This is a genomic window from Marinobacter bryozoorum (assembly GCF_023156245.1).
Classification (GTDB): Bacteria; Pseudomonadota; Gammaproteobacteria; order Pseudomonadales; family Oleiphilaceae; genus Marinobacter; species Marinobacter bryozoorum.
On the sequence record NZ_JAKZAH010000023.1, the window covers coordinates 1 to 57,383 of the forward strand.

Here is a 57,383-nt window from a genome sequence, read left to right on the forward strand (position 1 = left end):
CCCATCAGATTCTCCGGTGATGAAGAATTTTTACGCATTATGCCAGAAGGTGTCTCCTGCCGCGCAGACTCCTAGGCTTGTTCTCTGACTACACGCCGAAATTTGCCAAAAAGTACGTCGATCTGAGCGCCCAAATCAAGGATGTGTTTGCGCTGTATGAAAGAGAGGTCAGAGCCGGCGAATTTCCCGCAGAGGAGCATTGCTTTGGGATTAAGAAGCAACCAACTTAGATTGTCGGGAGGGGCAAGGGGTGGTGTGTGAACAAGTGCGAAACAAAGGGAGTGAGCCGAACCTGGGCAAGCCTGAATACCTCTATCACGGCAGTCGAAAAAAAACCGTTCGGCTAGAGCCAGCTCAGGGTATTGGACATGGTGAGGCTGACAACGAGTACGGTATTTATGCTGTCTCAGAGCGGGATTTAGCTGTTCCGTTTGCAATCACATATTACCCCCTGAGCCCTCGTGCAGTTTTCTCGGTCGACACCTCGCAACGTCCACCCCGGATAATGCTGAGGGATACTGAAGTAAGTTGGCATGAGAAGGGGTATATCTATACGTTGCGATCTGAACCCTTTGAGCAAATAGATGCTCATCAGTGGGTTTCGCGAGTCTCTGTAGAGCCAGTGTTGATTGAAGAAATTACCCCTGAGCTCTACCGGGATTGGGTCATTGATTCCTGACTACGGCTAATTCATCGTGGAGACGAAGGCGCCAGTCTTCATTTGTCATTCGATACAGCCGCACCCTCTTCTTATGAAACTCTTGCATGGTGTAGCAGGAGAATCCAGCCTTCTCAGTTACTCGAACTGAGGCCGCATGGTCTGGCTCTATAATGACCACTACTGACTCACACTGTTTTTGATCGAAGGCATACCGCAGCACGCCCTGAACCGCTTCGGTTGCAAGCCCTTGATTCCAGTATCGCCTCGCTAATCGATAACCGAGGTTGATCTCCTCAACCTCTCCGACTAGCTCGGGCCCAATACCACAGAAACCAACAAGTTTTCCCGACCTCTTCTCAGTTAATGCCCATGGACCCATACCATGGGATGCGTAACAGTCCTGGCACCAGCCTATAAATTTGCGGGTAGCTTCTTCATCACAAACCCCTCGAACGGAATACCTCATGACCTCAGGGTCACTCAGTATTTCAGTGAGTGCGGGAATATCTTGATGGGATAGCTGCGTTACGATTAGTCTTTTCGTTTGAAACACATACACCGTGTGCACCTATGATTGGAATTGTGAAAATCGGCCCTCAGGAACCTTCGAATTCCACCAGCCTTACTGCAACATTGGCGTGGCGTGCTCCTGATGTGCTTTCGTGGTGCGAGCCAAACAAATGGACCCACTTGTCTTTTTCCAGCAATAACTGCCCGCTTCCCGAGCTTTGTCCGCTGCTTGTCGTATGTGTACCCGTATAGTTGAACGAGAACGTGTTGGCTGAGTCTTTGATTGGGCTGAATTCATATCCTATGGTGATGTAATCGGACGCGACGAAGCCGTTATCTTCAGCAAACACAGCCGTTTTCACAACACTCGACTCCTGCAAAAAATCTGACAGCAATACGGACGGATGACCATTCGGCTCGACGGCTTCGCATTCGCAGTGCCGGATTTCCAAAACCAAATGCTTGCTGCCAATGTAGGCCTCAGGAGTGCCATTTTCGGCCAGCGTGAAGTCGGGAAGTACAGAAAGGCCGGTTAGAAAAAACGGCAATAAAATTCTTGGCATCATCGGCATAGAATCTCCATCTTGAAATGCTTTAATGTTAAACGAACTGAGTGACGGTCGTGACCATTTGATTAGCATTCCGTTGACGACATTATTACACATGGAGCGACTATTCGAGGTTGCGCACTTCACCTGCCGTCAAACCACAAAACCGTTTGCAGTATAATGAGGTTACTCAGCGGAGAGGCTTTCTAAGTTTTACAGCATGGTAATGACCGATAAAAAGGCTCAGGCCGGTGGCCGCCAGATGCCCTTTACGCGGCTCCGTCGTCGCCACTGTGTGTCGTTCAACAGACTAAGGAGAGCTTGTTTTGTATTTAGCTAATGTGGTTCCGTGGGGGCGATCGCTAAAGGAATATCAGGCGATGTTTGAGCTATCGAATGATGACCTGAACAAGAAAATTCTGGGTTGCGGCGATGGCCCGGCCAGCTTCAATGCTGAGGCGACAGAGGTAGGATGCCAAGTCATCTCATGTGATCCGGTATATCAACTCAAGGTTGATGAAGTGCGTCACCGAATTGGCGAGGTGTACCCAGAAATCATGGCCAAGATGCAACAGGCCGCAGACAGTTATGTTTGGGACTCATTCAATAGCGTTGAGCGTCTTGGCGAGGTTCGGATGAAAGCTATGTCGCGGTTCCTGTCCGATTTTGATGCTGGTTACCAACAAGGACGGTATGTGTCGGCGTCATTGCCTATGCTGCCATTCTCTGACTCCAAGTTTGATCTGGCACTCTGCTCTCACTTTCTTTTCCTTTACAGTGATCATTTAGATCGGGCGGCCCATCTGGCATCAATGCGGGAGTTATGCAGAGTTGCCTCTGAGGTTCGCGTCTTTCCAGTTGTCTCGCTGGACGGAAAAACCTCAAAGCACCTTGATTCGGTCATGGCGGGACTATCCGCTGACGGAATCGCTGTCTCGTTGCAGCCTGTTAGCTATCGTTTTCAAAAGGGCGCTACTGAGATGTTGGTGGCAAAATCGGCATAACCATTGGCTGTTGTCGGACGACCCTACGGGCCACTTCGGCACTTTCCAAAGCTAAGTTTTAAATTTACAGAGTGAGATCTCTCATGGGGTTGAAGGGAAGCTGTTTGTGTGGCGAGATAAGTTACGAAATCGACTCAGTGGATATGCCAATCGTGCATTGCCATTGTCAGACTTGTCGTAAAGCCCATGCTGCACCGTTCGCCTCCACTGCGGGAGTAAAGCGCGAGAATTTCCGTTGGCTCAGAGGTAAGCGTTCTATTTCTACGTTCGAATCATCCCCTGGAAAATTGCGCCATTTTTGCAAACGCTGTGGTTCCCATTTGGTGGCTGAAAGGCCTGCGCAACCCCACGTCATTGTTCGGGTAGCTACTCTGGACTATGATCCCGGTTTAAAACCAGAGGCTCATATTTGGGTGTCGCACGACGTGCCATGGCTTGAGTACGATAGGGCCTGTAAGCATAGAGAGTGGCGAGACGACATTTAACAAATCAATCGAGTTTCCGGCATGAAGGCCTGCCACCGGATGCCCCTGCCGGGGCGGCGCTTATTTGTGGCATCAACTGGGAGGGAGCCCATGAATCAGAGTCTTGCGGATGAGCTGGTCATGATGCTGATAGAAGACCAGCGATTGTTACAGCGACTCTTCGATTCCGGCGAGTTAGGGGTCAACTCACGAAACGGAAAAAATCGTACGCTAAACCTCGCGCGGCGTCCGTAGCGGCCGGAAAACACTACCACTGGGCGTAGAAGTGGTGCACCGGACCGTGGCCACCCCCGACTTGGAGTTGCTGTGAAGCCGCTAGCGCGTTAGAAAGGTAGCGCTTCGCGGCGGCCACCGCATCCGGAACCGAATTGTGGGGTAAGAGTGCGGCAATCGCAGAGGAAAGCGTACAACCGGTGCCGTGATCGTTTTTCGTGTCGATGCGTGGGGCGCTGACGTGCTGCGGCATGTCACCGTCGTAGAGAATGTCTACGCTCTCCGCGCTATCCAGATGTCCCCCCGTCAACAGCACCCAGGCTGGGCCAAGGCGGTGGAGCTCAGCCGCGCAGTCGTCCATCGCCTCGAGCGAACGCGCGGGCGAGCGGTCCAGCAGCAGGCCAGCTTCGGGCAGGTTCGGAGTAATTACGGTAGCGCGGGGCACCAACTCGTCGCGCACGGCTGCAATGGCATTTGTGGCTAGCAGCGGGTCGCCACTCTTAGCCGCCATCACTGGATCGACAACGATGTTGCGCAGCTCGTAGGAATCGATCCGTTGAACAATCGCCTGCGCGATCTCTGCGTTGGCGACCATGCCGATCTTGATGGCGTCAACGCGCACATCGTCCAGCACCGCGTCGATTTGCTCGCCGACGAAACCGGCATCGAGCGCCTGAAATGATCGGACCCCCCGCGTGTTCTGAGCCACCACGGCCGTTATAACGCTCATCCCGTAAGCCCCGAGTGCGGAGAAGGTCTTTAGGTCAGCTTGAATACCGGCCCCGCCGGACGGATCGGTGCCGGCGATGCTGAGGACATTTGCGATCATGATGCTTCGCCGCCTCTCTGGGTTGACGCCAGCGCCACGGCTTCGCGCGCTACTTCGGCGACCTGAAAGCTTGTCGCCAAGGCGGCATCTTCAATCTCGTCAAGCTGGAACCACCGCGCGTCACCCGCGTCGCTCCCCGGTGTGAGTACCCCGGTGGGATCGCGACACAGCACCGCGATCAGGATGAAATGATGGCGCAGCACCGCACGCGGATCACGGTCGAGAACGTCGACCGCCGTGAAGATGCGCTCTGCGGTCGCCCGCAGACCCGTTTCCTCGTAGAGTTCGCGCACAGCAGCCTGGTGGATCGGCTCGCCGGATTCGATCTTACCACCCGGAAAGCCCCAGCGGCCGGCATCCGGCGGATTGAGCCGCCGGACTAGCAAAACGGCCCCGCCCTCGACAACGGCCGAGATCGTAGCCGCCACCGGCAGCAAGGAATCGTTATTCTGCGCGTAGCAACCAATCTCCGTCACATCGCCTCTCCACTTTCTTGAGTTGTGTCTGATTAAAGTACACCCTACCCGGACGTCAGGCCGTTAATCTCGGAGACGTCAGGATAGCATACTATCACGAATTTATTGACACATGTGCCTGCGGGTCATAGAGTCTTTTCTGACACGTGATTTCGAGAGACAGAATGGAAGGCCACCGTATCGGTTACAACCGGGTCAGTAGCATTGACCAGAACCCCGGACGCCAGCTTGAGGGGGCAGACGTGGTGCGAACCTTCACGGATTATGTTTCTGGCAAGGACACCCACCGCCCTGAACTCGATCGACTTATCGCGTTTGTCCGGGAAGGCGATACCGTGGTCGTACACAGCATGGATCGCCTGGCCCGCAACCTCGACGACCTGCGGCGCTTGGTCAAGACATTCACTGCACGGGGTATAGCGGTCGAGTTCCGTAAGGAGCACCTGACCTTCACCGGAGAAGCGACGCCGATGGCCAATCTCATGCTGTCGATTATGGGCGCGTTCGCCGAATTCGAGCGTTCCCTGATCCGCGAACGCCAGCTCGAAGGCATCGCACTGGCCAAAAAACAAGGCAAGTACAAGGGCCGCAAGAAAGCACTCTCGCCGGATCAAGCCGCCGAGCTGCGACAACGCGTGGCTGGCGGCGAGCCAAAAGCAAAATTGGCCCGCTATTTTAGTATCAGCCGCGAGACGGTGTACCAATACCTCAAAGCGGACGCCTGACCGTGCCCCGGCGTCGACTGTTGACCGCTGCCGAGCGGGGCCATCTGCTTGCGCTGCCCGAGACAGACGACGCTCTGATTCGCCACTACACGCTATCTGAAGCAGATTTGGCCGTGATCGGCCAACGCCGCGGCGACCATAACCGGCTGGGCTTTGCCGTGCAGCTATGCTATTTGCGGTATCCGGGCATTGCGCTACCGGCCGAAACAGAACCGCCCACGCGGCTATTGGCCTTCGTCAGTCAACAGTTGACCGTCGAGGCCGATATCTGGCCGCAGTACGCCCAGCGGCAAGAAACCCGCCGTGAACACTTGATGGAATTACAGGCCTGGCTGGGGCTGTCTCCGTTCAGCGGCGCGGATTATCAGCGGTTCATGGAGCCGATCACCGAGTTGGCCCAGCAAACGGATCGGGGCTTGGTACTCGCCGAGGCTCTGGTCGAACGGTTGCGGCAACACGGCGTCATCATCCCATCAGTGGCCGTGCTAGAACGCGTTTGCAGCGAGGCGTTGACGCGTGGCACCCGCCTGATTTACGAGGCTTTGACGGCTCCTTTAACCGAAGCACATCGGCAGGCATTTGAGCGGTTGTTGTCAATTCGGCACGAAACCACGCAAAGCACGTTAGCCTGGCTGCGCCAATCGTCCGGGCCGCCACGGCCGAAGCATATTCTGGTGCACCTCGAACGTTTGCAGACTGTTCAGGAACTCGCCTTGCCGGCCGGATTGGAATATACCGTCCACCAGAATCGCCTGTTGAAGCTGGCCCGCGAAGGCGGCCAGATGACGGCCCAGCATTTGCGTGATCTGGAAGCGACGCGCCGCTCCGCGACACTGACGGCGACTCTCCTCGATGCACGAGCCACCCTGATCGACGAGACCATTGATCTGCACGACCGCTACATGGGATCGCTCTTCAGCAAGGCCAAGCGGACTCACGCCGAACGCTTCCAGCGCTCGGGCAAAGCTATCAATGACAAAGTACGGCTGTACTCGCGGATCGGCCGCGCCTTGCTGGAAGCCAAGGAAACCGGAGCCAATCCCTTCACGGCGATCGAGTCGATCCTGCCCTGGACGGCATTCAGTGAAAGCATCGCCGAAGCCGAACAACTGTCGCAATCGGAAAATTTCGATTATCTCGCGTTGCTCGGTAGTCGGTTTAACGGACTTCGACGCTATACGCCGACGTTGCTGAATACGCTGAAACTCAAGGCCGCGCCGGCGGCGCGTGAGCTTCTGGCGGCGGTCGACGTACTGCGAGCAATGAATGACCGCCAAGCGAGAAAAGTTCCGGATGATGCCCCGACCGGTTTTTGTCCGTAAGCGTTGGGCAAGTCTCGTGTTCACGCGGGACGGGCTGGATCGCCGCTTCTATGAGCTGTGCGTACTCTCGGAACTCAAGAACGCCCTGCGCTCGGGCGATATCTGGGTGCAGGATTCGCGTCAGTTCAAAGATTTCGAGGCCTACCTACTGCCGCCGGCGCGCTTCACTGAGTTGCGTGGCGAGCATCATTTGGGCTTGGCGGTGGCGATCGATTGCGAATCCTACCTCGAATCTCGGCTGGCCGAACTGGAACACGAGATGGCTACCGTCGAGCATTTGGCCGCGGCCGACACGCTTCCGGACGCCGGTTTCACGCCCGCCGGCCGGCTCAAGATCACACCCTTGCATAACACGGTGCCCGAGGGCGCTGAAGCGTTGATGGAACAGGCCTACAGTCGGCTGCCTCATCTCAAGATCACCGAACTCTTGCTGGAAGTCGACGACTGGACCGGCTTCACGCAGCATTTCACCCACCTCAAAAACGGCGCGGCCGCTGGAGATCGGCAACTGTTGCTGACCACGATCCTGGCGGATGCGATCAACCTGGGCTTGACCAAGATGGCCGAGTCCTGCCCCGATGCCAGCTATGCCAAGCTGGCGTGGCTTCAGGCATGGCATATCCGCGACGAGACCTATGCGGCGGCGTTGGCCGAGTTGACCAACGCTCAGTATCATCAGCCGTTCGCGGCCTACTGGGGTGACGGCACCACGTCTTCATCCGACGGCCAGAACTTCAAGGCCGGTGGGCAGGGCCAGTTTGCCGGTCATGTGAACCTGAAGTACGGCCAAGAACCGGGCATCCAGTTCTATACGCACATTTCCGATCAGTATGCGCCGTTCCACACCCAGGTTATCAACGCCACGGTGCGTGACGCCACGCATGTTCTGGACGGGCTGCTCTACCACGAGTCGGATCTGCGCATCGCGGAACACTACACCGACACGGCCGGCTTTACCGACCACGTATTCGCGCTAATGCAATTGCTGGGCTACCGCTTCGCGCCGCGTATCCGCGATCTGGCCGACCGGCGACTCTATATCCCCGGAGACGCGAGTCCCTACCCAACACTCTCGGGCATGATCGGCGGCCGTATCAATATCCGGCACATCCGGTCGCACTGGGATGAAATTCTACGGCTGGCGGCTTCGATCAAGCAGGGCACCGTCACCGCCTCGTTGATGCTGCGCAAGCTTGGCAGCTATCCGCGCCAGAATGGCCTGGCTATCGCGTTGCGTGAACTCGGCCGCATCGAACGCACGCTATTTACGCTCGACTGGCTGCAGAACGTCGATTTACGTCGCCGCGTCCAGGTGGGGCTGAACAAGGGCGAGGCCAAGAATGCGTTGGCCCGAGCCGTATTCTTGAACCGTCTGGGCGAAGTTCGCGATCGCAGTTACGAAAACCAGCGCTACCGCGCCAGCGGCCTGAATCTCGTGGTCAACGCCATCATTCTCTGGAATACCGTCTATATGGAGCGTGCGATCCAGTCACTGACCGATTCCGGGCAGCCCGTGGATGAAGATCTGTTACCGCACCTGTCGCCGCTGGGCTGGGAACACATCAATCTCACCGGCGATTACGTCTGGCAGCAGGATAAACGCGTTGCGCGGGGCCGGTTCCGGCCACTACGAACACCGCGAGAGGCTTAGCGTACGATTTTTTCCGTTTCGTGAGGTGACCCCAGTTACCGTCGGATTCCTACCATCCCCGACTGAAAGCACTGCACCAGCGCAACGCCTCCCGCCTGAAGGAAATCATCAGGGCTCACTGCTGGCCTGGTATTTCCTTGGTCGGAGAGGAAGCCTCCAAAGCCGCCTGGCTGGTGGCTCAGCATTCGGTGTCCGAGGCCGGGTTCATGGCGGAATGCGTTCACTTGCTGGAGGAAGCCGTTGCGAAAGACGACGCCGAGGGTTGGCATTTGGCGTTTCTTCAGGATCGGGTGCGGACGTTAGCCGGCGAGCCACAATATTACGGCACCCAGTTTGATGTTGATGAAAACGGGTGGCCAACACCGTTTCCCATCAAGGATCCCGCCTCGGTTAATGAGCGCCGTGCGCAACTTGGACTTGATTCCCTGGAGGAGCGTTTAGGACAAATGACTGAGCAGGAACGGAAGCGACGTGCCAACAGCCAGCACGCCAGTTAACCAAGCGCGGCACTTGGTCGCCTTCGTCTCCGTTTTGCTGCGTCGCGCTCGCCGGAACACTTTTTGCGCCTGTTCGAGGTTAGAAGCTGAATGAGCGAAAGAAGATTGAGCTACATATACAGTTTCAAGTGTGGAGATGAGCTTGAGCACTTCGACAAACTACCTGGCTATGAGCAAGCCAATATCGAACGATACATTGTACAAGTAATCAGCGATTCTTTTGTTAAACCTGCAGATGAAGACTATGTGACTGCTCGGTTACTGGCAAAAAAAGGACTGCATCGCGCTTTTTTTTGGGCTGCGTGTCAAGCGCTTGAAAAATACCTCAAAGCTTTTCTTTTAATGAGGGGTGCTTCGGTTAATCGCTTCAGAGGTCATCCGATTGCCGATTTATACTCTGAAGCGTGCTCAGTAGATGCTGAGCTCTTAACCGTTGACACGAGTTTCCATTCAGCAATTAAGATTCACCAAAACGTCTCTGAGTCCATTGAAGGGTTATCTGTAGCTGAATTTATCAATGGCATTGAAATGCAGGGAAGTCCCGACAACCGCTATAACTCGTTTGGAGTTAACTTCAACTCAGGCTATTTGTTTTCGCTTGATAGCTTTGTTTTTGGCTTGCGGCAGCGGATCGGCGTGCCCCCGATAGAAGAAACTCTCAGAAAGTTTGATCAGGATCTTGTCGAGGGATTCAACTTGTACAACCCATGGTTTGCTCCTGTGCACGTGGATCTTGCGGAAGTTCCCAATAAAGATTTCAATCTGCGCATATCTGGCTCTGTCACAACCCTGGACATTCTCACCGGTCCACATGCGCCAAATGGATCCCGATTTGTGTTGCGATGGCTCGACAAAAAAATGAAATTGCCCAGGAAAATCAGGCAGCATTTGAACAAGGGCTAATGGGCTCACAGTGATACGCGGCTAACGAGTCAAATCATACTAACGCAGATATGAGCCAGCTCCATCAGTGGCGGGGGAATGAATGGAAGTTAAGTGTATTGCGGGGTTTGCGTCAATTACTAAAGATTCTGCGGCGAGTGCGTCTTTGTATGAGGGTGCGCGAGGCTTGCCGCTAGAAAAGATGGACGATTATCGTTTCATGGATAGGTTCCCCGGAGCGCATCATTTCGGGGTATGACCCCTCTCTATGGCGGCCCAGTCTTGTTTTGGGCAGGAGGAATGGCCTGACCATGTTCCTGAGCCGACAGCTACAATTGAATTTGAGTTGGCGGACGCGGCTGCAGTGGACGCGGCATTGAAAGAAATGAAGGAAAGGGGTCAGGAATTCGTTCATGAAACCCGGACTGAACCCTGGGGGCAAACAGTCGCAAGGTTTATGAGCCCTGAGGGTGTGTTGGTTGGCCTGAGTTATGCGCCATGGCTTCATGAATAAGAGCTTAACCACATAGCGTTACGCCGACTGGCTTTTCAGCTGATTCTCCAAGGTTAGCCGGTTCCGCTTTGCGACAGTTTGTACCCTTTTAGGGCCTCATTGGGGGAAGCTCAGATCGTTTACTGGGAGCTTGCCAATGATAAGTTACCAACTTTATTACCATGATTTTCGAGGGGTTTTGCTCTGGATCCTTCGAAAGTTACCAACTTTATTTATCTTTATGGTTGATTAATTACTGTAAAATTGAGCTTGGGAAGGCATTTTGTTACCAACTTTATTCCGATCCTACATAGGATAATTTAGGCCAGAAGATGCTTTCAGGCCCATGCTTCGCAAAGAACACAAACTCAGGGAAGTTCCCCAGACCACAAGGAGGTCACCATGGCGTTCTACCATACTCAGTCCGAGGTTCGACTGGCCGTAACCCGTTTTCTTGAAGTTGCCTACAACACCGATGGCGAAGTCACTTCCAGGCTGCTGAAATCTAAAGGCCCGGTGACTGTCGCGGTGGATCAGCACGGGAAAGCCTAGATAAGCGGAAATGCAGGCAGGTTGACCTTTAGTGTCTTTGAGACTCTGCAGGACCTTGGCATGCAACTCCGGGTAGCGGATGTATCAATGCGTGTCGACGACGAGGGCATGATCGAAGTTACTGCCAATTTCCGCTTTTTGAGAGCGGCTAGTGTCCCGTTTGGTTAATTCGCTGATCTACTGAGCCACTGAGAGCCTTGAGAGCTAGGCGCGGTGGCGAAGGTTTGGTGGTTCCAAATCGAGTCAGCGCAACGCGGCTATCAAGGCTCTCAGTGGCTCCCGAAGGGCGCGACGCTGGGGCCTCTGGCCGGTGTTGCCAGCCCTTGATGTGGAACCACCACACCTTCGGACTGGCGCCTTGGCCAGAGGCCCCAGCGTCACGCAGTAGATCAGCGAATTAACCAAACGGGACACTAGTGCGAGCACTCGTGGACGAATAGACGTAGAGAAGCTCATAACCTCATGCTCAGGCCTCCTTTGCCGAGCGGCGAGAGCCTTGAAAGGTGCGGGTGCAGCCAGAGATAAACAGCTGCAGGAGGCGCTCCAATGAGGGCTCGGTTACTGCTACCTCTCACTCTGATTGCGTCAATATCGCTGGCAACTGGCTGCGCCACAGAAACAACCACGTCTGAACCTGCCTGGCAGTCATACCTGGAATTTGAGCAAGGGCTCGAAAAAGAAGGACTCTATCTGGATTTCGAGCCGTACTTTACAGCTAGCGCCTATGCCGATATTGCGGAGGCGGATGCAGACGATCTTCCCTATGTGAAGGGGGTGCTGGCCTATCCCTGGTACTTTGATGAGATTTTTTCTCACTCGGAAAAGCCGATGCCCAAGGGTATGTGTCTGACCATCAACGGCAGGACTGACCGTGGCGATATCGGTTCCCTTTCGATCGAGTTACTCGAGCGGAGCGGCCTGAAGATGAACGACGCCAACCTGCTGTTTGTTGATTCCATGGATGAGCTGCCAAGCAAGGCCCACTGTCCGGAAGAGAGCCGGTTCTGAACACCTTGAAGCTACTGCGGTTGGCCTATATACCCGTTAATGGATGTGTAGTAGCTCAGGCGGTAGAGCAACTGATTCGTAATCAGTAGGTCGGGGGTTCGACTCCCCCCTGCAGCTCCAGCCGCCTGACCAGAGGGGGCAGGCGTTAACCGGCGGTTTCCCGCAACTCCCGCGCCGCCGCCACCATATTCTCCAGTGCCGGTATGACTTCTTCCCACTGGCGGGTTTTCAGGCCGCAGTCCGGGTTTACCCACAGGCGTTCTGCCGGCACCCGTTCCGCTGCCTTGCTCATCAGGCTGACAATCTGATCCCGGGACGGAATGTTCGGTGAATGGATGTCATAGACTCCCGGGCCGATTTCGTTCGGGTAGCGGAACTCCTCGAATACATCCAGCAGTTCCATGGCGGAGCGGGAGGTTTCGATGGTGATGACGTCCGCGTCCATGCGGGCGATGTCTTCAATAATGTCGTTGAACTCCGAATAGCACATATGGGTGTGGATCTGGGTAGTGTCCTTCACGCCGTTGGCGGTGATGCGGAACGCATCGATAGCCCAGTCCAGGTAGTCCTGCCATTGTGACCGGCGCAGGGGCAGACCTTCCCGCAGGGCGGCCTCGTCGATCTGAATGATGTTGACGCCGGCGGCCTCCAGGTCCAGCACTTCCTGGCGGATGGCGAGGGCCAGCTGGAAGGCGGTGTCCCGCCGGGGCTGGTCGTCCCGCACAAAGGACCAGTTGAGGATGGTGACCGGGCCGGTAAGCATGCCTTTGAGGGGCTTGTCCGTAAGGGAGCGCGCGTAGGCAATCCACTCCACGGTCATGGGGCCTGGGCGCTGGATATCGCCGTAGAGAATCGGCGGCTTTACACAGCGGGAGCCGTAGGATTGCACCCAGCCGAAGCGGGTGAAGAGATAGCCCTCCAGCTGTTCACCGAAATACTCCACCATGTCATTACGTTCCGCCTCGCCATGGACCAGCACATCCAGGCCCAGCTTTTCCTGTTCACGGACGGCCCGCTCGATCTCGGCCTTCATGGTGGAGACATAGTGTTCCCGGCTGATTTCCTGCTTGCGGTACGCCAGCCGCGATTTGCGGATATCCGTGGTCTGCGGGAACGAGCCGATGGTGGTGGTGGGGTAGCGGGGCAACTTCAGATGTTCAGCCTGCTTGTCCGCCCGGATGGAGTAGGGGCTCTTGCGCTGGGCCAGTTCCGGCGTTATGGCCTGCACCTGCTGTCTGATGTCCGGATTATTGACCCGGCCTGATGCCCGCCGGCTGGCAATGGCCCGTGCGTTATCCGCCAGCGGTTCTGCTACAGCGTCGGTTCCCTCATTGAGAGCGGTTTTGAGTACCCTGAGTTCGTCCAGCTTCTGGGTAGCGAAGGCCAGCCAGTTGCGGATCTCCGGGTCCAGGTCCGTTTCCAGCGACAAATCCACTGGCACGTGGAGCAGCGAGCAGGAAGGCGCCAGCCACAGGCGATCACCGAGCTTGTCATGGACCGGCGTCAGCCATTCCAGAAGGCTGATTAGGTCCGTCTTCCAGATATTGCGTCCGTCGATCACCCCCAGGGACAGCACCTTGTGGGGCGGTAGCCAGTCCACCACCGCTTGCACGTCCTGTTTGCCCCTTACCGCATCGATGTGCAGCCCGGCTACCGGCAGGTTGCAGGCCTGTTGCAGGTTTTCCCCCAGGGTACCGAAATAGGTGGTCAGCAGCAGTTTGCTGCGGCTGCTTTTCAGGGTGTGGTAGGCGGTTTCCAGGGCGCCTTTCCAGTCGGCATCCAGTTCGGTGACCAGGACGGGCTCATCCACCTGCACCCAGTCCACACCCAGGTCCGCCAGCTGGTCCAGCAACTGGCCGTAGACCGGTAGCAGGCGGTCCAGCAGTTGCAGACGGTCGTCGCCGTCCCGGGCCTTGCACAGCCACAGGTAGGTGACCGGGCCGATGATCACCGGTTTGGGGGAAACGCCAGCATTGCGCGCCTCGGCAATCTGGTCCACCAGTCGCTGGTTGTTGAGGGAAAACGCTGTGTCTTTGGACACTTCCGGGACAATATAGTGGTAGTTGGTATCGAACCACTTGGTCATCTCACCGGCCGCAATGCCGCAACCGCAGTCCGCCGGTGACCGGCCCCGGGCCACGCGGAAATAGTGGTCCAACTCGCTGCCCTTCAGGCCCTGTATCCGCTCCGGCAGGTTGCCCAGGGTGAAACTCATGTCCAGTACGTGGTCGTACAGGGAAAAATCCCCCACCGGCGTGAAATCCAGGTCGGCCTGGGTCTGCCAGTTCTGCTGCCGCAGCTGTCCGGCGGTGGTCAGCAGGTCATCTGGCGTCGTTTTCTGCTTCCAGAAATCTTCCAGTGCGAATTTCAGCTCCCGCCGGGTGCCAATGCGGGGAAACCCGAGGTTGTGTGCCTTTGCCATGGTGGTGCTCCTGTTGATCAATAAGAGAGGGGAGCATAACCACTGACGAACATGACGAAAAATGGTTAAATGTCACCAATTAATGACAAGGATTCATGCATAGCCATGATCGAACGAAGCCACCTCAAAATCCTCAGGGAAATCGATCGCCAGGGGTCCCTGACCGCCGCCGCCAGGACACTGCACCTGACCCAGTCGGCCCTCAGCCACAAGATCACCCGTCTGGAGCAGTTGCTGGGTACGCCCCTGTGGCAGAAGGAGGGGCGGGGGCTCAAGCTCACCCAGGCCGGTGATTACCTGTTGCAACAGGCCAACCGCCTGCTGCCCCAGTTGGAGCGGGTGGACGAGCGCCTGTTGCAGTTTGCCCGGGGCGAACGGGGGTCGCTGAACATCGGTATGGAGTGTCACCCCTGCTATCAGTGGCTGCTGAAGGTGGTGGACCCCTTCCTGGCCCGCTGGCCGGGAGTAGATGTGGACGTCACACAGAAATTCCAGTTCGGTGGCATGGCGGCTCTGTTCAATCATGACATTGACCTGCTGGTGACCCCGGACCCTATCGTTCGGGAAGGCATCCACTTCGAACCGGTCTTCCCCTACGAGCAGGTGCTGGTGGTCAGCCGTGACAGCGAGCTTGCCGGGCGGGATCGGGTAACGCCGGAGCAGGTGGCCGCCCAGACCTTGTATACCTACCCGGTGGCTATTGAGCGCCTGGATATCTTCCAGCAATTCCTGTTGCCTGCCAGTTGCCTGCCCAAAAAGCACAAGGTACTGGAAGCCACCGAGATGATGCTGCAGATGGTCGCCGCCGGTCGGGGCGTGGCCACGCTGCCACTTTGGCTCGTGGAGGAATACGCCGAGAGCCTGCCAATCACGCCAGTCAGGTTGGGTGAACAGGGCATTCACAAGCACATCCACCTGGGCGTTCGAACGGCAGACCTCGACGACCGCCACACCCGGGCGTTTATCGAAATGGCGGGTGAAACCTCGCTGGTGTGATCCTGATCCCTCTGTCGCTCAGCATGGTTGTTGTCGGTGGTTTCTCTGTATATAGTGTTTATGTTCTTGGCGTAATACCAGATATTGTGATTAATTGATGATCAGTCTGGTATTGGGAATCCGGTGAGAGTCCGGAACTGACGCGCAGCGGTATTGGGGAACGAACGGGCACCATGACACTGGCACACGCCGGGAAGTCGTCCGTAAGGCCGAACCGAAAGGTTCACGCCCCTGAGTCCGAAGACCGGCCAAGGACAGAGTGCTGTGCCTTCGCGTTTTAAAGGCGAGCGGACGGGTTCCAGTTTTTTGCCACGGAATCCACGGAAGAACACGGAAAAAAGCAAAAGACCAAGACGTTATTGGGCCACGAAATCCACGAAAGAACACGAAATTGAAAAAACCAGACCTGTCTGTTCAGTAATCGTTTTTTCGTGTTCTTTCGTGGGTTTAGTGGCTAAAAAATCTTTTCATCTTTTTTCCGTGTTCTTCCGTGGATTCCGTGGCTGACCAGCCCCTCCTGCAACGCGAAGCCAGTAACCCCCAACGCGTTGTAAAGGAGAGCACCCATGTCCACAGCCCTGGCCGAGGCACCCCCAGCCACTACGGAATCCCTCCAGGTCATCAAGCGCAACGGCACCCTGGTGGGTTTCGACCCCTCCAAGATCAGCGTCGCCGTCACCAAGGCCTTCCTCGCCGTGGAGGGTGACCAGGCCGCCGGTTCCGCCCATATCAACCATGCCGTCAAAGCCGTGACTGAGCAGGTGGTCCAGGCCATCAGTCGTCGCCTTAAGGCTGGTGGCAAGGTGCATATCGAGGACATCCAGGACCAGGTGGAGCTGGCCCTGATGCGAGGTGAAGAGCAGAAAGTCGCCCGCGCCTATGTGCTGTACCGGGAAGAGCACGCCCGCCAGCGGGCGCTGGACGAGCCGGTGGAAGCACACCCGCATCTGACGGTGAAAAAGGCCGATGGCACGTCGGCACCTCTGGACCTGGGTTTGATGAAGCTGCAGGTAGAGCAGGCGGCACAGGGCCTGGAAGGCATCGACGGTGAATCCCTGGTGGAGGACGCCCTGCGCAATCTCTACGACGGTATCGAGGAAACCGGGGTACTTTCTGCCCTGGTCATGACAGCCCGTGGCCGTATCGAACAGGAACCGGACTACAGCGCCGTCACCGCGTGCTTGCTGCTGGAACAGCTCCGCCTGGAAACCGCCGGGGCACTGAACCTGCCCACCACGCTCTCGCTGGCGGAGGTTTACCCACAGGCCCTGACAGCGTTTGTTCATGAAGGCATCCGCTACGAACTGCTGGACGAAGCCCTCGCTGCCTTTGATCTTGAACGCCTGGGCGCTGCCCTGAAACCCGAGCGGGACCAGCAGTTCGGGTTCCTGGGCCTGCAGACCCTGTACGACCGCTACTTCCTGCACTGGAACCAGGCCCGCCTGGAGTTGCCCCAGGTGTTCTTTATGCGTGTCGCCATGGGCCTGGCCCTGCGGGAGGATGACCCCAACACCCGCGCCATCGAATTCTATGAGCTACTGTCCAGCTTCGACTACATGGCCAGTACCCCCACGCTGTTCAACAGCGGTACCCGCCATTCCCAGCTGTCCTCCTGCTACCTGACCACCGTCCAGGACGACCTGGAAAGCATTTATGGCGCCATTCGTGATAATGCCATGCTCTCCAAGTGGGCTGGCGGTCTGGGCAACGACTGGACCCCGGTGCGCGCGCTGGGCTCCCACATCAAGGGCACCAACGGTCAGAGCCAGGGCGTGGTGCCGTTCCTGAAAGTGGTTAACGACACCGCCGTGGCGGTGAACCAGGGCGGCAAGCGCAAGGGCGCCGTCTGCGCCTACCTGGAAAGCTGGCACCTGGATATCGAGGAATTCCTGGAGCTGCGCAAGAACACCGGTGACGAACGCCGCCGCACCCACGATATGAACACCGCCAACTGGGTACCGGACCTGCTCATTGAACGCATGCGAGAAGATGGCGACTGGACCCTGTTCTCCCCCAGCGATGTGAGCGATCTGCATGACCTGTACGGCAACGCCTTCCGGGAACGCTACGAGCACTACGAAAAACTGGCGGAACAGGGGGAAATCACCCTGTACAAGACGGTCTCCGCCAAGCAGCTCTGGCGCAAGATGCTCACCGTCCTGTTCGAAACCGGCCATCCCTGGATCACCTTCAAGGACCCCTGCAACCTGCGTTCACCCCAGCAGCATAAAGGAGTCGTGCACAGCTCCAACCTGTGCACCGAAATCACCCTCAACACCAGCGAAGACGAAATCGCCGTGTGCAACCTGGGTTCCGTGAACCTGGCGGCCCATGTGCGGGATGGCGAGCTGGACGTACAACGGCTGGAGCGCACCGTCACCACCGCCGTACGCATGCTCGATAACGTCATCGACATTAACTACTACGCGGTGCCCCAGGCGAAGAACTCCAACCTCAAACACCGCCCGGTGGGGCTGGGACTGATGGGCTTCCAGGACGCCCTCTACAAACTGGGGGTCCCCTATGCCAGCCCGGAAGCCGTGGCGTTCGCCGACGTGGCCATGGAGCAGCTCAGCTACTTCGCCATCCGTGCCTCCGCCACATTAGCCGGCGAACGGGGCGCCTACGAAAGCTACGAGGGTTCCCTGTGGGACCAGGGCATCCTGCCCATCGACTCCCTGGACCTGCTGAGAGCGAACCGTCGCGACGGTGATTTCTCGGTCAACACCGAAACCCGGCTGGACTGGTCTCCGGTGCGTCAGCTCATTGCCCGCAACGGCATGCGCAACAGCAACGTCATGGCCATTGCCCCCACGGCTACCATCTCCAACATTGTCGGCGTCTCCCAGTCCATCGAACCGACCTACCAGAACCTGTTCGTCAAATCGAACCTCTCCGGCGAGTTCACCGTGGTGAACCCCTCACTGGTCCGGGACCTGAAGGCCGAGGGCCTGTGGGACAACGTCATGGTCAACGACCTCAAGTATTTCGACGGCAGCGTGCAACAGATCGACCGCATCCCGGCGGAGCTGAAAGCTCGCTACGCCACTGCCTTCGAAATCGATGCGAGATGGCTGGTGGAAGCCGCCGCGCGACGCCAGAAATGGCTGGACCAGGCCCAGAGTCTCAACCTCTACATGGCCGAACCCAACGGTCGCAAACTTGATGACCTGTACCAGCTGGCCTGGGAGCGGGGCCTCAAAACCACCTATTACCTGCGCTCCCTGGGTGCCACCGGTGCCGAGAAAACCGCCCCGGTTGCCGCGCCACAGCCGCAGGTGTGTTCGATTGACGAGCCTGATTGTGAGGCTTGTCAGTAACTGATTTTTTTAGCCACGGAATCCACGGAACAACACGGATAAAGCAAAAAGATAAAGACTTTTTGGCCACGAAATCCACGAAATCCACGAAAGAACACGAAAGTTAAAAAACCAAAGGCTTCTGTTCGGTAGTCATTTTTTCGTGGGTTTAGTGGCCAAAGAAAATCTTTTCATCTTTTTCTTCCGTGTCCTTCCGTGGATTCCGTGGCCAACAAAGGCTTTAAGAGGAGAAACCCCATGCTCAACTGGGACGACGAACCAAGACCCCAATCGAATACCGCCAGAACCGAGGGCCCGGCCCCGGTGAATGTCGATGACAAACGCGTTATCAATGGCGAAACCGACATCAACCAACTGGCCCCGTTCAAGTACCCCTGGGCCTGGGAGTACTTCATGAACGCCAACAAGAACCACTGGACCCCCCTGGACGTCAACATGGCCCAGGACGTCCACGACTACCACCATCGCCTCACGGCCCCGGAAAAGCACGTCTACGAGAACGTGCTGGCCTACCTCACCACTTCCGATATCCTCGCCATGCGCAACATCGGCCTGGCCGTCATGGAAAAGATGAGCGCGCCGGAGCTGCAGATCTACCAGGCCCGCCAGGTCTACGAAGAAGCCATGCACACCTGGGCTTACCAGCACTGCATCGAAACCCTCAACCTGGACCAGAGTGAAATCTACAACCGCTACCGGGTGGTGCCGGAAATCAACGGCAAGATCCAGATGGCCAACCGCCGCCTGGATGCCGCCATGCGCTCCGACCTCAACCTGCGCAACCGGGACGACCTGCAGGAATTCATCATGTCCTACCTGTTCTTCGCGGCCGTGTTCGAGGGTGCCTGGTTCTACAACGGCTTCAGCCCCATCTTCGCCCTGCAGCGCCGGGGCCTGATGCGGGGCACCGGCGAACAGCTGCAGTACATCCTGCGGGATGAGGCCATGCACTTTTCCTTCGGCCTGAAAGTGGTCAACCAGATTCTGGAGGAGGAAAACATCACCCTCGACCCCAAGGCGGTGCGGGACATGTGGGACGAGTCGGAAGCGGCAGAAAAGGCCTATGCCGGCTATATACTGCGGGATCCCATCCTGGGCTATTCGGCGGAGTACCACAGCGAGCAGTTCCGGTTCGTCGCCAATCGCCGGGCGAGGACCGTGGGCCTGGAAGAGCCCTTCCCCGGCGCGAAAAACGTCTCCCCCTGGCTGGACGAACAGGCCACCCTGCGCAAGGAGAAGAACTTCTTCGAGACCCGTGTAATTGAGTATCAGACCGGAGCCCAGCTGGAGTGGTAGGTCAGGAGATCGAGCCGGGAGGGCTTCAGAGGAACTGTCATTGGCAGGTACACTGTCGCTGAACCTGAAGTGTGAGACCCCATGCCCAGATCCTTCTACCGCCGCGGGCCGGACCACCGCCGCGGTGCCCCGGTGACCTTCCTGGATGTCCGGCGCCGATTTCAGTTCCGCACCATCGAGATCGGCCGCTGGGTCACCGAGCCGGAAAAACAGCGTAGCGCCGCCCTGTTCTACGACGCCCTGTGCGATCTGATGACCATCCTGGGTGGAACCGAAACCCTCATCTCCCTCCGGGGTACCCTGGCCCTGCAATACGGCATCGGCGGCCAGCCCGGCGTATCCGCCTACTACACCCCGGCTACCCGCAGCTTCGCCCTGGCCAAGAACGCCGGACCTGGCAGCATCGCCCACGAATGGTTCCACGCCTTTGATCACTACATTGCCGACAAGCTGTTTGAACAAGGCAGCAAGGGCGCTTTCGGCTCCACCCTATGGCTGACCCGGGACGATCCGGTGTCACATCCCCTCAACCAGCGCCTGCAGGCCTGTTACAAGGCCATTCTGCTAAACCCGGCCGGCACCGGGACCAGCGATCTGTTTCGCCAGTCCGCGAAAGCCGACAAGGCCGCCGGTGTCCTCTACTTCAGCAAGCCCGAAGAACTCTGTGCCCGGGCCTTCGAGGCATTTGTGCAGGACGCCGACTGCAAGAACGAATTCCTGGTCAAGGGTACCCGGGAAACCGACGAAGCCAGGATGGGGCTGTACCCGCGGGGTGAGCAGCGGGAGGAGATCAACTGCGCCTTTCAGAACTACTTTTTCAACCTTGGTCATGCACTGCAGCGGATCAAGGTCTGAGGAGCGGGATTGACACACACAGGCTGGTATATTGCATTCAGGTTGGGTGTCTGACGGCTATGCTATCAGGGATGGACCAGAGTCCGACCAGAGGTTCGTGTGACCCGCGAACCGTGCGCCCGGCTCCATGCATTTGCTGGTGAGAGGTAGAATAATTGGCCTACTACATAACAAAAGTCTTGGTAACTGCGGTTCTGGTTGTGCTGATCTCGGAGATATCAAAACGCAGTTCATTTATCGGGGCGGTTCTTGCATCCGTGCCTTTGACCTCTGTTCTGGCATTGCTTTGGTTATACATCGACACCGGGGATATCGACAGGGCCAGCGAACTTGCCAGCAGCGTATTCTGGCTGGTCATCCCATCTTTGGCATTATTTGTCGCTCTGCCGTTACTCCTTAAGCAAGGTGTCAACTTCTACCTCAGCCTCGCGGTATCGATTGGCATTACCACAACCTGTTACTGGTTAATGATCATTGTTCTCCACCATTATGGCGTAGAGCTTTGAACTATCGATCATTGCGTTTGGGGAGATATCCATGCGCTTGATCCTGGTCAGTCTGCTGCTCGCAACCCTGTTAACCGGCTGCGCCAACGTCTCACGTTTCGAGAAAGGACCGTTGGTGGCCCATGGTGAACAAATTGATGGCTCCGGCGAACCTCTTTATTGCGTGGTAGGGATAGATCTGGGGAAAGCAGGGGATTCAAGGCCTTTGGAGGCTCTGCTGAGACTGTCACCGGACAGTCCACCGGTTTCCATTGGTGCTCTGCGACCGCAACAGGTTGCCCGTTACCTGCCACCCTTTGTATCGCCTCCACAGTGGCCTGACTCATGGAAGCAAAAATCCAGAGAGAACGATGCCTATACGGGGGGCGGATTCCACATCGTGTTCAGGGAGGGACGTCTGTTGTCGGTCGGGATCTGTTCCCATTGCGCCGGGGAAAGGGAGGAGCCAGTAGTTGGCACGCCGGATGGTCAGCATTGGTACGCCTTGCCGCTTACCCGGCAGCAGGTCATCGATGTATTTGGTCATTCGGACCGGGTACATAAAGTGAATGAGGTTCGATACTGAGTGAGGTGAAGATGTGTTGGAAGCAGAGCCAATGAAACCATCTCGTGTTACCGCAACCCGCCTGGTGCCATCGCTTGCCTTTGCCCTCTTTGCCATGCTTTATATCTCCCTTCGGGACGTTTTCCCCCACGGCGTGGGGTGGTTTTTCAAGGTCATCCCTATTGCACTGCTCCTTCAGTTGGTGGTGGCAAAGGGCGCGGGGAGAACCCGTAACTTCCTGATTGCCGCGCTGGTGCTCTCGGGAACCGGGGACATTCTGCTCAGCCTGGACGGCCTGTTTATTCCCGGGCTGGGCGCCTTCCTGCTGGCTCAACTGACTTACACAGCGTTATTTCTCACACAGTTTCGCTGGCGGGTGGGTCGATTGCCCTGGGCGGCCGTGATCCTTGCCTACGCCCTGGCCTGCACCCTGTTTATCATTCCACAGACTGGTGACCTGCAGCTGGTAACTTTGGTTTATATGATTGCCATCAGCCTGATGGCGATCTCCGCCGGTTTCCGGGATGACAGTCAATTTCTCTGGGTGGCCCTGGGTGCGCTGATCTTCATGGTCAGCGATACCCTGATTGCCATCGACAAGTTCGTCTCGCCCTTCGCCGGATCGGGTGTCGCCATTATGGCCACCTACTATATTGCCCAGTTGCTGATTTGCGTTGGTGTGATCAGGCATGGCCGTGGCCCAGGCGGTTAGATTTTTTCCCCGTTGCTTCCTGCGATTAGTCGAAATGCTTACCCCTGATGCATATGATTGGCGTACATGAAGAAACCGCCGAGAGAACGATGACGAAAACAGCAGGGCCATCAAGCAGGAAGAGTTACACCTACCTGGGAACGGTTGATGACTCGGTGTTCCGCTACAAGTGGGATATCGACATTGACCTGAAATACCTGAACAACATGCTCCTGCGCAAGGCGGTCATGGGTGAGCGGATTGTGCTCAACGATGGCTATCTTCTCAACCTGCCTGCGGCCCGCGAGGCCCTGTTGAATCCCTCGAAATCACCCCTCAAGCTCCTGATCGAACAGAATTTTGTCCGCATTTTGCAGCGTAACGAGTCCCTGGCCGAGTTGCCGGAAGCCATGGCTTCCCAGGGTGTGGAGTCCTTTGAAGGTCTGCGCAAATCTGCCGAATGGAGCGACCTTGGCCCCATGCTCAAGCGTTGGGAGCCGGTATTGCAGCAATATCAGAATTTCCTGCCCTGGCCGAAAAAGGATATCAGCCATGGCTTCACCCTGATGATGCAGCGATTACAGGGGCACACGGTGCAGGGTCTGGGGCTGAACCATGTCAGTGATGACCTCTGGCGCCGGGTACTGGATACCTACCTGGAGCAATCAGAGCAATCCCATGCCGCAGCGAGAACACGGTGGGAAAACCTGGTGCTCGAACTGGCCGGACAGGAGCCGCAAGCAAAGTCCCTGGTGGACGAACTGATGGGCCTGGCGAACCAGGTTTACCACTACAATTTCGGCGTATGCCTTTCTGCGGTCAGGGACCCGGCCCAGGCAGGCAGTTCCCTGGACTCATCCACCATGGCGGTCGAAACCCGATACAGCCCGGCTTTCGCCGACCTGTTGCAGGTCGATTCCGTTATGGACACCGTAACGTTTGATGCGCCAACGCTGAAGCTGCCCAGGCGGGTTCCGGTGGACGCCAGGGATTTCTGGGAACAGCTGGTGCGGCCGGATACCGAGCTGGGCGAGAAACGGGCGGGTTTCGTCGACAGTTATGAGGCTTATCTCAATGGTGAAATCGACCGCAAGCAACTGGAAGATATTGCGGATGACTATTCCCGCAGGCTTCTTCGCAGTTGTGGAGAGGTGGAAACCCGGTCAAGGACCGCCCGACTGGGTCGCACTGCCATGAGCCTCGGTTTTGTCGGCGCCGGGACGTTACTGGGGGGACCGGTGTTTGCGTTGTTGTTATGGGTGGCCGAAAACGCCGCGGTCCCGACCGTGATGAAAGTGTTGCGCCGCAGGGGGCAGGAGGTTGAGCTGCCGGTTGCAGGGAGCAAATCCCGAACCCCGGAACCGGTAAGCGCCGGTGGTGCTGGTACCCAGCTGGCGTCTGTTCAGCTGGACCCGGGGAAGGCGTCCGAGCTGGTCAGTCAGATCAGGGACTTTGGCTAGTGTGCCTTTATCGCCATTTCGTGTGCCGCTGAGAAGCTGGGTACTCCTGCTTGGGGGCAGGAACCTTTTAATGGAGCTGTAGTTACCTGCCCGCCCTCGAGAACCATGGCTCGGACCGGTCAGAGGGCCCCGTCCCGCACACTTTCCATGACCACGAACGTACTGGTCTGCAGCACGTGGGGCAGGGCCGAGATCTGCTCCCCCAACACCTGCCGGTATTCGGCCATGTTGCGGGTGCGGACCTTCAGCAGGTAATCGAAGTTGCCGGCGATCATGTGGCACTGCTCGACGGCAGCAATGCCCCGCACCGCCTCGTTAAAGGCCGCCAGGGCCTTGCTGCTGGTGTCGTTGAGGGTCACCTGGGCAAAGGCGATATGGCTCATGCCCATACGGGTCTGGTTGAGCAGGGCGGTGTAGCCGGTGATATAGCCCTGCTCCTCCAGCCGGCGCATGCGTACCTGGCAGGGGGTCTTGGACAGCCCCACCCGGGAGGCCAGCTCGGTGATGGTAATACGGGCGTTTTTCTGCAGTTCCCGCATGATGGAACGGTCGATACGGTCTGGCTCGGTCATAGGCTCTGGTTCCTGGCGGTATAAAACCGGTCGTCGATTACCTGCGTACCTCCCCTTAGCGTTCTAGACTGACATCTATACAGGTTCGACAGCAGGCATCGTTGGATCCGCTTCCCGGATAACGGGCTGTTCAGGCCGTTTTCCCTGAAATCATGCAAATCATGGCGATCATTGTAATTAAGATCGCCTAAAAATGGGCAATTTTACTACTGTATAAAATTAATACAGGAAAACGGCCTACCCTCCTGTCGGTAGAATGCCTGCAAGAGAGACACATGACGATGAGGTTACCGCTATGAAACCGCAGCAGTCAGAGAAACCGACACTGGCCGAAAGCCGCCAGGCTGTCCGCAACTACTATCTCGCCGATGAATACAAGGTGATCCATGAATTGATTGCGGAGGCCGGCCTGACAGCGGAGGAGCGTCGTGCCATCTCCGACCGGGCCGCTGACCTGGTGCGGGATGTCCGTTCCAGCGCGCGCTCCACCATTATGGAAAAATTCCTGGCGGAGTATGGCCTGACCACCAAGGAAGGGGTGGCCCTGATGTGCCTGGCAGAGGCCCTGCTGCGGGTGCCGGACAACATGACCATCCACGCCCTGATTGAGGACAAGATCACCTCCGGCAACTGGGGTGCCCATGTGGGCAAGGCGTCGTCCTCGTTTATCAACTCCACCACCGTGGCGTTGCTGATGACCAGTAACCTGCTGAAGGATTCCGAGCGCCAGAGCGTGGGGGACACCCTGCGGAAGATGGTCAAGCGTATGGGCGAGCCGGTGGTTCGTACCGTCGCCGGCCAGGCGATGAAGGAGATGGGACGCCAGTTCGTACTGGGCCGGGACATCGAAGAGGCTCACAAGGAAGGCAAGGAGTACGTGGCCAAGGGCTACACCTATTCCTACGACATGCTGGGGGAGGCGGCGAGAACCGACGCCGATGCCCTGCGTTACTATGATGCCTACGAGAACGCCATCGACTATATCGCTCAGTTCTGCGATGGCGATGTGCGCAAGAACCCGGGTATTTCGGTCAAGTTGTCCGCACTGCTGGCGCGCTATGAGTATGGCCAGCGTGACCGGGTCATGAACGAACTGATGCCCCGGGCCCTGAAACTGGCGAAGAATGCCGCCGCTGCCAACATGGGCTTCAACATCGATGCCGAGGAACAGGACCGGCTTGACCTGTCGCTGGATGTGATCGAGGCGATCCTGTCCGACCCGGAACTGGCTGACTGGGAAGGCTTTGGGGTGGTTGTGCAGGCCTTCGGCAAGCGTGCGTCGAAAACCCTGGACTGGCTCTACGCGCTGGCGGAGAAGCTGGACCGTCGCATCATGGTGCGCCTGGTCAAGGGCGCCTACTGGGATGCGGAGATCAAGCGCGCCCAGGTGATGGGCCTGACCGACTTCCCGGTGTTCACCCGCAAGGCCTGCAGTGATGTCGCCTTCCTCGCCTGCGCCCATAAACTGGTGAACATGGCGGATCGCATCTATCCCCAGTTTGCCACTCACAATGCCCATTCGGTGTCCGCCATCCTGGAGATGGCCCGTACCGCTGGCCTGGACAACTACGAGTTCCAGCGCCTGCATGGCATGGGGGAGTCCCTGCACAACGAAGTCATGAAGAGCAGTGGCGTGCCCTGTCGCATCTATGCGCCGGTGGGTAAGCACAGCGACCTGCTGGCCTACCTGGTGCGGCGGTTGCTCGAGAACGGTGCCAACAGCTCCTTCGTCAACCAGATTGTGGACACCAGTATTACCCCGGAGGAGATTGCCCGTGACCCCATCGAGACCGTGGAGTCCCTGGGGGAGAACCTGTCCAGCAAGGCCATCGTCAAGCCGGCGAAGATATTCGGCGAGCAGCGCCGCAACTCCAAGGGCTGGGATATCACCGATCCGGTCACTGTTGGTGAGATTAACCGCGGCCGCGACCGATACCGGGATTTCCAGTGGCAGGGTGGCCCGGTCACTGTGACTGACCCGGCCGGCGGCGATACCCAGGAGGTGCGTAACCCTGCGGATCCCGATGACCTGGTGGGCCAGATTACCTGGGCATCGGAGCAGGACATCGATGTCGCCATTGATGCCGCGCAGCAGGCATTCGGGGACTGGTCGGCACAATCGGCGGCCGACCGCGCCGCCTGCGTGCGCCGGGTGGGTGATCTCTATGAAGAGAACGCCCACGAACTGTTCGCCCTCACTACCCGTGAGGCCGGCAAGTCGTTGCTCGATGCAGTCGCCGAGATCCGCGAGGCGGTGGACTTCGCCCAGTACTACGCCAACGAGGCGGAACGCTATGAAGGCAGCGGTGACCCCCGGGGCGTCATGTGCTGTATCTCACCCTGGAACTTCCCGCTGGCGATTTTCACCGGGCAGATCCTGGCCAACCTGGCGGCGGGCAACACCGTGGTGGCCAAGCCGGCGGAGCAGACCTCATTATTGGCCGTCCGTGCCGTAGAGTTGATGCATGAGGCAGGTATTCCCAGGGGAGCAATCCAGTTGCTGCCGGGCACTGGCAGCACGGTAGGTGCCGCCCTGACGGCCGATCCACGCATTGCCGGTGTGTGCTTTACCGGCTCCACCGCCACGGCCCAGCGTATCAACCAGTCGATGACGGAGACCATGGCGCCGGAAGCGCCGCTGGTGGCGGAAACCGGTGGCCTCAATGCCATGATTGTGGATTCCACGGCACTGCCCGAGCAGGTGGTCAGGGACGTGCTTGCCTCGTCCTTCCAGAGTGCCGGTCAGCGCTGTTCCGCCCTGCGTATGCTCTACGTGCAGAAGGATATTGCTGACCACCTGCTGGAGATGCTCTATGGTGCCATGGACGAACTGGGCATCGGCGACCCCTGGCAGCTGTCCACCGATGTGGGGCCTGTGATCGACGAAGATGCCCAGAAAAAGATCCAGGAGCACTGTGACCACTTCGAGCAACAGGGCCGTTTGCTGAAAAAGGTTCCGGTGCCGGACAAGGGTCGGTTCGTGTCACCGGTGGTACTCAAGGTCAGCGGCATCGAGGAGATGGAGGAGGAGATCTTCGGCCCGGTGCTGCATGTGGCGACCTTCGAGGCGAAGGATATCGACAAGGTCGTCGATGCCGTCAATGCCAAGGGCTACGGCCTGACCTTCGGTATCCATAGCCGTGTGGACCATCGGGTGGACCAGATTTCCAGGCGCATCCACGTGGGCAACACCTACGTGAACCGCAACCAGATCGGTGCCATTGTCGGCTCCCAGCCGTTTGGTGGCGAAGGGCTATCCGGTACTGGCCCCAAGGCGGGTGGGCCGCAATACGTACGTCGCTTCCTGCAGGGGGACGTCCGGCGATGCCCGGCGCCGGAGGCCGGTACCGTTGATGCCAGCGCCCTCACCGACTTGATAAAAGAGGCGGACAAACCGGCGCTGAAAGCCCCCGCTGAGCGCATGGCCGCGCTGACGCCGATATTCGGTGAGGCACCGGCCCCACTGGATGCCGAGCCGGAGGAGTTGCCAGGTCCCACCGGTGAACTGAACTGCCTGTCCAACCATCCCCGCGGCCTGGTGCTGTGCCTGGGCCCGGACCGGGAGAGTGCGCTGGAGCAGGCGGCCACGGCCCTGTCCCAGGGCAACCGCGTGGTGGTGATCGCGCCGGGGGTCGAGGACACTGTGAAGAAGGCGGCGGAGGCGGGCCTGCCCGTAGCCGGTCGTGACGGTCTGCTGGTACCTGAGGCCCTGGCCACTGTCGATGGTTTCCACGGCGTGGCCACCTGCGCCGAGACGGATCTGCCCAGGCAGTATCGCCAGGCCCTGGCCAAGCGTGATGGGGCGCTGTTGCCGCTGATCACCGAGCACACCCTGGATCAGCGCTATGTGATCGAGCGGCACCTGTGCATCGACACCACCGCCGCCGGTGGTAACGCCAGCCTGATTGCCTCAGCGGAGTAACTCCGCAGCGGGAGCATGGACGCTCCTCGCATTCCTCTGCATCCCGGATTAAAGTGGCAGACCTTTACCCGCTGCATCGTCCGGAGTCCCGGAAGCTTCATGGCCTATCTCAGCCTTTTCATTGCGGCATTTGCCGCTGCCACCTTCTTCCCGTTCCAGTCGGAAGCGCTGCTGGTAGGGCTGCTGGTGGCAGATACCTACTCCATCGCCGGCCTGCTGCTGGTGGCCACCGTCGGCAACGTGCTGGGTTCGGTGGTGAACTGGTATCTGGGGCTGTATATCGAGCGGTTCCGTTACCGGAAATGGTTTCCCTTCAAGCCTGCCAGCCTGGAAAAGGCCCAGGTGCACTACCACCGCTGGGGGCACTGGTCGCTGCTGATGAGCTGGGCGCCCTTTATCGGCGATCCGCTGACGCTGATCGCCGGTATCATGCGGGAGCCGTTCTGGCGGTTTGTGGCCATTGTGACCCTGGCCAAGGGCGGTCGTTACCTGATCACCGCCATGCTCACCTTTGGCTGGCTGAACAGCGGATCAGCGTGACGCCAGGAATCCCCGCCAGCCCCCCAGGTGGGTGATTTCCTCGGCCCCATCCAGCCCTACGGGCTCGCAGATGAAACCGGGTACCCAGCGTCCATCCGCCAGCTCCACCTTGCCGATACCCAACGGAGCCGGGATTCCCGCCACAAAGCTGCCGAACCGGTCTGCCGGTACCCGCCAGATCTCCACGGGTATTGCGGTGCCGGTATTGTCGTCCCGGATCAGGCCCGGACGCAGTGGCGGGCCGCCGGCGAGCCGATACATGCGATAGGCGCTTGCGGTTTCGGTAGTTTCCACGAGCACCGCATTCCGTTCGGTAAGCTGGTGGTTCAGAGGCAGGCCGGACAGATGCGCGCCGCAGACCAGCACATCGATGGTGCCTTCGGTAGCCTCAAGGGCCGCACTGTCGAGCAGGTCAGTCAGCGCTCCGACGGTATCGGTGGCGAGTGGATGCAAGCGACTGGTCAGGGCCAGCAGGACCTCATCCTGAAAGGCCGGCGCAAACAGGGTGCAGCCCAGGGGCAGGCCGTTATCAAGGAAGCCTGACGGCACCGCGACGGCACTGTAGTCCAGCAGGTTCATGAAGTTGGTGTAGGTACCCAGGCGGCTGTTCAGGCTGACCGGGTCAGCGTCTACTTGTGCCCGGGTATAGATAGTGGGGGTGCTGGGTGTGACCATCACGTCCACCTGTTCCCATACCCGGTCTGCCTGCTTTTTCAGTGACTGAAGCCGGTAGCGGGCGGCGAACGCGTCCCTGGCACTTCCCTGGGTCCCCTGGCTGATAATGTTCCGGGTCACCGGCAGCAGTGCGTCTGGCTGGTCCTGGATCAGCGGGCTGGTGGCCAGGTACCGTTCCGCGACCCAGGGTCCTTCGTAGAGCAGTTTTGCGGCGTCCAGGAAGGGCTGGAAGTCCACCTCGACCGATTTACCACCCAGACGTTCAAGTTGTGCAACGGAACGGGCAAACAGGGCCCGGGCGCCGTTATCACCATCGAAGTCCAGCTGGTGCTCGAAGGGAACCCCGAAAAGGAATTCCCCTGCTATTGGCCTGCAGCCAGTGGGTTGCGGACGTTGCCACGGATCAGCGGAGTCGCTGGCAGACGCTATGGAGAGCAGGGTCTGTGCCTGCTCTGCCGAGCGCGCAAAGATCGATACACAGTCCAGGCTCTGGCAGGCGGGTACGACGCCACGAACACTGAGCCGGCCCAGGGTCGGCTTGAGACCGACCAGGTTGTTGAAGGCCGCCGGCACCCGGCCGGAACCGGCGGTGTCGGTGCCCAGGGCAAAGCTCACCAGGCCCAGGGCCGTGGCCACGGCAGAACCGGAGGATGAACCCCCTGAGATATAGTCCGGATCGAAACTGTTGCGGCAGGCCCCCCAGGGTTCCGGTGAGCGGGTGCCCACCAGGCCGGTGGCAAACTGGTCCAGGTTGGTCTTGCCGATGGGTATGGCGCCGGCATTGACCAGGGCCTCCACAACAAAGGCATGGCACTCCGGGTGGTAGCGAAAGGCTTCACAGGCGGCGGTGGTTGGCATGCCCGCCACATCGATATTGTCCTTGACCGCAAAGGGGATGCCATACAGCGGAAGGTCACCGGGTTCCGACTGGCTCAGTCGCTCCAGGTAGGGTTCCAGTTCTTCCAGGCTGGCCAGGTGGATCCAGATGTTGCGGTCGCTATATCCGGCGGCACGTTCCAGCACATGGGAAACGACGACGGCGGGGGTCAGATCACCGTTGCGGTAGGCCTGCAGCAGGGCCGGGATATCGAGTTTGATGGTGGTGGTCATCACGGGAGCCTCATGCAGAAAGGGCCCGTGCCGTTTCCGACACAGAGGTTTCAATGGATTCGTAGAGCTGCCGGTCGGCCTGGCCGATGGGCAGGTCGTAGGTGATGGTGGCGCCGAAGGCTTCCGGTTGTTGAGGATCGTTGCGGACCTTGTCGAACACCAGCAGTCGGGTGCCAAGGTAGAAGCCTTCGTGCAGGTCGTGGGTGACCATGAAAATGGTGGTGCCGGTCTCTCGCCAGAGCTTCAGTATCAGTTCGTGCATGTCCCGGCGGATGCCCGGGTCCAGCGCGCCGAAGGGCTCGTCCAGCAGCAGCACCCGGGGGCGCATGATGAACGACTGGGCAATGGCCAGTCGCTGTTGCATACCGCCGGAGAGTTCGTGGGGCCATTTGTTGGCGGCGTGGGCCAGGCCCACCGCCTCGATCATCTGATCCACCTTTGCCAGCGCTTCCCGCCGGGCCTTGCCGAACAGCTTGCCGAGAAACGGTTTCTGCTCCAGTTCCAGGCCCATCAGCACGTTCTGGCGCACGGTCAGGTGCGGAAACACCGAGTAACGCTGGAACACGATGCCCCGGTTGCGGTCCGGCTCGCCAGGGAAGGTGTCACCTTCGAGCTGAAGGTCTCCCCGGGTGGGCTGTTCCTGCCCGAGTAACATTTTCAGGAAGGTGGACTTGCCGCAGCCGGAGGCCCCCACCAGGGTGCAGAATTCCCCTTGCTCCACGGTCAGGTTGAGGTTTTCCAGCACCACGGTGTGGCCGTATTCCTTCCACAGTTTATTGACGGTGATAAAGCTCATCAGTGGCCTCCGGCGTTGTACCAGGGGAAAAGGCGGCGGTTGGCCAGTCGCAGCAGCTGGTCAATGACGATGGCCAGCAGGGTAATCCACAGTACGTAGGGGATGATCACGTCCATGGCGAGATAACGGCGCACCAGGAATATGCGGTAACCCAGGCCCTGCTCGGAGGCGATGGCCTCGGCGGCAATCAGAAACAGCCAGGCCGGGCCCAGGCTCAAGCGAACGGCATCGATCAGTCGTGGCAGCACCTGGGGCAGGGTCATCCGGGTAACCACCTGCCAGCTGTTGGCCCCGAGGGTCTGTATCTTGATGAGCTGCTCCTGGGGTAGCTCCCGCACCCGCTGGGCCACGTCTCGCATCATGATGGGAGCGGTACCGATGACGATCAGCATCACCTTGGACAGCTCACCCAGCCCAAACACGATGAACAGGATGGGCAGAATTGCCAGCGGAGGAATCATCGACAGGGCCGACACCAGTGGTGCCATGCCAGCCCTGGCCACCGGCAGGATGCCGTTAAGCAGCCCCACCACCAGCGCCAGCGAGGCGGCAATGCCCATGCCGATACCCAGCCGTTGCAGGCTGGCGGTGGTGTCCTGCCACATCAGGTAGTCACCACTGCGCCGGTCCTCCTGGAACGCCATGCGGTTAACGGCATCGGTCATTTGCTCGAGGCCGGGCAACAGCTTGTCGTTGGGGTTCTCCGCCAGGCGCTCCTGGGAGGCCATGCCGTAGAGCAGTACCAGAAACAGGAAGGGCACCAGCCCCAGCAGCAGGCCAACAGCACGGCCCGGGTGACGGTTAATCAGTCGCATGAAGCTCTCCCATCATTGCTTGTCAACGGTTACCGCTCAGAGTTCGCCGTCGGCCGCCATCTGCATATAGGTGTCGTTGAAGCGAAGGGTGACGTTATTCTCGTTGCCCATAACGGAGCCGTCCGGAAACTCGATGCCGATAAAGTCCGGACTCATGGCACCCTGACCCAGCAACCCCTTCTCGAAGGAGAACTGGCGGACGCTGTCCATGGCTTCCCGGGCCTGGTCGCTGTTGATGAATTCGACGGCGTTGGCGGGCTCCCAGAACATGCGGGTAACGGCCAGTTGGGCTTCGTAGCCCTCAAGGTCTGTGCCGGACGACTCGCCCAGGGTGGCCCGGGCCTGGCGGCCTTCCTCGGTGTCGGACTCGAGGATACCCATCACTTCATACCAGGCTCCGGTGAGCGCCTTGCCCAGTTCCGGGTTGGCTTCCAGCACCTCGGTGTTCACCAGGGCCAGGTCCTTGATATGGCCGGGCACCTGGCTGGAATTGAACAGTTCCGTGGCTTCCGGGAAGGCCTTCACCTCGCCCAGCAGCGGATTCCAGGTAACCACGGTGCGCACGTCGTCGGTCTGGAAGGCAGACACCAGGTCCGCGTCCGAGATATTGACCACGTTGATGTCCCGCTCTTCCAGGCCCACGCTGTCCAGCGCCCGCACCAGCAGGTAGTGGGAAACCGACAGCTCCACCAGGTGCACGGTGGTGCCTTCCAGGTCTTCGAGGGATTTTGCATCCTTGGCCACCACGCCGTCGTTGCCGTCGGAGTAGTCGCCGACGATCAGAGCGGTGGTATCGATGCCGGAGGCAGCGGGTATGGACAGGCCATCCATGCTGGTGGCCACCACCGCGTCGAACTGGCCGGCGGTGTACTGGTTGATGGACTCGATGTAGTCGTTGACCTGCACGATATCCACCTCGATATCGTACTTGTCCGCCCATTTCTTCATGATGCCGCTGTCCTCGGCGTACTGCCACGGCATCCAGCCCACGTAGATGGTCCAGGCCAGGGTGAAGGAGTCCTTTTCCTGGGCGGCGGCGCCGAAGGACAGGCTGGCGGTCAGCAGGCCAGCGCCAAGTGCAGCGCCCATTCGTTTGCTCAGTTCACGTGTTTTCATGGTGTGCTCCCCGGGCTGGGCCCGTTATTGAACGTCTGTCAGTTTTGGTTGCTGATCTCTTCCACAATCACCACGGCAGTGCCGGGCGCGACCGCCTGGCCCGCCTCGCGGCGTATCTCCACCACCCGCCCGCTGACCGGGCTGAGCAGTTCAATTTCCATCTTCATGGATTCCACCACTGCCACCGGTCGCTGGGCTTCGATGTGGTCTCCCGGCTGCACCAGGCATTCCCAGAGATTGCCGGCGACATGGCTTTCCACCGCATGCTGGCCGGCGGGCAGGTTGCTGAGGTCATCCTCGCCGGTGTTTTCCAGGGGCGCCTCCGAGCTGAAATTGATCTGGCCGGAGTCGATCCAGCGCTGCAGTTCCTCGTCGAAGGCGTTCTGCCGGTGGGCGGTGAAGTCACGGATGTCCTTGTCGTGGTCCGCAAGGAAGGCCTCGTAGTCCTTCAGGTTGAAGCGGGTTTCCTCAATGCGGATGGGGTAGTCGCCATTGGGAAAATCCCGGCGGATCTGCTTGAGCTCGTCGGCGCTGACTTCGTAGAAGCGCACCTGATCGAAGAACCGCAGCAGCCAGGGCTTGCCCGGCTCGAAGTGGTCCGTGGTGCGGTAGCGGTTCCACATCTGCAGGGTGCGGCCGACAAACTGGTAGCCGCCGGGGCCTTCCATGCCATAGATGCACAGGTAGGCACCGCCGATGCCCACGGAGTTCTCCGCGGTCCAGGTGCGGGCCGGGTTGTACTTGGTGGTCACCAGTCGATGGCGGGGGTCCAGGGGCGTAGCCACCGGGGCGCCCAGGTACACATCCCCCAGGCCCATGACCAGATAACTCGCTTCGAACACCGTCTTCTTGACCTGGTCGATGCTGTCCAGGCCGTTGATGCGGCGGATGAACTCCAGGTTGCTGGGGCACCAGGGGGCGTCCTTGCGCACTGACTGCATGTACTTGGCAATGGCGGTATGACAGGCCTCGTCGTCCCAGGACAGGGGCAGGTGCACGATGCGGGCGGGCACGTCCCACTCAGGTTGTTTCTCGAGTGCTTTCTCCGCGCCGGTCAGCAGGTTCATCAGGTTCTGCTGGCTCAGTTGCTGGCTGTCGTAATGCACCTGCAGCGAACGAATGCCCGGGGTCAGTTCCAGGATGGCGGGATTGGCCTGCTCCCGCAGCCACAGCATCAGCGCATGGGCGCGGAAACGCAGGCGGATATCCAGCTCCATGGGGCCGTATTCCACCAGCACGTAGTTGTCGCCGGCGGCGCGATAGACCACGCCGGTTTCGTGTTCGTCGGTGGAGAGCGTGGCGAGTATCGGGGTTTGCGGCCTGGTTGGCGTGATACGGGCAGACGCGGCGGTCAGGGTGTCGATGGATTCATCCAGGGCTTCCCGCAGGGCCACGGCCTGGTGCTGGCTGACCGGCACGAACTGCACTTTGTCGCCGGCCTTGAGCTGGCCGAGTTTCCACAGGTCGGCACTGATCACCGTCACCGGGCATACGAAGCCGCCCAGACTGGGGCCATCCGGCCCCAGGATGACCGGCATATCACCGGTGAAGTCCACGGTACCCACCGCGTAGGCATTGTCGTGGATGTTGGACGGGTGCATGCCCGCTTCGCCGCCATCGCTACGGGCCCATTCCGGTTTGGGGCCGATCAGACGCACGCCGGTGCGGCTGGAGTTGTAGTGGATCTCCCACTCACTGTCGAAGAAGGTGTCGATGTCGGCCTGGGTAAAATAGTCCGGCGCGCCATGGGGACCATAGGTCACATGCAGCTTCCAGCTCTTGCCCAGGGCGGGTCTGAGTTCGTTGCCCAGCTGAGCTGCCGGCGCGGGATTCGCCTGCGGCAGGTGCAGCACATCGCCAGCGCGCAGGGCGCGACCCCCGTGGCCGCCGAACTGGCCCAGGGTGAAGGTGCTGCGGGAGTCCAGATACGCCGGGCAGTCCAGGCCGCCCCGGAACAGCACATAGGCCCGGGCGCCCTGGCCGGTTGTTCCGCCCAGTTTCAGGGTGGCACCGGCGGGTATCTCGGTGCTCTGCCAGAACGGCACCGGCTCGTCGTTCAGAGTGGCGTCCAGGTCTGCTCCGGCCAGCACGATCTGCGTGGCCCGGTTGAACGTCAGGATGGGCCCTTTCAGAGTCACTTCCAGGCCGGCGGCGCTTTCTTCATTGCCCAGCAGGCGATTGCCAAGTCGGAAGGAATAGCTGTCGAAGGGCCCCGACGGTGGTACACCGATCTCCCAGTAACCGATCCGCCCGGGGTAGTCCTGCACCGTGGTCATGGTGCCGCCGCTGACCACGTCCACCGTCGCTGGCTGGTAGGCGAATTCATTGAGGGTGCGGGTGTAGAGACGTCCTTCCACGAAGCGCGGGTCGGCGAGGACCTGCGCCACATAGTCGCGGTTCGTCTCGATGCCATAGAGTTGGCTATTATCCAGCGCCTGTATCAGACGGGTGCGGGCGGTTTCCCGGTCCGCCTCGTGGATGATCATCTTGGCCAGCATGGGGTCGAACAGCGGGGTGACGTCGGTGCCGGGCTGAATCCACGTGTCGATGCGCAGGTTATCCGCCTCCGGCCAGGCTACGTTGGTGAGCAGTCCGGCGGAGGGCTGAAAGTCCTTGTTGGGGTCTTCGGCGTAGATCCGCGCCTGGATGGCGTGACCTTGCGGTGTCAGGCCGGAGGCCTGTTCGCTGAGGTTGGTGAGGGTGCCTGCGCCGAGTTCGATCATCCAGCGGACGATGTCCACCCCATAGACTTCCTCGGTCACGCCGTGTTCCACCTGTAAGCGGGTATTCACTTCCAGGAAGTAGAACTCGGCCGTGTCCGGGTCGTAGATAAATTCCACCGTACCGGCGCTGCGGTAGCGAATGCTCTGCCCCAAAGCCTGGGCCGTAGCGTGCATGCGCTGGCGGACCTCATCGGAAAGACCCGGGGCGGGTGCCTCCTCGATCACCTTCTGGTTGCGGCGTTGCGCGGAGCAGTCCCTTTCCCCCAGGGCCACCACCGTGCCCTGGCCGTCACCGAACAGCTGTACCTCGATATGGCGGGCGTGTTCCACGAACTTTTCCAGGAACACGCCACTGTTACTGAAATTGTTCTGGCTCAGACGCTGCACCGAGGCGAAGCTGTTCTTAAGGTCTTCCTTGCCATGGTTGAGTGACATGCCGATACCGCCACCGCCGGCGGTGCTCTTGAGCATGACCGGGTAGCCGATGCGATCGGCCTCCGCCAGGGCGTCTTCCAGACTGTTCAGCAGCTCGGTGCCGGGCAGCAGGGGGACATCGGCGTTCTGTGCCAGCGTCCTCGCAGTGTGCTTGAGGCCGAACTGCTCCATCTGCTGCGCTGTAGGGCCGAGGAATACCACGCCTTCAGCCTCGCAGCGGCGGGCGAAACCGGCGTTCTCACTGAGGAAGCCGTAACCTGGATGAACCGCCTGGGCACCGCTTTCGGCAATGACACGGAACAGCTTGTCCTGGTCCAGGTAAGTGGCGGTAGCGGAACCTTCCCCCAGGGGCCAGGCCTCATCCGCCTGGCGTACATGCAGGGAGTCGGCGTCGGCTTCCGCGTACACGGCCACTGAGCCGATACCCATTTCGCGCAGGGTGCGGATTATCCGGCAGGCGATGGCGCCACGGTTGGCGATCAGGACCTTGGTGAAACCCTTCTTATTCAGCTCCATACCAGCACCTCGATCGGCGTGGGGTTCCAGCCGTTGCAGGGGTTGTTCAGCTGCGGGCAGTTGGAAATCATCACCAGCACGTCCATCTTCGCTTCCAGCTCCACGTACTTGCCGGCGTCGGAGATGCCATCGGCAAAGGTCAGGCCGCCGTCGGCGGTCACCGGTACGTTCATGAAGAAGTTGATGTTGTGGGTGATGTCCCGCTTGGTCATGCCCAGCTCGTCGTGCTCGGTGACGGCGACCAGCCAGCTGTCGCGACAGGCGTGCATGCACTTTTTCTCCAGGGCGTAGCGGGTGGTGTTGCTCTCCGCCGCACAGGCGCCGCCGAGGGTGTCGTGGCGTCCGCAGGTATCGGCAGTGATTTCCAGCATCACGTTGTTTTCCGACGACATAAGGCGTGAGCCGGCGGTCAGGTAGACGTTGCCCTGCTCGCGGATGGTGTCGACGGCGCTGTAGCGTTCGGTGGGGTTGTGGGCGTTATAGAACAGGGTGTCGGCTGCCTGGTTGCCTTCCAGGTCGAGGATGCGCACGGTCTCGCCGGCCTTCACCACCTTCAGGAAATACTCGCCTGCGGGAACCGTTTCGCGGAAGGCGGCGTTTTCGGGATTCAGGGTGCTTTGCTTGATCATGTCCGGCCTCCTGTTACTGCATCATGTGATACAGGGCGGTATTGGCGAAGGCGCGGGTAGCCTCCGGGGACGAGGTCTTGCAAGGGTCGGCATCGGTGACCGGAGCCGCCCTGAAAAGTTGATAGCGCAGGGGATGGCTGGGGTACTCCTCGGCCGGATTGAGCGGGTGCGGGCAGGTATGCAGCACCACGATGGTGTCCATCTCGAAGCGCAGGTCGACGGTGGCGCCGGCGCGTGAGTGACCACTTACATAGCGCATATTGCCGTCGTCATCGGTTTTCACCCGGCTGAACCAGTTGAGGTTGGCGGTCAGGTCTTTCTTGCCCAGGCCGTGCTTGGCCAGCTCGTTGAGGAAACTGGTGAAGCCGTTGCGGTGGTAGTGGTTGTGGGCGTCCTGATAGGTCTTGCGGCCCCAGCGCGCCTCCACCAGATCGGCGTTGCAGGTGCCGCTGACGGTATCGTGCCAGCCCAGGTCGTCGCGGGTGATGGAGGCGAAGACCCGCCCCATGTCAGACAGCAGAACGTGACCTTTTGTCAGCTTGAAGGTGTGCTGGTTCTTGAGGGTGTCCGGCATGTTGTAGCGTTCGAGGGGATTCTCGGGGTTGTACATCAGCATGCCGACGTTGGCGCCGCCGGTTTCATCGATCAGGCGTAATACATGGCCACGGCGCATGACAAAAGACCAGTGGGATCCGCCGGGAATCAGATCGTCGTAGAGGGGAGCTGCGGTTGCGGGCATCACCTTTTCCTCCTGGTTCGGGGTTCAAAATACGAGAGGCGTCAGTCACTGAACGATCCTCCCGGGCTTTTGTCCCGCCGTGTAACCTTGGAAAAGGTCGTCAACTCTCGGACCAGTCACCTGCGTGTTTTTGCCGCAGGCCGGAACCCTAGTTGACCTCTTTGTCAGATTGTCGCGCTTTGATATGTGGCTCAGTACCAACGTCTCGCTGCGTATCGTGAACCTATCAAGCTCCATGCCATGTGAGGCATATGGTTGATAAATAAGGATTATATTTGGCGTTGGTGGGCGGCATGCTGCCGTTTGATAAACGGGATCGCACCAACGTGGTGCGCATGGTCCGTATGTGGGCAACGGGAAGCACCAAATTAGTCGCCCTTTCGCATATCCCTTACCGAATATCAAGCACATTTGCCAGCGCATCTGGTAATATGCGCGCGCCCGTTAAAAGACTCGCCCTATAGAAGTGATAGAAAAATGCCATCGACCGTATTCGGCGGTTTCGCCGCCAATTTCCTGGGGAAAGCTCCTGTCTGGTACAAGCAGCTGATTCTGCTGTTCCTGGTAATTAACCCCATTGTGGTCGTTATGTTCGGGCCTGCGGTAGCGGGCTGGTTCCTGGTTGGCGAGTTCATCTTTACCCTGGCGATGGCGCTGAAATGCTATCCGCTGTTACCCGGCGGCTTGTTGGCTGTGGAGGCCCTGCTGATCGGCATGACCACCCCGGAGGCGGTCTATCACGAGCTGCTGATCAACTTCCCGGTCATCCTGCTGCTGATGTTCATGGTGGCGGGTATCTACTTCATGAAAGAGCTGCTGCTGGTGACCTTTACCCAGATCCTGGTCGGGGTACGGTCGAAGTCGGCACTGTCGATGCTGTTCTGCGCGGCAGCCGCGCTGCTGTCGGCCTTCCTGGATGCGTTGACGGTAACGGCGGTGATCATCAGCGTCGCCGTCGGCTTCTATTCGGTCTATCACAAAGTGGCTTCAGGCAAGGGTTACCAGCAGAAGGACCATAACGCCAATAGCGATGCGGATGTCATCGAGCTGCACCGGAACGACCTTGAACACTTCCGCGGTTTCCTCAGAAGCCTGTTGATGCACGGTGCCATCGGTACGGCACTGGGTGGGGTGGCCACCATGGTGGGCGAGCCCCAGAACCTGCTGATCGCCAAGACTGTAGGCTGGGACTTTGTGAGCTTTTTCGAGCATATGGCGCCGGTTAGCCTGCCGGTACTCGGGGCTGGTCTGTTCACCTGCTGGGCGCTCGAGAAATTGCGCTGGTTTGGTTACGGCACCCGACTACCGAGGGCTGTTCGGCGTGTGCTGGAGGAATTTGCCGATAACGAGAAGGCCAAGCGTACCAAGTCGGACCAGGCAGCCCTGTGGATCCAGGCCTTCGCCGCCGGTGTACTGGTGGTCGGGCTGGCCTTCCACCTGGCCGAGGTTGGTCTGATCGGTCTGCTGGTGATCATCCTGATCACCTCCTTTACCGGGGTAACTGACGAGCACCAGATTGGCAAGGCGTTCCAGGAGTCGTTGCCGTTTACTTCACTGCTGGTGGTGTTCTTTGCCGTGGTGGCAGTCATCCACGACCAGCACCTGTTCAAACCGATTATCGAATTCGTACTCACTCTTCCGGAAAGCCAGCAGCCGGGTATGTTCTTCATGGCCAATGGGCTGCTGTCCATGATCAGTGACAACGTCTTTGTGGCAACGGTGTATATCAGTGAGATCAAGCAGGCCCTGGAGGCCGGTGCCATCAGTAACGAGCACTTCCAGACGCTGGCGGTGGCCATTAACACCGGGACCAACCTGCCCAGTGTTGCCACCCCCAACGGCCAGGCGGCTTTCCTGTTCCTGCTGACGTCCGCCATTGCCCCGCTGGTTCGTCTGTCCTATGGCCGGATGGTGGTGATGGCCTTTCCATACACCATCGTGATGGGTGTGGTGGGACTGCTGTGTGTGATCTACCTGGTGTAACCGGCACGTACTATGGGGTGTTGAACTGACCCCTGGCAGGACCTATGGTGCGTCACGAAACGCGTGTCTGCCGTTGCCGGTATCCAAGGATAAAAACCATGGCAAGGTTGCTATTGATGGCCTGGTTGCTGATCCCACTGCTGACGGTGGGTGATGAACGGCCTCTGACTGTCGGTTATGTGGATTTTCCACCCTATCAGTTTCGCAATGCCGCAGGTGAGCCGGATGGCCGCTTTGTGGAACTTACCCGCAAGGTTGCGCAGGAAGCCGGGTACGACCTGAATTTCCTCTACCTGCCCACCGCCCGGGTGTATTACTACCTGGAAAGGGGGGATATTGATCTCTGGCAGGGGTTCGCGGGCAACCCGGCGCTGGGAGGCCAGGTGCTGGAGAGCGACACCAACCCGCTGCGGGTGGCCTATGGTGTCTGGTACTTGTCTGACACCCCCGAGCCCGGTCACTTCAACGATCTGTATGGTCAGACGCTCATTACCATTACCGGCTACAACTATGCCGGCCTTGCCACCTACCTGAGCCACACCGATCATATCCGGGCCATCAATACCAACAATCATCGCTCGGCCCTTGAGATGCTGGCGCGCGGGCGTGGTGAATACCTGCTGGACTATCAGGAGCCGGTCTTGAACCTGCTGATGGAAGAGCCGGTTCCCGGTATACGATTTACGCCCATGTGGGTCCGGGATGCCGCGTGGCTGTTTTCGACGGCTGCCGAACAGGCGCCCCGATGGAGGCAGGATTTCGACCAGGCCTGGGATCGCCTGGTCAGTCGGGGCGAGGTGTTACCGGTCGAGCGCGCTGGCCAGGCGCGACGGATGGAAGGCCTGCCGCTGGAATAACGCTCAACGCCGGCTCAGGCTGATATCCCCATACCAGGCCCTTGCCATTTCACCGGTGTTATCCGTATCGGACATGATCGCCACGCCCACCAGTCGGGGCGGATCCTCCCCGAAGGCGGCGCGGTAATCAGCCACGATGTCCCGTTCAACGGTGACCCACTGGCCCAATTCTTCCTCGCCGGAGTTCACTGCAATCATCATGGTGTCATCAGTGAACGGGTTCGCGACTATCTCCCCCTGGGGCAGGCGGTTAGCCCAGATGTAGTTCAGGGCCTTGCCGGGCAGATCTTCCCCGAACAGGGCGCTGATGGTCTTGCGTTTCGTGCGCTCGAACCAGCTGGCCTTTTCCGGCTCGAATTCAAACGCCACATAGATACGCGCCGGGTAGTCATCACCGGACTTGCGGCGGGCATCGCCCTTTTCCAGGGTATTGTCCACCTTCCAGCGCCAGCGCAGGATCAGTGAATCCCCCGGTTCCAGGGAAACCCGTGTGATCAGGCCGGAGGCACTGTTATCCGCCCGGGCCTGTATCACCTGTCCCTGGTCCGGATCGGAGACCAGTTCATACTGGCTTTGGCGCCCGATATCCGGGAACTCCAGGGGTTCCCAGCCGTGCTCGCTGGTAAGCGCTGGCAATTCCGAGAACCGGGGAATCGGGTTTGGGGGTTGTCCCGAGGCACTGGCACCCACCGCCAGGAACAAAAGCACTGCTATCGGTTGCCAGTGGTGCACGGTCATGATCCACGGCTCCATCTGTTGTTGTAACAGGACATTTCAGGTTTACCATCCTATTCTACGATCAAGAGTAGCCCCGTAGATGACAGCGGCGGCTGCGGCTATTGAACCTGTTGGCAGGAAAACCCGTATCACCATGGCATCGAATGATTACCACGGCGACCATGATCCGGACCTGGTGCTGGAAACCATCCCCGACGTCCGGGATGGCCTCACCCGCACCGAGCGCATCATTCTCCATGTGCTGAACCAGGCGCAACTGGAGCGCAATGGCCGTAATGTACCCACCGTCATGCTGTACGGGCGGGTGCTGGAATACGTCAATCTCAGCGAGGCCGAGCTGCATGTCTACCTGGACCGCCTCGGGGTCAAGGGAAAGCTGTGAGCCCCGCCGGCAGGGTTGGCGTCTGGTCCGGGCTGGTGGCAAGATGGATCACCACGCTGAATACCAACAGAAGCGGCAAGCGAGAGTATCACCATGACCGAGAATACCTACACACCCCCGAGAGTATGGAAATGGGACAAGCAGGGCGGCGGTAAATTCACCAATATCAATCGCCCCATTGCCGGTCCGACCCACGACAAGGAGCTACCGGTAGGCAAGCACCCGCTCCAGCTCTACTCCCTGGCCACCCCCAATGGCGTGAAGGTGACTGTCATGCTGGAGGAGTTGCTGGAAAAGGGCTTCGAGGGAGCAGAATATGACGCCTGGCTGGTTCGCATCATGGAGGGTGATCAGTTCTCCAGTGGATTCGTGGATGTAAACCCAAACTCCAAGATTCCGGCCATGGTCGACCACAGTGTGGATCCGTCTCTGCGGCTATTCGAGTCCGGCTCTATGCTCCTCTACCTGGCAGAAAAGTTCGGCGCTTTCATACCGAAGGATATTCATGGTCGTACGGAAACCCTCAACTGGCTGTTCTGGCAGATGGGCAGCGCACCGATACTGGGTGGTGGCTTTGGCCACTTCTACGCCTACGCACCGGAGAAGTTCCAGTACCCCATTGACCGCTACACCATGGAGGTCAAGCGCCAGCTGGACGTGCTGGACCGGCAGCTTGCGAAGCACGAGTTCGTGGCCGGGAGTGAATACACCATCGCCGATATGGCCATCTGGCCCTGGTACGGCCAGCTGGTGACCGGCACCATCTACGAGGCCCAGGAGTTTATCGAGGCACACAGCTACACCAACGTGGTGCGCTGGAGTAAGCAGCTGCAGTCCCGTCCTGGTGTGAAGCGCGGCCAGATGGTCAACCGGGCCTGGGGCGACCCCGCAGGTCAGCTGCTGGAGCGCCACGACGCCAGCGACTTTGAGTTGCGTACGCAGGACAAGTTGGGCGACGACAAGGGCTGACCCCGCCTGGACACGGGCCTTTCCGTTCTTGTTTACAGTGTTTGCGGGGGCCGGATATGGATGTATCCGGCCCTTGCACGGCAGTGGTAGCCATACCAGGGAGCAGGTCCATGACCGGCAAGGGCAAATCAATCCTGTTTCTGATCAACCGCTTGCGGGAGCGCCTCTGGTTCCGGCCGGCGGTGTTCAGTATCAGCTCCCTGGTGGCGGTTTTTGCTGCGGGCTGGGCCGACAGCTCTGGTCTGGGTGGCTGGCTGCCGGATATTGAACGGGATACCGTGGAAACGCTGCTGTCCATCCTCGCGGCCAGCATGCTGGTGATCGCCACCTTCGCGGTCGGTTCCATGGTATCCGCCTATACCGCTGCCACCAGCAGCGGGACACCCCGCAGTTTCAACCTGGTGTTGCGGGACGATATATCCCAACTTGCGCACTCCACCTTCATTGCTGCCTTTATCTTCAGTGTCATCGCACGGGTCAGCCTTGAGGAGGGCTATTTTGAGGGTGATGGCTACTTTGTGATCTTCGCGGCCGCCTTGTTTGTGTTCGCCATGGTGGTCCTGGTGTTCGTTTACTGGGTGGACAGCATTGCCCGTCTGGGCTTGCTGGGGCCGGTGATTGACCGGGCTGAACGGGCAACCCGGGCGGTGCTCACGCAGAATCGTCGGCGCCCCTGGCTGGGAGGTGTGCCCCCGGAAGGACGTGTGCCGGAGGGAACCCCGGTGGTTACCGACACGGTGGGTTATGTCCAGGAAATCAATGTTGAGGATTTGCAGGCCTGGGCTGAGGAAAACCGGGCGAGGGTCAGGGTCATCGCACTGCCAGGCAGCTTCCTGTCACCCAGGGCAGAAATGGCACGGGTGTGGTTTTCCGAGACCGCACCAGAGCGGATCGAAACGGACCAGCTGGCGGCGTGCTTCACCGTGGACCGTGACCGGGTATTCGACCAGGATCCGGGCTTTGGCTTCGTGGTGCTGTCTGAAATTGCCATGAAGGCGCTTTCTCCGGCAGTGAATGACCCGGGCACAGCCCGCAAGGTGCTACAAACCATGTTGCGGCTGCTTGATGAATGGTGTCAGCCGGTTCCGGCTGGATCGGTGGAGGCTCCGTTCGACCGGGTGGAGCTGCCTGCGGTGGATGTGGGCAACCTGTTTGACGGCGCGTTCACCGGCATTGGTCGCGACGGCGCCGGTACGGTTGAAGTTGCCGTATCCCTGCAGCAAACCCTGTCGGTGCTCGCAGCCAGCCACGACCGTGATGTGGCGGAGGCAGCCTTGCGCCACGCCGCCATGGCACTTGCCCGGGCCGAACAGGCGCTGAGTCTCTCGCAGGACCTGGAGGCGGTACGCGCCGCCAGCCCGGGACACGGGCAAGCCTGAGCACGGTTTTCGGGGCTGACTTTCAGGTGCCGGGTTTACGCAGTGTCACGATGGCTCCCGCGGCAACCAGGTTAGCCGCGATACTGCCAATAATGGCCAGGGTATAGTTCTGGGTCAGGTCGTAGGCATAGCCTGCCGCGGTCGGTCCGACCAGGGTGCCCAGGGCCACGCTGGTATAGAGCACACCAATAATACTGCTGATGTGCCGGCCACCGAAATAATCCATCACCAGGGCGGGCATCAGGGCGACGAACCCCCCGTAGAAGGTACCGAAGGTCAGGCCGAAAATCGCCAGTGGTACCAGGGTGTCTGACACCAGCCAGATCAGCAGGGTCACGCCCATACCCGCGAAGGCAAGGATCAGGGCCAGCTGACGGCCAATGCGGTCAGCCACATTGCCCAGCAGGAAGCGCCCCACCGTACTGCCCACGCCCACCATACCCAGCAGGAAGGCTCCCTGACCGGCGGACATGCCCTGATCCGTCGCGAAGGGCACCAGGTGCACAAAAGGTACGAACAGCCCGAAGGAGGCAATCAGTCCGGCGAAGTACAGTGTCAGGAAGGGCCGTGACCGCACTGCAACCCGGAGCTCGGTGCCCTCGGACGCACCCGATGACGTAGCGGGCAGCGCGGGACCCCCATCTGGAGCCAGGCCTTTACTGCGGGGATCGTTGACGAACAGCAGTGCCATGGTGATGCCTACCAGGGCAGAGAGTATGCCCAGCGAGATATAGGCCGTACGCCAGCCAACGGTGCCAATCAGCAGCGCGGCCAGAATGGGCATCAAAAGGGTGCCAAACCCGATACCGCTGACAGCCAGGCCCGAGGCAAACCCGCGCCTGCGGGCGAACCAGCGCTGAACTGTGCCCACTGAAGGCACATAGGAGCAGCCAACCCCGAGACCCACGCCAAGACCATAGGCGAGGTAGACGTGTACCAGGTTGTCTGCAAAACCTGCCAGCACCAGCCCCGCCGATACAAAGACCATACCTGCAATGGCCATGGGCCTGGTACCGAACCGGTCTGCCAGTGGCCCGGTGACTACCCCAAGGCTGAAATACAGGAATCCTGCCAGGGAGAACACCAGCGAGACCGCACCCCGGGAGGCGCTGAATTCCTGTTGCAGGGCGTCGACAAAGGCACTGAAACTGTAGGCGGCGCCAAAACCCACAAAGGTCACGGCGAAGGCCGCAGCCACCACGTACCAGCCATAGAATAGCGGTCTGGGGCCAGCGTCGTTCTCATCGGAATGGATGTCAAAACCTGTCTTTTCAGTGGACATTGGCAAAGTCACTTAATGGATAGCTTGTTGTTGTTTTTACCGGTTCATATTGGCCCCGGGCTGCAGTTTGTGCAAGCTGTCCATAAGGAGCGTCCGCCGGTCACACTACTTTGGCACTGCGCTGCGCCCTGACGATAATCAATCCCATGAAAGCCACTTCCTTCTTGATATCAGCAGGTTACGAATTTCTCGCTGGTTTAGTCTTGTCCATCAGGCCCTGTTGGTACAACGACAGCAATAGAGCCCGACCCCAGGTCTTGACAGGCGCCCGCCTTTGTATGATAGTAGTAATATTAATATCATCATATAAAGGCGGTTGCTTATGAATACCGAAGGATCTATTGCGCAGCACTCACCCCGGAGAGGGACCGAAGGACCCTCGGCCGACAAGGTTTTCCAGCAGTTGATACAGCCTCGCCGGGTTCCGGCCACGGAGCCTGAGACGCACTTGCTGGCCGGGGCAACTCAACTAAACACGGTATTCAGCGGGGACCGGGTGGCAATCTGGCGGTGGGGGCACAGTGGGCCCGCTGTGCTGCTGGTTCATGGTTGGGACAGCAGGGCGAGTCACCTGGGCAGCTTCGTTGAACCGCTGTTGGCAGCGGGCTACCAGGTTGTGGCATTTGATGGCCCGGGTCATGGGGAGTCCGGCGGTCACCACAGCAATGTGGTGCTGCTGGGACAGTCGATACTGCAGGTGGTAGCGGCGGCGGGTCCGGTGCAGGCGGCAGTTGGTCATTCCATGGGATCACCGGCCTTATTGTATGCGTTCGCCCATGGCCTGGAGGTTGATGCCAGTGTTCATCTGGCCGGCCCCAGTTCTTTCAGGCGGGTCCTTGAACGCACCGCATTACAGACCGGGCTGGACGCCGGGGGGCAGCGGGCACTGATGACGCTGATGGAGGCCGAAACCGGCATTCCCATTGAAACAATGGAAATGTCGCACCTGGCCCGGGGCCTGCGACACCCGTCCCTGCTGTTGCACGACCCGGAGGATCGCGAAGTACCCTTTGAGGAAAGCCGGGAGCTCGGGGCAGCCTGGCCCTTGTCGACCCTGCACGCGGTATCCGGAGTGGGTCACCGTCGCATCCTTGGCGACAGTTCTGTGCTGGGGCTCAGCACAGATTTCCTGCGGCGGACCCTTCCTGTAAATGACGACAGCATGCAGTAGGCCAGGTCAAGAGTGACCCTTACCGCGACACTAGATGAAAAGGACATTTCATGAGTAGTATCGATTACATGGCGTAAGCCAACATCACCATTCTCGGCGCAGACCTCGCTATCAATAATGCTCCCGTTGGGCTAAACGCAGGCACTATCGCGTTGCTCGAGATTGTGCGAACAAATCGTGACTTCGACCAATGTCATTGAGGCATATGAAATTTCTTGCTCCGGTATTCAGGTGTGCGAAACGATGGTTCGCGGGTCTCTAAAAATTATGCCGGGTGCTAAAGAGTCGATTGCTGAATGTCAGTCATAGGATAAGGCGGACATCCACATGGAAAACGTTAAACAACCTGGCACTAAACTGTTTCTTAGCTATCTCCTGCTTGTGCTCTCTATTCTGATCTGGGCTGGTGCTTGGTCATTCCCCGTGGTAGCTGAGCAATGGGTAGGTCTATCAAACTGCGCCAGCGGTGTATGCGGTGCAATTGTTGAGACTTATAGTTCCCTGCTGTTTAAAGTCGTTGTAGTCGGCGTTTTGATATTGCTTACCGCGAAAGAACTTCTGGTCAGCGATAGTGGTAAAAAGCTCAAACTGAATTTGGGGATATTTCTGCTTGGTGTAGTAGTAACCTTTATTTTTATCGTCGGTTTAAGCTTGCCGATCCTTGGTGCCGAACCTGTATAGCCTTGGTGTTTGCAGGGACGTCCCGCAGTAGGTCAACGAGCGAACCCAGGGGCACCAGGGAAAGCACGGGCTTCGCTCTCCGGAAGCAAATTCATAACCGGTGGTTTATCCTTGTGTTCCCCCAAGACAACCAAGGAGCCCCTGATGAGCAACCTCCCCCAACTGACTGATGCCCTGCTGACCCTCGAAGACCGTGTCGCGGTGCTGACCCTGAACCGTCATGACCTGCGCAACGCACTGACCGGTTCCAACCTGATTGACGATCTTGTCGCCACCGCCGACTGGGTGAACCATTGTGACGACGTCTCTGTGCTGGTCATTACCGGTGCGGGCTCGGCGTTCAGTGCCGGTGGTAACGTCCGCGATATGGCAGAACGGGGCGGCGACTTTGCTGGTGATGTGGCCGAATGCTCGGACCGGTACCGCAAGGGTATCCAGCGTATACCGCTCGCCCTGCAGGCGGTGGAAGTGCCTATTATTGCTGCCGTTAATGGCCCGGCTATTGGTGCCGGCTTTGACCTGGCCAACATGGCCGACGTGCGCATTGCCTCCGAGAAGGCGAAGTTTGGCGAGACCTTCCTCAACCTGGGTATTATCCCTGGCGATGGCGGTGCCTGGTTCATGCAGCGCCTGATTGGCTACCAGCGTGCCTTCGAGTTGACCCTCACAGGCCGTGTGGTGGAAGCAAAAGAGGCCAAGGAGCTGGGTATCGCGCTGGAAGTGGTGCCTGCTGACGAGTTGATGCCCACGACCATGAAGATGGCTACTCGCATCGCCAGCCAGCCGCCGAAAGCTACCCGCCTGACCAAGCGTCTGATGAAAATGGCCCAGCGCATGGAGTTGAAGGACTTCCTGGACCTGTGTTCCGTCTTCCAGGGCATGTGCCATAACGAACCGGAACACCTGGACGCAGTGAACCGCATGCTGGAGTCCATGGCGAAGAAGTAAGTCACGGGCGGGACGTCCGGGTGGATTCTGGTAACCTGTTGCTTTACCAGACCTCCACAATAACAAGGACAACCCATGACTGAAGCGCTTTTTCAGCGAGACGGCGACCTGTATCTGCCAACGCCCGCCTGCGGCAGCCCCTGGAGCCCGGGGCAACTGCACGGTGGGCCGGTGGTCGGGCTGATGGCCCATGCCGTGGAACAGGCGTCGGACAATATGGATCTGCACCTGTCACGACTTACCGTGGACCTGCTGCGAGCTGTCCCCAACGCTCCATTGACGGTGACGACCCGCCTGGTGCGCGGCGGCAAACGGCTGCAGATCCTGGAGGCGTCGTTATTCGCAGGTGAGGCCGAGGTGACCAGGGCAAGCGCGCTGTTCCTCGAGAACCGGCCGGTTACTGTACCGGAACAGGGACAATTTCAACCAACAGAGCTGGAGCCTCCGTCCTGGCCAGTGGAGGCCAGCATTGCCGAAGCCGGTGGCTGGCAGAACCGTTATTCACCCGTGGGTCTGCACAGTACGGCGAAGGCCGTCGTTATAGAAGGCGTGGATGGTGGCGGGCAGGGGGTGGCCTGGCTGAAACTACCGCTACCGCTGGTCCAGGGTGTGGAAACCAGTCCTACCGTTATGGCGGCCACACTCTGTGATTTCGGCAATGGCGTCGGTCAGCTGAACCTGTCCAGCGAGCTGGGCTGTATCAATACAGACGTTACCCTCTACCTGCATCGGAGCCCGGTGGGCGAATGGCTGGGGCTGGATGCCCGAAGCCGGATGCAGGACACCGGTGTCGGCCTGGTGGAAACGACGCTGTTTGATTGTCAGGGCCCGGTGGGCAAGATATTACAGGCGATCATTACCATGAAGGCGCCCGGTTAAATTTACTGATCTACCAGCTCTGCCAGGGTTTCACCCATAAGCCGGTAGCCGCTCTCACCTGGGTGATAGCCATCAGCCGCCAACAACTCGGAATCAGTGACGGGCGGGTAGCAAAGGTGGACGAAGGCCTCCGGCTGCGTCCGGGCAAGCTTCCGGTAAACACCGTCCAGCTGCCGCGCCCGCCAGCCCATGACCTGCCGCAACGGTGATGGCAATGCGGTGAAACGGTGCATGGGCGGTACGCTTAGCAATCCCAGTGGTGAGTCGTAGCGATTGCGCAGCTGCTCGCCCAGGGTTACCAATTGCTGCCGGAACCGGCTGCGGGGTGTCAGGGCTGTGGTGTCATTCACCCCCATGCTCAGCAGGACCAGGTCCGCCTCGGGCAGGGCGTCGGTATCGAGTTGGTCCATCAGTTCGGCGAGGGTGGCGCCATTGATGCCGAAGGTATGCCACGCGGTAACCCGACCGGTACGTTCATGCAGCCGTCTCGCAAGCTGACTGGCCAGCCCCTGGTCGTGGGTTTGCACGCCAACCCCGGCCGCGGTGGATTCGCCAATCACCAGTATCCGCCGTTCCGGAATACCTTCGCCGTACTGCCCGAAAGGCTCGCCGCCCGCCTCTGGTAGTCGCACGGTATTGCGCCGTGCCTGTTTGCCCTGATAGAGCAGCACGGGTGACAGGCCGGCGGTGGTCAGCCAGAAGGGCAGGTGCATGGTGGTATCCCCGTGAGCGAATGATGAGGTCGCCGTGGAAGAATGCTATGGCGTCGTCGTCGGAGCAAGCGCAAGGGCAACACTAATCAAGCTTGTTAACCACCGGCAGGTCCAGTGTGAATGCCACGCGGCTGGCGCAGGGATTCAGTTTCAGGCTCTCCTGTCAGGACGTCTGAATTACTGCACGAGAGGCGAATATCCGCATCGGATACGGGTCGTATGTTGTCACTCAATCCGTAATAACTGGCCATGAAGTTACGGAACGCGCTGACCCTGGCTGCACCGGTAGCAACCACGGCCGCCAGCATCAGTAACGACAGCATCGGATAGTCTGTTACCTCGTCCACCATCGCAGGCAGGTTGAACAGGCCGATCCCGATAAACACTGCGCCGACCAGTATAAATGCAGGGGCACGCTGGTGCTGGTGAAGCTTGAGCATGGCAACCCCTGGAAAGTCCTGGCTCAGGTGGACGTCCACCTTCCTTTCAGGCCAGAGACCATGGGCCCTGGCTCGAACCGGCGCATCAAATTCAAACAGGCCTTCATCCGTGCTGAACCGGATACGCGGCTGCCGCTGGCTGGTGCCGGCGAGGAAGTGCTGTTCCACGAGTTCGGCCACCGTACCTGGTACGGTGTAGCTGTTACTGAAAAAGCGGTCCTGGTCGCCGAAGCGGCCCCGGCTCAGGATCAGCAGTAGTATCCCCATCCCGATAAATGCGGCGCTGAACAATCCTGGACTCCTTTGTTGGCTTAGCGATAATTTTCCCGAACTTTACTGTGCCCGGGAATGTTTTGCATGGCCGTGCCTGGATAGTGAGACCTCAGCACGTTTTCCGGTAAGCATCCGATCATTTCAGTTGTGCCCTGTGTGCCGGATCACCGCCAACCGGCTGCCTGTTCGTGCACAATCCTTCCCTGACGATCAGGAACCCTTGGTATAGGAGCTATCGGCGTGGCATCGGAAGATACCCGTAAGCGTTACCGAATCGCCCCGGCTATTTTCGGACTTGTTTTTCTGTTGGCGGGCCTGGGCGTGATTGTACTTGGACCGCTACATACTCTGATCAAGCATGGACTCACGTCCGGGTGGGAACGGGTGCCGGCTCAGCTTGAATATGCCCGGCTAACCAGCAACAGAGTTGCCGACAGCGGTACGACCAATGCTGTCGACGCTCGCTATCACTATGTTTACGAAGGGCGCCCGTACGCCGGTAGGCGAGTGGGCTACGACCGGGGCAGCGACAATATCAGCCGCTATAATGAGCGGCTGGTCTCACGTCTGGAACGCGCACAAAGCCGGGGAAGCCTGAAGGCCTGGGTCAATCCGGACGCTCCGTCCGAAAGCTACCTGGTGAGAGAGCTACGTTGGAAAAAGATGGGCTTCATGGCGGCGTTTGGTGCGATTTTCTCCGGTGCCGGTGTGTTCCTCGTCTGGACGGGGGTGCGTGAACCTTCTGCAGCGTCTACGGGCACAGGCCCGATTGCCTCTACGGAAAAACAGAGCTATTGGTTACAGGGTTTTCTGTCGTTTGCGTTTCTGGCCGTGGGCTATCCGGCCTACGCTGCCATGCCTGCGCAGCTGGCGGAGGGGAACTGGTATGTTCTTTTCTTTCTGTTATTCCCTGTCGTGGGTTTCTGGCTTGGCTATACCGCCTGGAAGACCTGGCGAGGCTGGCGGCGTTTCGGCCCCGCCCCTTTGTCACTGGACCCGGCACCGGGTCAGGTGGGAGGCGACGTTGGGGGACGAATTGCCCTGGCGAAAGGTTCTGATGAAGGAGAGTGGGTGGTAACCCTTCAGTGCCTGAAGGTGGATGCCAGCAGAAGTAATCGTAGTGGGCTGGAAAACATGCTCTGGCATGAGGATCAGGTGCCCGAGGTGCGCGAGCTGGGCAAGGGAATGGAGATACTGTTCCGTTTCGAGCCTCCCGATAACCTGCATGCCTCGGGGATTCAGGGTCGGGATCAGGTGAAATGGCGCCTGTTGCTCCACGGTGGAGGGCGCCATCCCCTCCGGCGAACCTACGAATGTCCCGTCGAGCAAGGTACCGCACGCTCCGCTGTCCGGCTCAGTGAGTCTCATGTTCGTTACCATGAACAACAGGGCCGGATTCGGGCAATCTCGGAAGCTGCCGAACAGATAGAGGTTCGCCGACAGGCTGGTGGATGGGTACTACACAGCCGAATCGGACGGCATCTTTTTATGAAGCTGACCGTGATACTGTTCGGTTCAGGCTTTGCGGGATTTGGTGCCTGGATGTGGCGTCTGGGTGAACCGGAAGGTGCCTTTCTTTACATGATGAGCGTCCCTTTCCTGCTCATCGGTTTGCCGCTGGTAATCGGCGGTGTCTTCATGATGGGCCGGAGCCTTACCGTATCCGTCAAGGGTACACGGGTATCGACCGTGCGCTACTGGCTTGGCCTGCCACTCTGGCGGCGTCAGGGAAAGTTGATGCACGCAGAGCAGCTGACGTTCCATGGTGGTATTAGTATGGGCCAGGGTGGGCGTACGACCGACTTTATGGCCCTCGCCGTGAAAGATGGCAGCAAGACGATCCGCCTGGCCGAGGGCCTGGTAGGGCGCCCATCGGCCGAGGCGTTCCGGGATAATCTGATACGGCTCCTGGAGTTGAGCTAGGGTTATCAGCCGCTACGACGCTGTCACCCGATACTCCTGATTTGCGGCCAACGGTTGTTCCTGGTCTGCGAGAGTCACACCAACCACCGTCTGTAACTTCTCTAACTGGCTTTGCAGCATCCCGATAGGCCGCGTGCCTTCCAGGGTGAGGGCGATATCCAGCGAGTTGCCGACCTGCTCCATGGCCATCCGTGTAATGCGGAAACCGCGAACCCGCGCCACCTGGCAAAGGCGTTCCAGGGCGGCGGCTTCCGGGGTCATGCGGCAGTGTATCTGGTAGCTGGCGGCCTTCGGTTGCGGGTTCATGCTACGTGCTCCTTGTTGCGTCGTGGGCGGTGGGTTTCGTCAATCATGTCGGTGTTGCCGGCGCCAGGTTTGACGATGGGCCAGACGTTTTCTTCCCGGGCGATGGCGACGTGCAGCAGCATCGGGCCCCGGTAGGCCAGCAGGGTTTCGATCCCGCGGCGGACCTGGTCACTACGGTTGATGTGCAGGGCGTGGATACCAAACGCCTTCGCCATGGTCAGGAAGTCCGGGTTATCGTCCAGGTCGATCTGGCTTTCCCGGTTGTTGTAGAACAGCTCCTGTTGCTGGCGGACCATGCCCAGGCACTGGTTATCCAGGATGATGATCTTCACCGGTAGCTGGTAACGGCGGATGGTGGCCAGCTCCTGGGCGTTCATCATGAAGGAGCCATCACCGGTCACGTTGATCACCATACTGTCCCGGTCGGCGAACTGTGCACCGATCGCTGCCGGCAGGCCGAAGCCCATGGTGCCCAGGCCGCCGCTGGTCAGGTGGTGGCGGGGATGGTCAAAGTCATAGTACTGGGCGACCCACATCTGGTGCTGGCCAACGTCGCAGGCAATGACGGTGTCGTCGGGGGCGATGCGGGAGAGCTGGCGAATAAACGCCGGGCCATGGATGGGGGCGTAGGGGTCGTCGTTATCCGCTGCATGGAAGCCGCCAGTGGTATGCCACTGACCGCAGGTTTGCTGCCAGTGGCTGATGGCCAGGGGTGACGTTTCGACTTCCCCCGTGAGAGCCCGCAGAATCGTTGTCAGATCACCCTTAAGGGTAAGATCCGCAGGCCGCAGTTTGTTGAACTCGGCGGCGTCAGCGTCGATATGAATGGTCCGGGCATTGGGAGCAAACGCCTCCAGCTTGCCTGTGGCCCGGTCATCCAGGCGGGCGCCGATTACCAGCAGCAGGTCGCATTCGGCGACCGCCCGGTTGGCCGCCCGGGAGCCGTGCATGCCCAACATTCCCAGATCGTTCGGTGCCCGTTTGCCGGCGTTACCCAGCCCCTTGAGGGTGGTGACGCCGGGTAGACCGGAGGTCTCCGTAAAGGCCCGGAAGGCTTCTTCCGCATGGGCCAGTGAGATACCGCCTCCGCTGTATAACAGGGGTCGCTGACTGGCCTTGAGCATTGCCATGACTTTGGAGACATCAACGTCCTCGTTGCCGGTCTCGACTTCTTGAACGGCCGGCCTGGCGATCACCTCGGCCAGCAGGATGTCCTTTGGAATGTCGATCCAGACCGGGCCGGGACGCCCTTCGCTGGCCAGGTGAAAGGCTTGCTCCAGGATGCCCGGCAGTTCGTCGGCCTGCTCCACCAGGTAGCTGTGTTTTACGATACCCAGGGCCATGCCCAGCATGTCGGTTTCCTGGAAGGCATCGGTGCCGATCAGGGCGGAAGGCACCTGCCCGGTGATTACCACCATGGGAACCGAGTCCCGGTGGGCATTGGCCACACCAGTGATGAGGTTGGTGGCGCCGGGGCCGGAGGTGGCAATGCAGACGCCGGTTTTGCCGCTGGCACGGGCGTAGCCATCGGCAGCCAGGGCGCAGGCCTGCTCGTGGCGGCACAGCACATGTTCCACCACCGCATCGTCCACCAGGGCATCGTATAGCGGCATGATACAGCCGCCGGGGTAGCCGAAAACCGTGTCGATGTGGTGGCGGTGGAATGCCTCCAGGATGTGCTGTGCGCCGTTCATGGTGTTTTCCCTTTGCTTTCTCAGGTGCAAAAAAAAGCCCCCGGAACCTTTCGGTGCCGGGGGCCTTGGTGTTCGTCTGGTCTGTCAGTCAATCAACCGTCTGTCCACGCAAAAGCCCCCGGATGGCACCACGACCACCAGGACTAGCTTCACGATTACGACAACGGCGTTCAGATTCATGGGTATGAAAATCGATTTGTTTGACAGTAAACCTGAATCTAACGCGGCCGGAGCCATTGCGCAAGCCTTTTGGTCATTCGGCGCAGACAGATCCTGGCGGTTGACGGTATTACGCAACCGTAAGGGCGCTGGGCACAAATGCGCCATGGCCACTGCTAGGCTGAACAGGAGAACGTGATTGATTTATCCGGTATCGGCGTGCAACGCCGAGGAGGCAGCTCGAGTGGAGAATGCGAATTCAGGCAAGATAGCCCAGCTCTATCGCATGGTGATGTCGGAACATCTTTGCCCGTTCGGGATGAAAAGCAAGTTCCTGCTCGAACGAAAAGGCTATACGGTGGAAGACCACCATCTTACCAGCCGGGATGAAGTGGACCGGTTCCAGGACGAGCATAACGTGGATACCACGCCCCAGACCTTTATCGATGGCCAGCGTGTCGGCGGCTATGACGAACTGAGGGTACACTTTGGCCTGGACGATCCGGACGACGACACCAGCTATCAACCCGTCATCGCGATATTTGGAACGGCGCTGCTGATGGCCGTTGGCGTTATGTGGTTCTTCGACCATGCCGTTTTTTCCCTGATGACCGTTGAGAAATTTGTCGCCATCGCGATGATCCTGCTGGGGTTGCAGAAACTGCAGGACGTGGAAAGCTTCAGCACCATGTTCCTCAACTATGACCTGCTGGCCCAGCGGCAGGTGGCCTACGGGTACCTGTATCCGTTTGGTGAAACCCTGGCGGGCATCCTCATGCTCGCGGGCGCACTGATCTGGCTGGCATCGCCGATTGCCCTGTTTATCGGCACGATTGGGGCCTTCTCGGTTTTCAAGGCGGTCTATATTGACCGGCGGGAACTGAAGTGCGCCTGCGTGGGCGGCAACAGCAACGTGCCCCTGGGCTTTGTCTCGCTGACGGAAAACCTCATCATGGTGGCCATGGGATTGTGGATGCCGTTCCGGATGTACGTGATGTGAGTCTTGCGTGGTGCCGACCGAGCAGCCATAGGAGAACCTGACAGGGATGGTATAAGCTGGAGGGCATCTGTTGCTGACCAAAGCGCGAGGTGTCCCGGTTGAAAACTGCGGTGGTGCTGATGGTACTGGCCGGCGTGTTGGCCGCCGGCGTGGCCGGGTGGCATGAGCCCGAGCCCCTGGAAGAAAGACTTGTCCGGATTCAGGCGCAGGAATCCCTGCCCGATGTGACCCGGGTGGAGGAGCTGCCGGTTGAGCTACAGGCGGCATTGCTGGACCTGTCGGATGATCCCCTGGTGTCCCTGAAGGCCCGGGCAGCGGTCATGCGCTATCCGGATATGGCAGCCCGGGTTTTGCCACTTTACGCCTCGGAACGCGAGTTCCGGGATATCCTGGGCCGTTATGGTGAAGCAGTATTACCACCGGTGAGCTACTTTATCGACAACCCGGTAGCGACGATTGAATCAATGAATGCCCTGTCCCGCCAGTATGACCGGATACGGGAATTTGTGGAGAGCTTCCAGCCTTCCCGGGATGAGAGCGCCACTTCGCCTGAAGCGCCAGAACAGGGTGAACCCGCTCCGGAACTGATCCCGGAACAGCGTGGCTGGTATGCCGTTAACTTTATTGATGCCGAGGGCCACGGCTTTCTTGGCCAGTTCGAAGTGGCGGATGACGGTTCCGTTCACTGGATCCAGACCGAGCGCATCACCGAGGGCGTCACCGATTTCTTTACCAGCGGCATCCGTACCCTGGAGACCCGTCAACGCACCGGCGAGGAAATCCGCCTGTCTGACATTGGCTGGGCATCGGTGGATGTGCTGGTCTTTGCCAGCTCAGTAAAGGTACTACGCGCCGGCCGGGCCGCCGCAGCCACTACGCGAGGGGCCGGGTTTTCGACCCGCTCCGCCGCGCTGGCGGCGCGGGTGACCGGTGCCGGAAGAATGGTCCTGCGCAGCGCCCGCTATGCCCGCTGGCCACTGGTCATTGGCGCCGGCTACCTTGTGATCCGCCACCCGGTTGTGATCAGTGATGTGCTGGCAGAAGTTGCCCGGGTTGCCGGCCTGCCCACGTG

51 protein-coding genes, 1 pseudogene and 2 riboswitches (1 of these 54 running past the window's edge) are annotated in these 57,383 nt (G+C 59.3%); of the genes and pseudogenes, 33 read left to right on the forward strand and 19 right to left on the reverse strand.

The annotated features are described in order from the left end of the window. The first annotated feature begins 56 nt into the window (after window positions 1–56). Window positions 57–230: a 3-methyl-2-oxobutanoate hydroxymethyltransferase gene (locus MLC59_RS20155; RefSeq protein ID WP_427901727.1), complete on the forward strand. Its 174-nt coding sequence runs from the start codon at window positions 57–59 to the stop codon at window positions 228–230. 435 nt (window positions 231–665) lie between these two features. Here the strand turns inward: MLC59_RS20155 and MLC59_RS12835 are convergent, their stop codons facing one another. Beyond that, window positions 666–1,229 carry a GNAT family N-acetyltransferase gene (locus MLC59_RS12835; protein ID WP_345799777.1) on the reverse strand — a complete coding sequence of 188 codons (564 nt, stop codon included), beginning with the start codon at window positions 1,227–1,229 and terminating at the stop codon, window positions 666–668. Between the two features lie 28 nt (window positions 1,230–1,257). Further along, complete coding sequence (locus MLC59_RS12840; RefSeq protein WP_248234706.1) at window positions 1,258–1,743, reverse strand: hypothetical protein; 486 nt, start codon at window positions 1,741–1,743, stop codon at window positions 1,258–1,260. Window positions 1,744–2,045: 302 nt separating this feature from the next. On the opposite strand from MLC59_RS12840, the gene MLC59_RS12845 reads away from it, so the two are divergent. From MLC59_RS12845 to MLC59_RS12855, 3 genes are all read left to right on the forward strand, one after another. Further along, a complete protein-coding gene (locus MLC59_RS12845; protein ID WP_248234707.1) occupies window positions 2,046–2,723 on the forward strand; it encodes a class I SAM-dependent methyltransferase in 678 nt (225 codons plus the stop codon). A gap of 83 nt (window positions 2,724–2,806) precedes the next feature. Next, window positions 2,807–3,208, forward strand: coding sequence for a GFA family protein (locus tag MLC59_RS12850; RefSeq protein WP_248234708.1), 402 nt, complete (start codon window positions 2,807–2,809; stop codon window positions 3,206–3,208). 90 nt (window positions 3,209–3,298) lie between these two features. Beyond that, complete coding sequence (locus tag MLC59_RS12855) at window positions 3,299–3,442, forward strand: hypothetical protein (protein ID WP_248234710.1); 144 nt, start codon at window positions 3,299–3,301, stop codon at window positions 3,440–3,442. A gap of 13 nt (window positions 3,443–3,455) precedes the next feature. Here MLC59_RS12855 and thiD read toward each other — a convergent pair whose 3' ends face one another. Further along, complete coding sequence (gene thiD / locus MLC59_RS12860; protein WP_248234711.1) at window positions 3,456–4,250, reverse strand: bifunctional hydroxymethylpyrimidine kinase/phosphomethylpyrimidine kinase; 795 nt, start codon at window positions 4,248–4,250, stop codon at window positions 3,456–3,458. Further along, window positions 4,247–4,726: an NUDIX hydrolase gene (locus MLC59_RS12865; protein WP_248234712.1), complete on the reverse strand. Its 480-nt coding sequence runs from the start codon at window positions 4,724–4,726 to the stop codon at window positions 4,247–4,249. Before MLC59_RS12865 ends, thiD begins: the two co-directional genes overlap by 4 nt. 164 nt (window positions 4,727–4,890) lie before the next feature. Here MLC59_RS12865 and MLC59_RS12870 point away from each other — a divergent pair, with 164 nt between their 5' ends. The 7 genes and pseudogenes from MLC59_RS12870 (at window position 4,891) to MLC59_RS12895 (ending at window position 11,856) form a co-directional block, all read left to right on the forward strand. Continuing rightward, entirely contained in the window at window positions 4,891–5,451 is a 561-nt protein-coding gene (locus MLC59_RS12870; protein ID WP_248234713.1) for a recombinase family protein, read from the forward strand. A gap of 2 nt (window positions 5,452–5,453) precedes the next feature. Then, window positions 5,454–8,424 (forward strand): annotated as a pseudogene (locus MLC59_RS12875) (Tn3 family transposase). A gap of 71 nt (window positions 8,425–8,495) precedes the next feature. Next, window positions 8,496–8,921 carry a DUF6624 domain-containing protein gene (locus MLC59_RS12880; protein ID WP_345799778.1) on the forward strand — a complete coding sequence of 142 codons (426 nt, stop codon included), beginning with the start codon at window positions 8,496–8,498 and terminating at the stop codon, window positions 8,919–8,921. Between the two features lie 90 nt (window positions 8,922–9,011). Then, window positions 9,012–9,824 (forward strand): HEPN domain-containing protein, encoded by an 813-nt coding sequence (locus MLC59_RS12885; RefSeq protein ID WP_248234715.1) that lies wholly within the window; start codon window positions 9,012–9,014, stop codon window positions 9,822–9,824. Window positions 9,825–10,071: 247 nt separating this feature from the next. After that, a complete protein-coding gene (locus MLC59_RS20030; RefSeq protein WP_023008422.1) occupies window positions 10,072–10,317 on the forward strand; it encodes a VOC family protein in 246 nt (81 codons plus the stop codon). A 381-nt stretch (window positions 10,318–10,698) separates the two neighbouring features. Beyond that, on the forward strand, window positions 10,699–10,848 hold the full coding sequence (locus MLC59_RS12890) for a hypothetical protein (protein WP_248234716.1): 150 nt from the start codon (window positions 10,699–10,701) through the stop codon (window positions 10,846–10,848). Between the two features lie 546 nt (window positions 10,849–11,394). After that, entirely contained in the window at window positions 11,395–11,856 is a 462-nt protein-coding gene (locus tag MLC59_RS12895) for a hypothetical protein (RefSeq protein ID WP_248234717.1), read from the forward strand. Between the two features lie 145 nt (window positions 11,857–12,001). On the opposite strand, the gene metE is transcribed toward MLC59_RS12895, so the two are convergent. Beyond that, a complete protein-coding gene (gene metE / locus MLC59_RS12900; protein WP_248234718.1) occupies window positions 12,002–14,278 on the reverse strand; it encodes a 5-methyltetrahydropteroyltriglutamate--homocysteine S-methyltransferase in 2,277 nt (758 codons plus the stop codon). 105 nt (window positions 14,279–14,383) lie between these two features. Here metE and MLC59_RS12905 point away from each other — a divergent pair, with 105 nt between their 5' ends. The 8 genes from MLC59_RS12905 (at window position 14,384) to MLC59_RS12940 (ending at window position 23,946) form a co-directional block, all read left to right on the forward strand. Further along, window positions 14,384–15,274 carry a LysR family transcriptional regulator gene (locus MLC59_RS12905; RefSeq protein ID WP_248234719.1) on the forward strand — a complete coding sequence of 297 codons (891 nt, stop codon included), beginning with the start codon at window positions 14,384–14,386 and terminating at the stop codon, window positions 15,272–15,274. 50 nt (window positions 15,275–15,324) lie between these two features. Then, a riboswitch (cobalamin riboswitch) is annotated at window positions 15,325–15,541 on the forward strand. A gap of 299 nt (window positions 15,542–15,840) precedes the next feature. Then, complete coding sequence (locus MLC59_RS12910) at window positions 15,841–18,594, forward strand: ribonucleoside-diphosphate reductase subunit alpha (protein WP_248234721.1); 2,754 nt, start codon at window positions 15,841–15,843, stop codon at window positions 18,592–18,594. A 237-nt stretch (window positions 18,595–18,831) separates the two neighbouring features. Next, window positions 18,832–19,890 carry a ribonucleotide-diphosphate reductase subunit beta gene (locus MLC59_RS12915; RefSeq protein ID WP_248234723.1) on the forward strand — a complete coding sequence of 353 codons (1,059 nt, stop codon included), beginning with the start codon at window positions 18,832–18,834 and terminating at the stop codon, window positions 19,888–19,890. Between the two features lie 81 nt (window positions 19,891–19,971). After that, on the forward strand, window positions 19,972–20,745 hold the full coding sequence (locus MLC59_RS12920) for a CLCA_X family protein (RefSeq protein WP_248234725.1): 774 nt from the start codon (window positions 19,972–19,974) through the stop codon (window positions 20,743–20,745). A 155-nt stretch (window positions 20,746–20,900) separates the two neighbouring features. Beyond that, window positions 20,901–21,251, forward strand: a complete 351-nt coding sequence (locus MLC59_RS12925) for a DUF3147 family protein (protein WP_248234726.1) — start codon at window positions 20,901–20,903, stop codon at window positions 21,249–21,251. A 31-nt stretch (window positions 21,252–21,282) separates the two neighbouring features. Next, window positions 21,283–21,816: a hypothetical protein gene (locus tag MLC59_RS12930; protein ID WP_248234728.1), complete on the forward strand. Its 534-nt coding sequence runs from the start codon at window positions 21,283–21,285 to the stop codon at window positions 21,814–21,816. Window positions 21,817–21,847: 31 nt separating this feature from the next. Further along, window positions 21,848–22,507 (forward strand): lysoplasmalogenase, encoded by a 660-nt coding sequence (locus tag MLC59_RS12935; protein ID WP_248234729.1) that lies wholly within the window; start codon window positions 21,848–21,850, stop codon window positions 22,505–22,507. Window positions 22,508–22,596: 89 nt separating this feature from the next. Continuing rightward, window positions 22,597–23,946: a hypothetical protein gene (locus tag MLC59_RS12940; protein ID WP_248234731.1), complete on the forward strand. Its 1,350-nt coding sequence runs from the start codon at window positions 22,597–22,599 to the stop codon at window positions 23,944–23,946. A 119-nt stretch (window positions 23,947–24,065) separates the two neighbouring features. On the opposite strand, the gene MLC59_RS12945 is transcribed toward MLC59_RS12940, so the two are convergent. After that, window positions 24,066–24,518, reverse strand: a complete 453-nt coding sequence (locus tag MLC59_RS12945; RefSeq protein WP_248234735.1) for an Lrp/AsnC ligand binding domain-containing protein — start codon at window positions 24,516–24,518, stop codon at window positions 24,066–24,068. 295 nt (window positions 24,519–24,813) lie between these two features. Here MLC59_RS12945 and putA point away from each other — a divergent pair, with 295 nt between their 5' ends. Then, on the forward strand, window positions 24,814–28,440 hold the full coding sequence (gene putA / locus MLC59_RS12950) for a bifunctional proline dehydrogenase/L-glutamate gamma-semialdehyde dehydrogenase PutA (protein ID WP_248234737.1): 3,627 nt from the start codon (window positions 24,814–24,816) through the stop codon (window positions 28,438–28,440). Between the two features lie 99 nt (window positions 28,441–28,539). Continuing rightward, complete coding sequence (locus MLC59_RS12955; RefSeq protein WP_248234739.1) at window positions 28,540–28,980, forward strand: YqaA family protein; 441 nt, start codon at window positions 28,540–28,542, stop codon at window positions 28,978–28,980. Here the strand turns inward: MLC59_RS12955 and atzF are convergent. Genes atzF through MLC59_RS12990 form a run of 7 tightly spaced genes read right to left on the reverse strand, consistent with a single transcriptional unit; the run spans window position 28,972 to window position 38,534 of the window. Further along, window positions 28,972–30,765, reverse strand: coding sequence for an allophanate hydrolase (gene atzF, locus MLC59_RS12960; RefSeq protein WP_248234740.1), 1,794 nt, complete (start codon window positions 30,763–30,765; stop codon window positions 28,972–28,974). The two genes, MLC59_RS12955 and atzF, sit on opposite strands and share 9 nt — an antisense overlap. A 10-nt stretch (window positions 30,766–30,775) precedes the next feature. Next, the gene (locus MLC59_RS12965) at window positions 30,776–31,561 is read right to left on the reverse strand and encodes an ABC transporter ATP-binding protein (protein ID WP_248234743.1); all 786 of its coding nucleotides are present in this window, start codon (window positions 31,559–31,561) and stop codon (window positions 30,776–30,778) included. Continuing rightward, entirely contained in the window at window positions 31,561–32,376 is an 816-nt protein-coding gene (locus MLC59_RS12970) for an ABC transporter permease (RefSeq protein WP_248234745.1), read from the reverse strand. The genes MLC59_RS12965 and MLC59_RS12970 overlap by 1 nt, the downstream gene beginning before the upstream one ends. A gap of 36 nt (window positions 32,377–32,412) precedes the next feature. Next, window positions 32,413–33,492: a putative urea ABC transporter substrate-binding protein gene (locus MLC59_RS12975; protein ID WP_248234747.1), complete on the reverse strand. Its 1,080-nt coding sequence runs from the start codon at window positions 33,490–33,492 to the stop codon at window positions 32,413–32,415. Between the two features lie 38 nt (window positions 33,493–33,530). Then, a complete protein-coding gene (gene uca / locus MLC59_RS12980) occupies window positions 33,531–37,166 on the reverse strand; it encodes an urea carboxylase (RefSeq protein WP_248234749.1) in 3,636 nt (1,211 codons plus the stop codon). Further along, window positions 37,157–37,795 carry an urea amidolyase associated protein UAAP2 gene (locus MLC59_RS12985; RefSeq protein ID WP_248234750.1) on the reverse strand — a complete coding sequence of 213 codons (639 nt, stop codon included), beginning with the start codon at window positions 37,793–37,795 and terminating at the stop codon, window positions 37,157–37,159. The genes uca and MLC59_RS12985 overlap by 10 nt, the downstream gene beginning before the upstream one ends. A gap of 13 nt (window positions 37,796–37,808) precedes the next feature. After that, complete coding sequence (locus tag MLC59_RS12990) at window positions 37,809–38,534, reverse strand: urea amidolyase associated protein UAAP1 (protein ID WP_248234754.1); 726 nt, start codon at window positions 38,532–38,534, stop codon at window positions 37,809–37,811. A gap of 56 nt (window positions 38,535–38,590) precedes the next feature. Continuing rightward, a riboswitch (guanidine-I (ykkC/yxkD leader) is annotated at window positions 38,591–38,697 on the reverse strand. Window positions 38,698–39,011: 314 nt separating this feature from the next. Here MLC59_RS12990 and nhaB point away from each other — a divergent pair. Together nhaB and MLC59_RS13000 are read left to right on the forward strand one after the other, a co-directional pair. After that, entirely contained in the window at window positions 39,012–40,517 is a 1,506-nt protein-coding gene (gene nhaB, locus MLC59_RS12995; protein WP_248234755.1) for a sodium/proton antiporter NhaB, read from the forward strand. A gap of 98 nt (window positions 40,518–40,615) precedes the next feature. Beyond that, on the forward strand, window positions 40,616–41,374 hold the full coding sequence (locus tag MLC59_RS13000) for a substrate-binding periplasmic protein (RefSeq protein WP_248234757.1): 759 nt from the start codon (window positions 40,616–40,618) through the stop codon (window positions 41,372–41,374). A 3-nt stretch (window positions 41,375–41,377) separates the two neighbouring features. On the opposite strand, the gene MLC59_RS13005 is transcribed toward MLC59_RS13000, so the two are convergent. Beyond that, window positions 41,378–42,112 carry a DUF3047 domain-containing protein gene (locus MLC59_RS13005; RefSeq protein WP_248234759.1) on the reverse strand — a complete coding sequence of 245 codons (735 nt, stop codon included), beginning with the start codon at window positions 42,110–42,112 and terminating at the stop codon, window positions 41,378–41,380. A 79-nt stretch (window positions 42,113–42,191) separates the two neighbouring features. Between MLC59_RS13005 and MLC59_RS13010 the strand changes: the two genes are divergently transcribed. The 3 genes from MLC59_RS13010 (at window position 42,192) to MLC59_RS13020 (ending at window position 44,842) form a co-directional block, all read left to right on the forward strand. After that, window positions 42,192–42,494: a hypothetical protein gene (locus MLC59_RS13010; protein WP_248234761.1), complete on the forward strand. Its 303-nt coding sequence runs from the start codon at window positions 42,192–42,194 to the stop codon at window positions 42,492–42,494. Window positions 42,495–42,587: 93 nt separating this feature from the next. Continuing rightward, window positions 42,588–43,463: a glutathione-dependent disulfide-bond oxidoreductase gene (yghU, locus tag MLC59_RS13015; protein WP_248234763.1), complete on the forward strand. Its 876-nt coding sequence runs from the start codon at window positions 42,588–42,590 to the stop codon at window positions 43,461–43,463. Between the two features lie 110 nt (window positions 43,464–43,573). After that, a complete protein-coding gene (locus tag MLC59_RS13020) occupies window positions 43,574–44,842 on the forward strand; it encodes a DUF2254 domain-containing protein (RefSeq protein ID WP_248234765.1) in 1,269 nt (422 codons plus the stop codon). A 22-nt stretch (window positions 44,843–44,864) separates the two neighbouring features. Here MLC59_RS13020 and MLC59_RS13025 read toward each other — a convergent pair whose 3' ends face one another. Next, the gene (locus MLC59_RS13025) at window positions 44,865–46,124 is read right to left on the reverse strand and encodes an MCT family MFS transporter (protein ID WP_248234767.1); all 1,260 of its coding nucleotides are present in this window, start codon (window positions 46,122–46,124) and stop codon (window positions 44,865–44,867) included. A gap of 496 nt (window positions 46,125–46,620) precedes the next feature. Between MLC59_RS13025 and MLC59_RS13030 the strand changes: the two genes are divergently transcribed. The 4 genes from MLC59_RS13030 (at window position 46,621) to MLC59_RS13045 (ending at window position 49,803) form a co-directional block, all read left to right on the forward strand. Further along, on the forward strand, window positions 46,621–47,295 hold the full coding sequence (locus tag MLC59_RS13030; RefSeq protein WP_248234768.1) for an alpha/beta fold hydrolase: 675 nt from the start codon (window positions 46,621–46,623) through the stop codon (window positions 47,293–47,295). Window positions 47,296–47,622: 327 nt separating this feature from the next. Next, window positions 47,623–47,976 (forward strand): hypothetical protein, encoded by a 354-nt coding sequence (locus MLC59_RS13035; protein WP_248234770.1) that lies wholly within the window; start codon window positions 47,623–47,625, stop codon window positions 47,974–47,976. A 144-nt stretch (window positions 47,977–48,120) separates the two neighbouring features. Then, the gene (locus MLC59_RS13040; protein ID WP_091850990.1) at window positions 48,121–48,924 is read left to right on the forward strand and encodes an enoyl-CoA hydratase-related protein; all 804 of its coding nucleotides are present in this window, start codon (window positions 48,121–48,123) and stop codon (window positions 48,922–48,924) included. Window positions 48,925–48,999: 75 nt separating this feature from the next. After that, window positions 49,000–49,803, forward strand: a complete 804-nt coding sequence (locus MLC59_RS13045; RefSeq protein ID WP_248234771.1) for a thioesterase family protein — start codon at window positions 49,000–49,002, stop codon at window positions 49,801–49,803. Between the two features lie 2 nt (window positions 49,804–49,805). Here MLC59_RS13045 and MLC59_RS13050 read toward each other — a convergent pair whose 3' ends face one another. Then, entirely contained in the window at window positions 49,806–50,516 is a 711-nt protein-coding gene (locus tag MLC59_RS13050; RefSeq protein ID WP_248234773.1) for an SGNH/GDSL hydrolase family protein, read from the reverse strand. Window positions 50,517–50,611: 95 nt separating this feature from the next. After that, a complete protein-coding gene (locus MLC59_RS13055; protein ID WP_248234774.1) occupies window positions 50,612–51,247 on the reverse strand; it encodes a DUF3592 domain-containing protein in 636 nt (211 codons plus the stop codon). 222 nt (window positions 51,248–51,469) lie between these two features. Between MLC59_RS13055 and MLC59_RS13060 the strand changes: the two genes are divergently transcribed. Further along, on the forward strand, window positions 51,470–53,152 hold the full coding sequence (locus tag MLC59_RS13060; RefSeq protein WP_248234776.1) for a DUF3592 domain-containing protein: 1,683 nt from the start codon (window positions 51,470–51,472) through the stop codon (window positions 53,150–53,152). 12 nt (window positions 53,153–53,164) lie between these two features. Here MLC59_RS13060 and MLC59_RS13065 read toward each other — a convergent pair whose 3' ends face one another. Then, window positions 53,165–53,458 carry an ACT domain-containing protein gene (locus tag MLC59_RS13065; protein ID WP_248234778.1) on the reverse strand — a complete coding sequence of 98 codons (294 nt, stop codon included), beginning with the start codon at window positions 53,456–53,458 and terminating at the stop codon, window positions 53,165–53,167. Continuing rightward, on the reverse strand, window positions 53,455–55,152 hold the full coding sequence (ilvG, locus tag MLC59_RS13070) for an acetolactate synthase 2 catalytic subunit (protein ID WP_248234781.1): 1,698 nt from the start codon (window positions 55,150–55,152) through the stop codon (window positions 53,455–53,457). The genes MLC59_RS13065 and ilvG overlap by 4 nt, the downstream gene beginning before the upstream one ends. Before the next feature lie 403 nt (window positions 55,153–55,555). Here ilvG and MLC59_RS13075 point away from each other — a divergent pair, with 403 nt between their 5' ends. Both MLC59_RS13075 and MLC59_RS13080 read left to right on the forward strand, forming a co-directional pair. After that, window positions 55,556–56,311: a MauE/DoxX family redox-associated membrane protein gene (locus tag MLC59_RS13075; protein ID WP_248234782.1), complete on the forward strand. Its 756-nt coding sequence runs from the start codon at window positions 55,556–55,558 to the stop codon at window positions 56,309–56,311. 98 nt (window positions 56,312–56,409) lie between these two features. After that, window positions 56,410–57,383, forward strand: partial view of a hypothetical protein gene (locus tag MLC59_RS13080; protein ID WP_248234785.1) — the 5' portion only. It continues 166 nt past the right edge of the window; the window shows 974 of its 1,140 coding nt (coding positions 1–974); the start codon lies at window positions 56,410–56,412; the stop codon falls past the right edge of the window.

What these genes read in the sequence shown, in the direction of transcription:
- MLC59_RS12910 (WP_248234721.1), top strand. Translation starts at nt 15,841, where the DNA reads ATGTCCACAGCCCTGGCCGAGGCACCCCCAGCCACTACGGAATCCCTC.
- MLC59_RS13065 (WP_248234778.1), bottom strand. Translation starts at nt 53,458, where the DNA reads ATGAACCCGCAACCGAAGGCCGCCAGCTACCAGATACACTGCCGCATG.
- thiD (WP_248234711.1), bottom strand. Translation starts at nt 4,250, where the DNA reads ATGATCGCAAATGTCCTCAGCATCGCCGGCACCGATCCGTCCGGCGGG.
- MLC59_RS13050 (WP_248234773.1), bottom strand. Translation starts at nt 50,516, where the DNA reads ATGCACCTGCCCTTCTGGCTGACCACCGCCGGCCTGTCACCCGTGCTG.
- MLC59_RS12885 (WP_248234715.1), top strand. Translation starts at nt 9,012, where the DNA reads ATGAGCGAAAGAAGATTGAGCTACATATACAGTTTCAAGTGTGGAGAT.
- MLC59_RS13000 (WP_248234757.1), top strand. Translation starts at nt 40,616, where the DNA reads ATGGCAAGGTTGCTATTGATGGCCTGGTTGCTGATCCCACTGCTGACG.
- MLC59_RS12930 (WP_248234728.1), top strand. Translation starts at nt 21,283, where the DNA reads ATGCGCTTGATCCTGGTCAGTCTGCTGCTCGCAACCCTGTTAACCGGC.
- MLC59_RS12890 (WP_248234716.1), top strand. Translation starts at nt 10,699, where the DNA reads ATGGCGTTCTACCATACTCAGTCCGAGGTTCGACTGGCCGTAACCCGT.
- MLC59_RS12965 (WP_248234743.1), bottom strand. Translation starts at nt 31,561, where the DNA reads ATGAGCTTTATCACCGTCAATAAACTGTGGAAGGAATACGGCCACACC.
- MLC59_RS12985 (WP_248234750.1), bottom strand. Translation starts at nt 37,795, where the DNA reads ATGATCAAGCAAAGCACCCTGAATCCCGAAAACGCCGCCTTCCGCGAA.
- uca (WP_248234749.1), bottom strand. Translation starts at nt 37,166, where the DNA reads ATGGAGCTGAATAAGAAGGGTTTCACCAAGGTCCTGATCGCCAACCGT.
- ilvG (WP_248234781.1), bottom strand. Translation starts at nt 55,152, where the DNA reads ATGAACGGCGCACAGCACATCCTGGAGGCATTCCACCGCCACCACATC.
- MLC59_RS13025 (WP_248234767.1), bottom strand. Translation starts at nt 46,124, where the DNA reads ATGTCCACTGAAAAGACAGGTTTTGACATCCATTCCGATGAGAACGAC.
- atzF (WP_248234740.1), bottom strand. Translation starts at nt 30,765, where the DNA reads ATGACCACCACCATCAAACTCGATATCCCGGCCCTGCTGCAGGCCTAC.
- MLC59_RS12915 (WP_248234723.1), top strand. Translation starts at nt 18,832, where the DNA reads ATGCTCAACTGGGACGACGAACCAAGACCCCAATCGAATACCGCCAGA.
- MLC59_RS12940 (WP_248234731.1), top strand. Translation starts at nt 22,597, where the DNA reads ATGACGAAAACAGCAGGGCCATCAAGCAGGAAGAGTTACACCTACCTG.
- MLC59_RS12920 (WP_248234725.1), top strand. Translation starts at nt 19,972, where the DNA reads ATGCCCAGATCCTTCTACCGCCGCGGGCCGGACCACCGCCGCGGTGCC.
- MLC59_RS13040 (WP_091850990.1), top strand. Translation starts at nt 48,121, where the DNA reads ATGAGCAACCTCCCCCAACTGACTGATGCCCTGCTGACCCTCGAAGAC.
- MLC59_RS12975 (WP_248234747.1), bottom strand. Translation starts at nt 33,492, where the DNA reads ATGAAAACACGTGAACTGAGCAAACGAATGGGCGCTGCACTTGGCGCT.
- MLC59_RS12935 (WP_248234729.1), top strand. Translation starts at nt 21,848, where the DNA reads ATGAAACCATCTCGTGTTACCGCAACCCGCCTGGTGCCATCGCTTGCC.
- MLC59_RS12870 (WP_248234713.1), top strand. Translation starts at nt 4,891, where the DNA reads ATGGAAGGCCACCGTATCGGTTACAACCGGGTCAGTAGCATTGACCAG.
- MLC59_RS12850 (WP_248234708.1), top strand. Translation starts at nt 2,807, where the DNA reads ATGGGGTTGAAGGGAAGCTGTTTGTGTGGCGAGATAAGTTACGAAATC.
- MLC59_RS12905 (WP_248234719.1), top strand. Translation starts at nt 14,384, where the DNA reads ATGATCGAACGAAGCCACCTCAAAATCCTCAGGGAAATCGATCGCCAG.
- yghU (WP_248234763.1), top strand. Translation starts at nt 42,588, where the DNA reads ATGACCGAGAATACCTACACACCCCCGAGAGTATGGAAATGGGACAAG.
- MLC59_RS12895 (WP_248234717.1), top strand. Translation starts at nt 11,395, where the DNA reads ATGAGGGCTCGGTTACTGCTACCTCTCACTCTGATTGCGTCAATATCG.
- MLC59_RS13035 (WP_248234770.1), top strand. Translation starts at nt 47,623, where the DNA reads ATGGAAAACGTTAAACAACCTGGCACTAAACTGTTTCTTAGCTATCTC.
- metE (WP_248234718.1), bottom strand. Translation starts at nt 14,278, where the DNA reads ATGGCAAAGGCACACAACCTCGGGTTTCCCCGCATTGGCACCCGGCGG.
- MLC59_RS12855 (WP_248234710.1), top strand. Translation starts at nt 3,299, where the DNA reads ATGAATCAGAGTCTTGCGGATGAGCTGGTCATGATGCTGATAGAAGAC.
- MLC59_RS12990 (WP_248234754.1), bottom strand. Translation starts at nt 38,534, where the DNA reads ATGCCCGCAACCGCAGCTCCCCTCTACGACGATCTGATTCCCGGCGGA.
- MLC59_RS12955 (WP_248234739.1), top strand. Translation starts at nt 28,540, where the DNA reads ATGGCCTATCTCAGCCTTTTCATTGCGGCATTTGCCGCTGCCACCTTC.
- MLC59_RS12945 (WP_248234735.1), bottom strand. Translation starts at nt 24,518, where the DNA reads ATGACCGAGCCAGACCGTATCGACCGTTCCATCATGCGGGAACTGCAG.
- MLC59_RS20030 (WP_023008422.1), top strand. Translation starts at nt 10,072, where the DNA reads ATGGCGGCCCAGTCTTGTTTTGGGCAGGAGGAATGGCCTGACCATGTT.
- nhaB (WP_248234755.1), top strand. Translation starts at nt 39,012, where the DNA reads ATGCCATCGACCGTATTCGGCGGTTTCGCCGCCAATTTCCTGGGGAAA.
- MLC59_RS12970 (WP_248234745.1), bottom strand. Translation starts at nt 32,376, where the DNA reads ATGCGACTGATTAACCGTCACCCGGGCCGTGCTGTTGGCCTGCTGCTG.
- MLC59_RS13020 (WP_248234765.1), top strand. Translation starts at nt 43,574, where the DNA reads ATGACCGGCAAGGGCAAATCAATCCTGTTTCTGATCAACCGCTTGCGG.
- MLC59_RS13010 (WP_248234761.1), top strand. Translation starts at nt 42,192, where the DNA reads ATGACAGCGGCGGCTGCGGCTATTGAACCTGTTGGCAGGAAAACCCGT.
- putA (WP_248234737.1), top strand. Translation starts at nt 24,814, where the DNA reads ATGAAACCGCAGCAGTCAGAGAAACCGACACTGGCCGAAAGCCGCCAG.
- MLC59_RS13005 (WP_248234759.1), bottom strand. Translation starts at nt 42,112, where the DNA reads ATGACCGTGCACCACTGGCAACCGATAGCAGTGCTTTTGTTCCTGGCG.
- MLC59_RS13045 (WP_248234771.1), top strand. Translation starts at nt 49,000, where the DNA reads ATGACTGAAGCGCTTTTTCAGCGAGACGGCGACCTGTATCTGCCAACG.
- MLC59_RS12840 (WP_248234706.1), bottom strand. Translation starts at nt 1,743, where the DNA reads ATGCCGATGATGCCAAGAATTTTATTGCCGTTTTTTCTAACCGGCCTT.